The sequence below is a fragment of the Eggerthella sp. BIOML-A1 genome (assembly GCF_009875595.1).
Classification (GTDB): domain Bacteria; phylum Actinomycetota; class Coriobacteriia; order Coriobacteriales; family Eggerthellaceae; genus Eggerthella; species Eggerthella lenta.
Genome location: NZ_WWRZ01000004.1, coordinates 206017 through 262798 on the forward strand (window position 1 = coordinate 206017; position 56782 = coordinate 262798).

Below are 56782 nucleotides of genomic sequence, written 5' to 3' on the forward strand. Positions count from 1 at the left end.
CCGCGAAAACGGCGTTTCCGCACACGAGCACGTCGGCTCCGGCTGCGGCCACGATAGGAGCCGTGACCTCCCCGATGCCGCCGTCCACCTGGATGAGCGGAGAGGCGCCCACCGCACGCGCCATCTCGGCGATGCGCGCCACCTTAGCCTCGCTGCCCTCGATGTAGCTCTGCCCGGAGAATCCCGGCTCTACGCTCATGACCAGCACCATGTCCAGATCGGCAAGCACCGGCGCCAGCGCGCCGACCGCCGTGCGGGGCTTGACGCTGACGGCCGCCTTCGCCCCCGCCGCATGAATGGCCGCGACGGCGCGCGCCAGCCCGTCGGCGTTGAGCGCCTCGGCGTGCACGGTCACCGAGTCCGCTCCTGCATCGAGGAACCAAGGCAGCTGCTCCAGCGGGTTCGCTATCATGAGATGCACGTCGAGCGGCAGCCTCGTGGCCTTCTTCAGCTGCTTGACGACGGGCACGCCCATCGTGAGGTTCGGCACGAAATGGCCGTCCATGACGTCGACGTGGACGTATCCTGCGCCCGCCTTCTCGATCAGCTCGATGTCGCGACCGAGATGCATGAAGTCGGCCGACAGGATGGATGGCGCTATTTTCACCGGTTCGAACATGCTCGTGTCCTTCCTCATCGTCGTTGCGCCCATTCTAGCGCAAGGTCCGCTCCCGCTGCGACGTTGCCCCGAGCGATGGAGGAAAACAACATGATGACGGCGAGGGGCCGACCGCCTCCCCGCGATGCGGCGCGCTGCATTATAATGGGATTCCCCTCTGGAAGAAGGCTCCATGGCTGCACGCGTTGGCACGCATTACGCATATCGGACGCCGCACGGCCTCGTCACCATCGCCACGAGCGATCGCGGCGTCACCCGGGTCGTCTTCGGCGACGCACCGCTTCCGGGCGAGCGACGCCCGAGCGAGCTGGCGAACCGCACGGCCACCGAGCTGCTGGAGTACTTCGCCGGAAAAAGACGCGCGTTCGACGTGCCCTTGGCACCCGCAGGCACCCCGTTCCAACTGGCCGTGTGGCGCGAGCTGGAACGCATCCCTTACGGGGAGACGCTCACCACCGCCGACGTCGCCGCCCTTCTGGACAAGCCGTCGTCGTACCGCGCGGTGGGCAACGCCGTGCACAAGAACCCGCTGGCGGTGCTCGTGCCCGATCACCGCATCGTGGGAGCAGGCGGCGCGCCCCTCGGCGCGAACGCACGGCTGCGCGGCGCGCTGTTGGCCTTGGAGCGCGCGAGCGCGGGCGAAGGCAGCTGACCTCTCCCCCGCTTCCCGCTTCCCGACCTATACCCGAAAGGCGCTTGCCCGCATGAACGTCTACGTCTCCAACATCCTGTTCGCCGCGCTCTCGTTTCCGCTGATCGCCTTCTTCATCACCCTTCCCTACATGATCTACCAGTACCGCAGGTTCGGCTCCATACCCTGGCTGCGCACGCTCGTGGTGTACTCGTTCGCGTTCTACCTCTTATGCGCGTACTTCCTCGTGCTGCTGCCGTTGCCCGAAGACCGCTCGGCCGTCGTGCCCTACGCGCAGACGCCGCAGCTCGTGCCGTTCAACTTCGTGCACGGGTTCCTGGCCGAAACGACGTTCTCGCCGAGCGATCCGTCCACCTGGCTGGCCGCGCTGCGCGACCCGTACGTCTACGAGGCGTTCTTCAACGTGCTGCTGCTGGTGCCGCTGGGCATGTACCTGCGCTACTATTTCCGCCGCACGTGGTGGCAGACGCTCGCCATCGGTTTTCTGGTGACGCTGTCGTTCGAGACGACCCAGCTCACCGGGCTCTGGGGCCTCTACGAGCATCCGTACCGCCTGTTCGACGTCGACGACCTCATGCTGAACACGCTGGGAGCGATGATCGGATTCTGGACGGTTGGGCCCGCGATGCGCGTGCTGCCCGACATCCGGCTCGTGAACGAGGAGGCGCGCGAGGCGGGCATGCGCGCCAGCGTGACGAAGCGCGCGCTGTCGTTCTTCATCGATCTGGCGATCGCCCTGGCTGCGGCCGGGGCGGCGACGGCCGCAGCCGAAGCGCTGGGCGCTCGCGCAGCCGTCGAGGCCGCCGGCGCGAGCTGGGGCACGGCGGTGCAGGCCGCGGACGCGGTATCGTTCGCAGCGTTCTTCGCGCTGGCTCCCGCACTCACCCGCGGGCAGACGCTGGCGCAGAAGCTGCTGAGGCTGCGCATCGTGAGGACGGACGCGACCCCGGCGCGCTGGTACCAGTACCTCGCACGTTACGGGCTGTTGGCGTTGTTCGGCTGGGCGCCGTTCGCGCTGCTGTTCGGCGTGCTGGATCTCGACGCGGCACAGGTCGGCGAGATGAACGCCCTTGCGGCGTTCGCCGCCGAGCACCGGGCGGCCGTCGTGGGGGCGTGGACGGCCTTCATGACGGCCTGGGCCGTGTCGCTGGCCGTGCGCGCCGCGCGAGCCGGCGCGAGGAAGCGGCCGTTCGTCATGCTGAACGGCGTGCTGTCGGGAACGCGCGTCATGACGGAGGCCGGCGTGGAGCTGGCGCGCGAGCGCCGCGGCGTGCTCGACGTCGACGAGGTGGCCGCGCTCGAGCGTGCCGTGGCCGAGGACGGCACGCCCCTTGCCGAGCTCATGGACCGGGCGGGGCGTGCCGTGGCCGACGAGGTGCGCGCCTGGGTGCCCGACCCGGCGCCGGTCGTGGTGCTTTCGGGATCGGGCAACAACGGCGGCGACGGGTGGGTGGCGGCCCGCGTGCTGGCGGAGGCCGGCTACCCCGTGACGCTGGTCGCCCCCGACCTGGCCGAGCGCCTGCATGCTGAACCGGCGCGTTCCACGGCGCTGGAAACGTTCGCCCGAGCCGCCGAGGACTGCCTTCCGCTGTCCGTGCTCATCGCGCCCGACGCCGACGTGCTGGCCGATGCCGTCGACGAAGCCGAGGCCGTGGTGGACGCGCTGCTGGGCACCGGTTTCTCCGGCGGCGAGGTACGCGAGCCGTACGCCGGGTGGATACGGGCCGCCAACCGCCGGCGCTTCGAGGGGAAGCGCGGCAAGGGCCGCGGGCGGCATCGCAAGCGCACGCACGAGCGAGGCGAGCACGAACGGCCGCGGCGCTCGCTGCCTGCGAAGGCCAAGGACGCCCCGTTCGCCGTGGCTGCAGACGTCCCCAGCGGCCTCTCGGCGCAAACCGGAGCCGCGGCGCGGCCGACGTTCGCCGCCGATGCTACCGTGACGATGCTCGCCTACAAGCCGGGCCTCGTCGCTTCCGCGGGCGCCCCATGGGTCGGCGCCGTGAAGCTGGCGAAGCTCGGCGTGGACGCGTCGAAGTACTTGGAAGCCGAAGAGCGGGCGTAAAAAAGCCTCCCTTGGGTTGGGGGGACCCGAGGGAGGCTATGCAGTGCGCACAGAGGAGAAGGGGGAAGGTGCGCATGCTCACGGCCCGTCGAAGGTTTGAGAGAGTGAGAGAGAGGGGGGGGGGTTCACACGAGAGACGAGACGACGGGCGCTCGGATAGATTGTCAAAGCCGCCCTTTCGGTTGGCAAGGACTAGAGTACCCGCGCTGCGGCCGTGCGACAATACGCTCGCGCGTTCGGTGAACCCCCGGTCAACGCCTTGTTGCCTCGGCGTGGATTGACGCGCTAGAGCCCGTAGAACTCGGTGGTGAGCGGACGGTTGGTGAGGGTCTTGGCCACATCGTGAGGGTCGGCGCCCTCCCAGGCGATGCTGCGCACGACGTCGGTGATGGGAAGCTCCACGTCGTAGCAGTCGGCCAGGGTCTTGAGCGTCTTGCACGCGAGCGCCCCTTCGGCGACCATGTGCGTCTGCGCGGCGAACTCCTCGAGCGTGCCGCCTTCGGCCAGAAGCTTGCCGAAACGACGGTTGCGCGAATGCTCGGAGGTGCACGTGGCCACGAGGTCGCCCGTGCCGGCCAGCCCCATGCAGGTGATGGCCTGCCCGCCGCAGCGCACGACGAGGCGGCTCATCTCGGCCAAGCCGCGCGTCATGAGCATGGCAGCCGTGTTGTCGCCGTACCCCAGGCCGTAGGACACGCCCACGGCGATGGCTATCACGTTCTTGAACGCCGCGCACAGCTCCACGCCGCACACGTCGTCGCTGACGTAGGTGCGGAACGTCTCGGACGCGAACAGCTGCTGGAAGAACGCTGCAGTCTCCTCGTTGGAGCTGGCGATGACGGTGCCCGACGGGATGCCCCGGATAACCTCCGCGGCGAAATTCGGCCCCGACAGCACGGCCAGGCGGCTCGCGTTGCCCATCTCGGCCTCGAACACCTCCACGGGCAGCAGGCCGCTTCCCTCCTCGACGCCCTTCGAGCAGATGATCACCGGGAAATCGTCGTCCACCGCCTCGGCCAGCACGCCGGCCACGTCGCGCATGACGCTCGACGGCGTCACGATGACGGCGGCCTGCGCGCCCGCCAAGGCCTCCTCGTAGGAGGTCGTGGCCACGATGCACCAGGAAAGCTCCACCTCGCTCAGGTAGCGCGGGTTCGCATGCGAGGCGTTGACGGCCTCCACCACCTCGGGCTTGCGGGCCCACAGCCCCACCTCGTTGCCGTTGCATGCCAGCAGCTGCGCGAGTGCCGTCCCCCACGACCCCGCCCCGATAACCGCGATCTTCATGTGAGCTCCCTACGCTTCCTTCTTCTTGCCCTTGTCGCCGATCCTGCTTTCGGTGCCGGCTCGCAGACGCTTGATGTTCTCGCGGTGCGCCCAGACCACGGTCAGGCCCGCGACGGTGCAGAACAGCCAGGCCAGCCAATCGCCCCAGAAGAAGTACAGCGCGAAGAACGGGCAGGCCGCAGCCGCCGCGATGGAGCCAATGGACACGCGCTTCGTGGTTGCAACCAGCACGATGAAGATGAGCAGCTCGAGGCAGGCGCCGATCCAACCGAACGTCACGAACAGGCAGCCCACGGCCACCGCGATGCCCTTGCCGCCCTTGAAGCCCAGCCACGGGCAGAAGATATGCCCCCACACGCAGCCGAGGAACGCCACGGCCAGCATGGTGTCGTACGTGACCAGCGCACCGGGTTCGAAGCCGCCCCCTGGCAGGAACCACGAGCTGAACGCCCAGGCCAGAACGCCTGACAGCAGACCCTTGCCGAAGTCCAGAACGAACACGGCGTAGCCGCCTACCTTGCCCATCGTGCGGATGGCGTTGGTGGTGCCGATATTGCCGCTGCCGTGCTCGCGCAGGTCGGTATGGTAGAACACCTTCGAGATGATCAGCCCGAAGGGAATGGATCCCAACAGAAACGCGGCGACGAACAGGCCGGCCGCAACCAGCAAATCCCCCATGGTCCTTTAATCCTTCTTCTTGAACTTGATCCTGATGGGCGTACCCACGAGCTCGAAGTTCTCGCGCAGACGGTTCTCGAGGTAGCGCTCGAAGTTGTCGTCCACGAGGTCGGGGCGGTTCGCGAAGAACGTGAACTGCGGCGGACACGTAGCCGTCTGCGTGACGTACTTCATGCGCAGCACCGCCTTGCCCTTGCTCACCGTGTGGCCGAACTCTCGGATGCCTGCGAGCCACGTGTTCAGGCGGTTCGTGGGGATGGTCTGACTGTAGTTCTCATAGGCCGCGTTCACGGCGTCCCAGATGCGATCGACCTTCTTGCCCGTGAGCGCCGAGATGGCGATGACCGGAGCATAGCCTACGAACGTGAGACGGTCGGCGATGCGCTCGCGGATCTCGGCCTTCGCCTCAGGCCCCTCGATGAGATCCCATTTGTTCAGCACGATGACCATGGCGCAGCCGCGCTCGGCCGCGAAACCGGCGACGCGTTGATCCTGATCGGTGAGGCCCAGCGTGGAGTCTATGACCAGCAGCGCAACGTTGGCGCGGTCGATGGCTCGCATGGCGCGCACGAAGCCGTAGTACTCCACGTCCTCGTCGATCTGGCTCTTGCGGCGCAGGCCCGCGGTATCCACGATGGTGTAGCGCTGGCCGTCGTGGACGATATGGGTGTCGATGGCGTCGCGCGTGGTGCCCGCCACGTCGGAGACGATGGAGCGGTCGTTGGCGGTGAGCTTGTTCGTGAGCGACGACTTGCCGGCGTTCGGGCGGCCGATGATGGCCACGTTGATGCCGTCTTCCTCGTCGGCGTCGGCGGGCAGGTCCACCTTCTTCAGCTCGTTCACGACCTCGTCCAAGAGGTCGCCCGTCCCGTGGCCGTGCATGGCCGAGACCGGCCACGGATCGCCCAGGCCTAGCTGGTAGAACTCCCACACCTCGTCCATGCGGTTCGGGGTGTCCAGCTTGTTCACCACGAGGAACACGGGCTTGGACGTCTTGCGCAGGATGCGCGCAACGGCCTCGTCGTCGGCGTTGACCCCGGTCTTGCCGTCCACGAGGAACAGGATGACGTCCGCCTCGTTCGCGCCGGCCAGCGCTTGATTGCGGATGGAGCCCTGGAAGGCGTCGTCATCGCCCATCTCGATGCCGCCGGTATCGATGAGCTTGAAGTCGACGCCGTTCCAGTCGGCCTCATGGTAGGAGCGGTCGCGCGTGACGCCGCGCATCTCGTGGACGATGGCCTCGTCGGCCTGGGCTATGCGGTTGACGAAGGTGGACTTGCCGACGTTCGGCCGTCCGACCACCGCGACGATGGGTAAAGGCATATTGCTACCTCGCAGATTGCTTCGATTGATGCGGTCAGGAGGTCGGATCGGTTCGTCCGACCAGGTGGATGATCTCGAGGAGATAATCCGATGCGTTACAGGATACCACGGACATGCGCGCGCCCGCCCGCTTTTCCATATCCTCCAAACTCATGTCATCGAGCGTTACCGCGTCGTCGTTGAACACGACGCGCGGGATGAGCGCCAGCTGCAAGCCGCGCTCGCGCTCGGCACGCACGGCATCGGCCATGTCGCAGCCGCATAGAAGCCCCGTCACGTCCACGTTGCCGCCGAAGAACTCGTTCTTCACGAACAGCGGGATCAGCAGCCCCTTGAGCGGGCTCGCATCGATGAGCGGGCCCAGGAAGTGGCGCGTCGCGCAGCCGGCCACGTAGTGGACGCGCGCGTCGGCGGCGCGCAGAGCCGCGGCGCAACGCTCGACGAGCCCCGCGCGCTCTGCCCTTTTCCAGTCGTCAACGAACGAGCAGATGATGCCCACGCCGTCCTCGAACATGCCGAAGTCGCCGTAGTGCTCCGACGGCGGCAGGTTCCGCAACAGCTCGGGGCCGTAGGCGTTATGGTAGAACTCGTCGGCCGGGAAGGCCCACATGCTGCCGCGCTCGGCCAGAGCGCGCCGCTGGAACGGAATGACGAGGTCCATCACCGCGCGCGACGACACGGGGTCGTTGAAGCTGCGGTCGAAGACGCTCTGGTGCTTCGTGAATCCCAGCGGCACGATGCACACGTCGAGAATGCCGGGGCGCGCGTACGCCCAGGCAAGCGTGTCTTCCAGCACGGCGCCGTCGTTCTGGTCGGGCACGAGCACGATCTGGGCGTGGAACTCGATGCCCGCTTCCAGCAGCCGCTCCAGCACGTCGATGCCGTGCTGCGCGTGCTTGCCGATCATGCGTCGGCGCACCTCCGGATCCGCCACGTGCAGCGACAGGCGCAGAGGCGATATGCGCTGCTCGACGATGCGCCGTTCGTCTTCGGGCTTCAGGTTGGTGAACGTGACGAAGGTGCCCGCGAGAAAGCTCAGGCGAAAATCGTCGTCGCGCAAGGTGAGCGAGGAGCGCATATCGTCGGGCAGCTGGCGCATGAAACAGAACGTGCAGGCGTTGCGGCATTGCCTCACGCCGTCGAACACGACGCCTTCGAACTCGAAGCCCCAGTCCTCGCCCTCCTCGCGCTCCAGTTCCACGACGCCCTCGTCGCCGTCGAGATCGACGTAGCCCAGCTCCATGACGTCGTCGGCCGCAAGCCAGCGCCAGTCGATGAGGTCGCGCACGGGCCTGCCGTCCACCGTGGTCACGTAGCAACCGGGCTCGAACCCCGCGTCGTCGGCCGGGCTGCCGGGCGCGACGGCGCTCACGAGCGCCCGCGGCGCCTCGCACCGCGCGCCGCATCCGCCGCGCTGCCTGGCCGCCGCCTCGCGATCGATATCGCCCGACGGGTACACCGGCGGCATCGGACGCGCTCCGGCATCCGCGCTCACAGCGCCTCCAGACGCTCCACGATGGCGGCTATCTGGTCTTCGGGAGTGGAGGCTCCGGCGGTGACGCCGACGCTCTCGCAGCCGACGAACCAGGAGGGATCCAGCTCCTCGGGCGCCTCCACGTGGTGGGTGCGCGGGCACGCGGCGGCGCAGATGTCGGCCAGGCGCGTGGTGTTCGACGAGTTGCGGCCGCCGATGACCACGATGGCGTCCACCTCGTCGGCGAGCGCCGCGGCCGATTCCTGGCGCTGGCGCGTAGCGAAGCAGATGGTGTTCTTCACCTCGGGCCGGATGCCGCGCGCGGCGAGCGCCTCGACCACCGCGTCCAGCGCCTCGCGGGTTTGCGTCGTCTGCACGACGATGCCCACCGGCGCCTCGATGCTCGCAGGCAGGTCGCCCGGGGCGGCGACCACGAACACCTCGCCCCCCGCTTCGCGCGCGTAGGCTACGAGGCCTTCCACCTCGGGATGGCCCTCCTCCCCCACCACCACGACGCGGCCGCAGCGGCGTGCGAGATCGGCGGCGGCCTTCTGCGCGCGGGCGACGTGCGGGCACGTGGCGTCGATGAGGGGCAGATCGCGTTCTTCCACCGCCCGGCGCACCGCGGGGGTCACGCCGTGACTGCGGATGATCACCGAGCCGCGCTCGACGTTCTCGGGGCCGTCGACCGCGCGGATGCCGCGCGCCGCCAGTTCGGCCACCACCTGCGGATTGTGGATGAGCGGACCCAACGTGGATGCGCCCTCGCCGCTGGCGCTGGCCTCGACGGCCATGTCGAGCGCGCGCTGCACGCCGTAGCACGCCCCGGCGTAGCTTGCCTTCACCACTCTCATGCGACCTCCTGAACCTTCGCCGCCTTCGCCGCCTTCGCGGCTGCCTTGGCCTCGATGCCGGCGACGACCTCGGCCGTCGTATGATGCGGGACGGGATGCTCGGCGAACACGGCCGTGAAGTCCTTGCCGCCGGGGAACAGCGCCGGCATGTCCACCTGCTCGCGCGGCACGTTCAGCGACAGCGCGAAGCACTCGCGCATGGCGTACCACGAGCAGCCGTCCAAGCGGTCTTCCTTCGGCAGGAAGTCGAAGTCCTCGACGAGGACGGGGTTGCCGTACTCGATGGTGATCTTCGGGAAACGGAAGCGCTCGCCCTTGTGCTTCACGTGCTCGGCGTTGCGCACGGTCATGGGAAGGATGGGCGCGTGCCCCATCTTCGCGATGAACGCGGCTCCCGAGTGCAGCTCGGGCGTGCGATCGCTTTTGCCGCGACGGGTTCCCTCGGGCATGATCCCCACGATCTCGTTGCTCTTCAGCATGCGCGTGGCGCGCTTGATGGCGGTGCGGTCGGCCGCGTCGCGCTTGATGGGAAACGCGCCCACGCGCGACAGCACCTGGCCCACCAGGCCGTGCGCGTTGCCGAACAGGTTCTCGCGTCCGAGGAAGCGCACCCACTGCGAGGGCCGTCCGGCCAGGTACATGAACGCCACGTCGAGGAACGACGTATGGTTGCCGACGACCACCACCCCGGTCTTGTCCTTGAAACCGCGCAAACTCTCGCGGTGGTCGACCCGGTAGCGGAAGCAGATCTTGAACACGAAAGCCAAGAAGCCCCAGATGAGGTTGCCGGCCCAGTGCGGCACCTGCTTCTCGTCGGACGTGCCGCCCAGCGGCATGTCCCACATCTTCTCGTACGGGAGGAACAGGCTCATCGCGCGCCCTTCTCGCGGGCGAGCGCGCAAATGTCCTCGATGACCTCTTCGATGTAGCGGCCGGTGGAATCCAGGCGCACGGCATCGTCGGCCGGGCGCAAAGGCGAGGTGGCGCGCGAGGAGTCCTGATCATCGCGACGGCGGATGTCGGTGAGCACCTCGTCGTAGTCGACGGAGCCCACGCCGCGGTCGACGTTCTGGCGCACGCGGCGATGCGCGCGCTCCTCAGCCGATGCGGTGAGGAACACCTTCACCGGAGCCTCGGGGAACACGGTGGTGCCGATGTCGCGGCCCTCCACCACGTAGTCGCCCGCGCGGCCGATGCGCTGCTGCTGCTCAACGAGCGCCGCGCGCACGGAGGGCGCGGCCGACACGGGGCTCACGGCGCGGTCGATCTCGGCCGTGCGGATGGCATCGGTCACGTCGATGCCGCCGATGGAAACGCGGCGCGGAACCGGCTCGCCCTCCTCGTGCGCGAAGGCGATGTCGTGGGCGCGTGCGAGGCGGCCGAGCGCTTCGTCGTCGTCGAAGGGAACCCCGTCCTGCAACGCCCGCCAGGCGACGGCGCGGTACATCGCGCCCGTGTCGAGGCAGGAGAAGCCCAGCTCGCGGGCGACGGCCTTCGCGACCGTGGACTTGCCGGCCCCGCTGGGGCCGTCGATGGCAATGATCATCGTGCCAACCTTTCGATATCGGTGAGGAACTGCGGATAGCTGATTTTCACGGAGTCGAAGTTCTCCACTTCGACGGGAGCGTTGCCGCACAGGCCGGCGAGCGCCCAGGTCATGGCCAGACGGTGGTCGTTCTTCGAGTCGAATGCGGCGCCGACGGGCACTTGCAAGCCCGGCTGGCCTTCCACGAACAGGTCGTTGCCGTCGATCCACGCGTCCACGCCGAGAGTCTCAAGCCCCTCCACGATGGCGGCCAGGCGGTCGGTCTCTTTCACGCGCAACTCGCTGACCTCGCGGAACACGGTGACGCCGCGCGCGTGAGCCGCCACGAGCGCCAACACCGGCACTTCGTCGACGATGGTGGCGATCTTGTCGGCTGGCACCTCGCACCCATGCAGGTTCGGCGTGTAGCACGCCGAAACGATGCCGTAGGGCTCCTTGCCCGCCGCTCCCGTGTGACGCACGCTGATATCGGCGCCCATGCGCTCGAGCGTGCGCGTGAATCCGATGCGCGCGGTGTTCAAGCTGACGTTCTCCACCTGGATGGAGCTGTCGGGCTTCAACACGGCAGCGCAGACGAGGAACGCCGCCGAAGACGGATCGCCCGGCACCTGCACCTCGCAGGCCCGAAGCGCAGCGGGACCCGTCACGCTGGCCGTGCGGTCGGCCGCTGTGGTGGTCACGCCGAATTCGGGCAGCATGAGCTCGGTATGGTTGCGCGAGGGCGAGGGCTCGTTGAGCGTCGTCGTGCCCCGCGCATACACGCCGGCCAGCAGCACCGCGGTTTTGAGCTGGGCCGACGCCATGGGGGCGTCGTAGGTTATCGCGCGCAGGCCCTCGGAGCCGCACACCGTGAGCGGCAGCGTCTCGCGCCCTTCGGGCTCGAAGCGCGCGCCCATCTTCATGAGCGGCGCGGTGATGCGGCGCATGGGACGGCGCTGTAGCGAGTCGTCGCCCGTCAGCTCCACGCGCACGTTCCACGGCGCCAGCACGCCCATGAGCAGGCGCACCGTGGTGCCGGAGTTGCCGCAGTCGATGGGAGCCTCGGGCTGCGAGGGGCCGGCGGCGCCCCACCCCGTGACGCCTCCCGCCAAGCTGCCGTCGGGCTGCTTCTCGAGCGACACCTGCGCGCCCAGCTGGCCTACGGCCCTGATGGACGAGCGCACGTCCTCGGAGTCGAGCACGCCCGAAAGCCGCGAGGTGCCCTCGGCCATGGCGGCGAACAGCACGGCGCGGTGCGATATGGACTTGTCGCCCGGGACCGAGGCCGAGCCGCGCAGGGGCGCCGGCAGCGGGTTGACGACGGTGGCGTTTGCTTCATGCGACATGGGTATGCTCCTTTGCCGTCAAGGGACTGAACGATACTGAAAATCCTGCGTTGATGAGCTGGGCGGACAGCTGGCCGATATCACCCTCGTCGGTGAGCACGAGGCTGAGCACGGCGCTGTCCTCCGTGACGTGGTCGATCTCGATGGATTGGATGTTGCACCCCACCGAGCTGGTGACGGTGGTCACCTCGGCCACGACGCCCGGACGGTCCTCCATGGGGATGCGCACTTCCAGCAGACGCTCCGTCGAGGGCACCCAGGCAGCCGGCAGCGCGCGGCGCGCGGCCGCCGCGTCGGCCAGCAGCACAGTGAGCGCGGCGCGGTCGTCGGATGCCAGCGCGTCGGCGAACGCGCCGATGATGCCCTGGATCTCGTCGAGCCCGTCGGACAGCGCGTCCTTGTTGTCGAAGGCGATGCCGCACCACAGCTCGGGCGAACCGGCCGCGATGCGCGTGGAGTCCTTGAAGCCTCCGGCGGCCAGGCGCATGAGCGCCTGCTGGTCGTCGGCGTGGCGGCTGGCCAGCTGCACGAGCGAGGACGCCATGATATGCGGCACGTGGCTGACCACGGCCACCGCCTCGTCGTGGTCCTCGCGCGGCAGCGCGATGACGCGCGCGCCGATGGAGGTGACCAGCTCGTGCAGGCGCGGGAAGTGCTCGGCGGGCGTGTCGGCGTCGGGACAGAGGATCCAGTGCGCGCCCTTGAACAGGTCGGGTCGCGCGCCTTCGATGCCGTTCACCTCGGAGCCGGCCATGGGATGCCCGGGCACGAAGTTCTCGGGATGCGGCAGGACGCGCTCGGCCAAAGCCGTGATGCGCGCCTTCGTGGAGGCGGTGTCCGTGACGATGCCGCGATAGTCCCACCGCGCGAGGTCTTCGAAGTAGCGCTCCGCCGCGCCGACGGGCGTGGCGAGCACCACAAGGTCGCAGCCGTCGCCGACGAAGCGTTCGAACGCAGGATCGTCCGGCAGCGCGCCGTCCGTGGCCCAGCCGCGCTCGACGGCTTCGGCCAGCGTGCGTTCGTCGATGTCGACAGCCAGCACCCGCGTGTCGGGATACGCCGCGCGCACAGCGGCGGCGAACGAGGCGCCCACCAGTCCGAAACCTACCACCGCTATACGGCGAAACGCCTGATCAGGTTGCGTTGTATGCTGGTGTGCCATGAAACGGGAGCGCCTTTCTAGCATAGGGGTTCATTCCGTGTTCCGCAGGCTCCCGCTGCGCGGTCTCCTGCGGGTTTCATTCTAGCATTATTCGGCACGTCCGATGGCCTGGTGGAGCGCCGCCACTTCTTCGGCATCGAGCGCGCGCCACGCCCCGCGCGGCAGATCGCCCAGATCGAGCGGGCCGAACGAATCGCGATGAAGCGCCAGCACCGGATGGCCGACGGCGGCCAGCATGCGCTTCACCTGGCGCTTGCGACCTTCGCGGATGCCCAAGCGCACGATAGAGCGCCGCGTCGCGCGCCCTTCGCACACGGCCGCATACTCCTTCGAGGAGCGCGGCGGCACGGCGGCGGGAATCTCCAGCAGACGCTCGGCATGGCGAGCCGCCCCGCCCTCCACCATGCGCACGTCGGCCGGCTGCGTCGGGCCGTCGTCCAGCTCGATGCCGCGCCGCAGAAGCGCCAGATCGCGCTCGGTCGGACGACCCTCGACGCAGGCCAGGTAGCGCTTCGTCACATGATGCTTCGGATGCAGCAGGCCGTTGCCCAGCTCGCCGTCGGTGGAGAACAGCAGCAGGCCCGTCGTATCGAAGTCCAGCCGCCCGATGGGGAACAGCCCCGGATAGCGCTCGGTCGGCACGAGCTCGGCCACGGTACGCCGTCCCTGCGGATCGGACATGGTGGTGACGAACCCGGCCGGCTTGTGCAACATGATGGTGACGGGCCCGTCGGCCAAGCGCACGACCGCGCCGTCCACCGCTACCTCGTCCACGAGCGGATCCACCTTGCTTCCCAGCTCGGTCACCACCTTGCCGTTCACGGTCACGCGCCCCGCCGTCATAAGGTTCTCCGACCCCCGCCGGCTAGCCGCCCCCGCCCGAGCAAGGAACTTCTGCAACCGCATGGGAACGATGCGGCTCTCGCAATCGGATACCTCTCCCATGTCGCTCACCTCCCGCCTCCGATCTTCGGAAACCCGTCGTTCGAGACGACGACGCAAGACGCACGGCGCCGAGCGCGGAAAGCCTACTCATCGTCCGTCTCGAACGTCAGGTTGTCGAAGTCGATCTTCTCCACGAGGCCGAACCCGCTGGCCATAGCCTCGGCGAGCATCTGCTGAGCCGCGTCGGAGGCTGCTTCCTCGCGCGGACTTTCCGCGATGCTCCCCGGTCCTTCGTCGTCCAGCTCGAAGCGCACGCCGTCCAGAGGATCGGCCTCATCGCCGTCCAGGCGCGCGTCATCGGCGACAAACGCGTCCTCGCGCGTTGCGCTCAGGCGCTCGCGTATGAACGCGCGCGTGTCGTCGTCGGGCGCGAACTGGTCGAGGTCGGGCAGGTCGGCCGTCGAGCGCAGGCCGAACTTCTCCAAGAACGCGCGCGTGGTGGCGTAGAGCGTGGGGTTGCCGGGCGCGTCGGCTACGCCCGCCTCGCGCACGAGCCCCTTCTCAACGAGCGAGTTGATGGAGCTGTCCGAGTTCACGCCGCGCACCGAGGCCACGCCCGAGCGCGTCACCGGCTGCAGGTACGCTACGATGGCAAGCGTCTCCATGGCCGCCTGCGACAGCTTGCGCGTGTCCCACGACAGCACGTAGCGCTCGATGAGCTCGTGGTAGGCGGGGTGCGTGTACAGCCGCCAGCCGCCGGCCACCTCGCGCAACTGGATGCCGCGGTTCTCGTCTTCCAGCTGATCCCGCAGCTCCACGAGCGCGCGTTCCGCCTGGCCAGGCTCCACCTCCAGCATGTCGGCCAACGCGATGGTGCCCACCGGCTCGTCCGTGACGAACAGCATGGCTTCGATCGCGCCCTTCAACTGGTTGTCCTGCAAGCCTTGGAACATGGATCCTACCCCTCCTCCACCGAGGTCAGCGAGTCATCGCCCGTGAGCACGAGCTCGCCCGACCCTTCGATGTAGCGTATGTCGATATCGCCGAACAGCTCGGCCTGCTCGATCTTCACCATGGCGCGCTTGTACAGCTCGAGCACAGCCAGGAACGTCACCACCACCACCGGCACCGGCGTGCGCTCGTCCACCAGTTCCGAGAAGCGCAGCGTCTTCTTGTTCTGGATGCGCTGGTGGATGGCACGCACGTGCACCTCCACGGGGATGGGCTTCGCAGCGATGTGCTCCGATTCCAGCAGGAACACGTCGCGGCGCGCGAAGGCGCGGGCGGCCAGCAGCGCCAGGCCGTCCATCGTGACGTCCTTCAGGTAGTCAGGCATGAGGTTCAGGAAGCACGCGTCGGGCCCGAACGGGCGCGGATGCATGCGTCCCTCGGACACGAAGCGCATGTGCAGCGCGCTGGCAGCGTTCTTGTACTGCTTGTAGGCCAGCAGGCGCTCAACGAGGATGTCGCGCGCCTCGCTTGGCGCCAGCTCCTCGAACTCTTCGGCCACCGCGTCGCGCTCGCGCGGCAGCAGGCTTTCGGCCTTGATCTCCAGCAGCGTGGAAGCCACCAACAGAAAGTCGCTTGCCACGTCGAGATCGAGGTTGTCCATGCGCGACACCTCGGCAAGGTACTGGTCGGCGATCTGCGTGATGGAGATAGCGCCGATATCCACCTTCTGCCGGCTAACCAGGTACAGCAAAAGGTCGAACGGCCCCTCGAAGCTGTCTATGCGAACCTTGTACGACATGGAGCCGCCCTGCTACCTGCCAAAGGAGAACAGCAGGTCGAACACGTTGCCGGCCGTCGCGTCCAGATAGATGCCGATAGGATTGAAATGCAGCACGTACGGCACGAGGAGCACCACGATGAGGAACACCGGCATCGCGTAGCGCTGCACTTTGTAATACTGCGGCAGATACTTCTGCGGCAGGAAGAACGCGAAGATGGACGAGCCGTCCAGCGGCGGGATGGGCAGCAGGTTGAAGAACATGAGGTACAGGTTGATGAGCGAAAACATGGGAAGGAACAACGTGAGGAAGTAGTAGAAGACGTCGTTCTGCGCCAGCGCGCTCACCGGCAGCACGAGCATGACGAGCGTGTACACGACTGCGCCCAGGACGGCCAGCACGAGGTTGGCCGCAGGCCCGGCGAGGCCCACGATGAGGTCGCCCTTGCGCGGGTCCTTGAAGTAGGCTGGGTTGTACGGCACCGGCTTCGCGTAGCCGAACACCGGCATGTTCATGGCCATGAGCAGAAGCGGCATGATGACCGTGCCGAAGGGGTCGATGTGCTTGAGCGGGTTGAACGACAGCCGTCCCGCGCGCTTGGCCGTGGGATCGCCCAGCTTGTAGGCGGCGAAGCCGTGGCACGCCTCGTGGCACACGATGGCGGGCACGAAGCTCAGAATGGAGCATATGAGGTAGGGTATCGAAATCATAGTGCGATCAGTCTACCGCAACCGCAGAGGGCGACATGCGCCGGGAGGGAAACTTCACAAGGAGCGAACGCCGCGAAGCCGGACTCGGCATGCGGAAACGCATCTTCGCTCCAAAAACACGCCTCAGTCTCCGAGGCGTGTTTTTGGAGCGAAGATGCCCGGCGCCAGCGCCGCTGGAAAACGTTTTCGCGCCGCTCGTGTCGCGCGAGCCCCGCGTTCAGCGCCGAACAGGCCTTTCGCCGCGGAACCGGTTCAGCGCGACCCGGCGCGCATGGTACGCTTCGTGCATGATTTCCCGATCGCGAAAAGGAGCCATCGCCATGTCAGAAGCACGCCACAACCCCGTTCTCGCAGGTCAGACCGCCGTCATCACCGGAGGCGCTTCCGGCATCGGCAAGAGCATCGTCCAACGCTTCCTGGAGGCGGGCGCAAGCTGTCTGGCCGCCGACCTCAACGAGGAGGCTCTCGCCGCGCTCAAGCAGGAGCTGGCCGAGTACGGAGACAAGCTGGACGTCGTCAAGGTGGACGTGTCGAGCCGAGACGACGTGGAGGGCATGGTCGACCGCGCCGTCCAGACGTTCGGGCAGATGGACATCATCGTGAACAACGCCGGCATCATGGACAACCTGCTGCCCATCGCCGAGATGGACGACGACGTATGGGAGCGTCTCATGAAGGTGAACCTGAACAGCGTCATGTACGGCACGCGCAAAGCCGTCCGCTACTTCATGGAGCGCGGCGAAGGCGGCGTCATCATCAACACCGCGTCGCTGTCGGGCCTGTGCGCCGGACGAGGAGGCTGCGCCTACACGGCCTCGAAATTCGCCGTGGTGGGCCTGACGAAGAACGTGGCGTTCATGTACGCCGACACCGGCATCCGCTGCAACGCCATCTGCCCCGGCAACACGCAGACCAACATCGGCGTCGGGATGCGCCAGCCCAGCGAGCGCGGCATGGCGAAGGCGACGACCGGCTACGCCGGCGCCACCCGCTCCGGCACCCCCGAGGAGATTTCCGCCGCCGCGGTGTTCCTGGCCTCCGACCAGGCCGGCTTCATCAACGGCGAGACCCTCACCATCGACGGCGGCTGGAGCGCGTACTAGGAGCCCCGGTCCACCATCGCCCCAATGAGAAGCGGCCGGCCGACGGCCGGGCGCTTCGTCGATCGCAGGCGGTTCGCGCCGCCTACGCGTTCTCGCGCTCGAACTCGCCCATGAACTTCACGAGGGCCTCGACGCCTTCGCGGGGCATGGCGTTGTAGATGCTGGCGCGCATGCCGCCCACGCTGCGGTGGCCCTTGATGCTCTCGATGCCGACCTTCTTCGCTTCGGCGACGAACTTCGCGTCCAGCTCGTCGCTTCCGGTGACGAACGGCACGTTCATGATGGAGCGGTCCTCTTTGCGCGCGGTGCCCTTGAACAGCGCGCTCTGGTCGAGGAAGTCATACAGAAGCTGCGCCTTCTCAACGTTGCGCTCTTTCATGGCCTCGAGGCCGCCCTGGGCCTTCAGCCACTGGAACACCTTGCCGCACATGTAGATGCCGTACGCAGGCGGGGTGTTGTACAGGCTCTTCGCGTCGACATGCGTGTCGTAGCGCAGCATGGTGGGCGTGCCGGGCAAAGGCTCGGACACGAGGTCGTCGCGGATGATGACGATAGTCACGCCGGCCGGGCCCACGTTCTTCTGAACGCCGCCGTAGATGAGGCCGTACTTCGACACGTCCATGGGCTCGGACAGGAAGCACGACGACACGTCGGCCACCAGCGGTTTTCCGTTCGTGTTGGGCAGCTCGTGGTACACGGTGCCGTAGATGGTCTCGTTCTGGCAGATGTAGACGTAGTCGGCGTCGTCGGACAGCTGGAGGGCGCGCACGTCGGGCACGTAGCTGAAGTTCTCGTCCTCGGAGGAGGCGACGCAGCGGGCATCGCCGAAGATCTTCGCTTCCTTGAACGCCTTCTTCGACCACGAGCCGCTGACGATGTAGTCGGCCACCTTGTTCTTCATGAGGTTCATGGGGATCATCGCGAACTGCGTGGACGCGCCGCCCTGTAGGAACAGCACGCGGTAGTTGTCGGGAATGTCCATGAGGTCGCGGATGTCCTGCTCGGCGGCCTCCATGATGGCGGCGAAGGGCTTGGAGCGATGGCTCATCTCCATGACGGACATGCCGCAACCGCGGTAGTCGAGCATCTCGTCAGCGGCTTCGCGCAGCACCTCCTCGGGCAGAACGGCGGGACCGGCGGAGAAGTTGTACACTCGAGCCATGGGAACGACCTCCTTGATACGTGACGCAGACAATGCGGTCAAGTATACACGCGTTCCACGTCCTCCGCGCGCTTTATCTTGCTAAAGCGCGAAAATGCCCGCTTGGACGGCTGGGTCAACCTGCAGCTCCTACCCCAGTCCCGGCCATCCTTGCTGGCGCAGGGCTTCGTAGGCGGCCACCGCCACGGCGTTGGACAGGTTGAGGCTGCGCAGGCCCTCGCGCATGGGGATGCGCACGCAGCGGTTCGCGTGCGCCTCGATGAGGCCGAGGGGCAGGCCCCGGCTCTCGCGGCCGAACACGAGGAAGGATCCCTCCCCGTACGCCACGTCGCCGAACCCTCGACAGGCCTGCCCGGTGAACAGGTGCAGCTCGTCGGCTGCATGAGCCTCGAAGAACGCCTCGGCGCACGGCCATCGCACGATATCCACCTCGTCCCAGTAGTCGCAGCCCGCACGCGCGAGGTTCTTCTGCGTCAGGCGAAATCCCATGGGCTCTACGAGGTGCAGCCGCGCTCCCGTGCAGGCGCACGTGCGCGCGATGTTGCCCGTGTTCTGCGGGATCTCCGGCTCCACCAGCACGATGTTCAAAGGCCGCGTCACAGCTGCTCCGCCTGCCTCGCCATCTCTTCCTCCAGCTCCTCGGTGAGCAGGAACCACTCCTCCTCGGCGGCGGCCAGGCGCTGCTTGAGCTTGGCGTGCTCGGCCACGGCGTCAGACGAGACGTCCTCGTTGATGTAGAAGGTAGGGTCGGCCATGAGCTCCAGCAGCTCGGCCATGCGCGCGTTGTCGCGCTCCATCTGCTTGTCCAGCTCGGCGATTCGCTTGCGATGGTTCTTGAGCGCGGCGTAGGCGCGGTTGCGAGCTTCAGCCTCGCGGCGCTTCTGCTCCTTGGTCTTGGGCGAACTCGCGCGCGGCGCCGTGAGCTCGGCTTGGGACCCGCTCGCCGCAGCCGGAGTCTTCGCAACCGCCTTCCCTTTCGCACCCTTGGCGTCCTTGCCCTTCCCCGCAGCCTTCGCTTTGGGGCCTTCGTCCAGCATCTCGTCCACAAGCGACGGGCCGCTAGGGCCGTCCCCGTCCAGCTGTCCGCTCTTGAACAGGTAGTAGTCGTAGTCGCCGTCGTAGTTCGTCGCGCGCCTGGGCTCGATCTCCACGATGCGGTTCGCCACCCCGCGGATGAGGTGACGGTCGTGCGTGATGAAGAGTATCGTGCCCTCGAACACCTTGAGCGCCTGCTCCAGGATGTCGGCGCTGGCGATGTCGAGATGGTTCGTCGGCTCGTCGAGGCACAGAAGCGGCCGCGGGGCCACCAGCATCTTCGCCAGCGCGAGGCGGCTCTTCTCGCCACCGGACAGCACGCTCACCTTCTTGTCCACCGCATCGCCCGTGAACAGGAACGCGCCCAGCAGCGTGCGCACCTGCGAGACGCTCCAGCCCGGCGCCACGCGGTCGAGCTCTTCGAACACGGTGTTGCCGGGATGCAGCTCCTCCAGCTGGTGCTGCGCGTAGTAGGTCTTCGACACGTGCACGCCGTACTCGATAGTGCCCGCATCGGGCTCGATGGCGCCCGCGATCATCTTGAGCAGCGTCGACTTGCCCGCGCCGTTGGGGCCCACAAGCGCGATCTTGTCGCCGCGGTACATGGTGAAGTCGAAGCCGTCGTACACGGCCTTGTCGCCGTAGCGCTTCACGAGGCCGCGGGCGCGCACCACCTCGTCGCCCGTGCGCGGCGGCTGCTTGAAGTTGAACTTGACGGTTTTCTTCTCCTCGGGAAGCTCGATGCGCTTGATCTTCTCGAGCTTCTTCACGCGGTCCTGCACCTGCTTGGACTTCGTGGCCTTGTAGCGGAACTTCTCGATGAACGCCTCCATATGGGCGATCTCCTCGGCCTGCTTCGCCGCCTCGGCGCGCAGGCGTTCCAGGCGCTCCTCGCGCGTTTTGAGGTAGGCCGAGTAGTTGCCCTTGTACAGGTTCACCTGGCCGTTGTCCACCTCGGCCACGCGGTCCACCATGTTGTCCATGAACGCGCGGTCATGGCTGACCACGATGACCGTGCCCGCGTAGCCGCGCAAAAAGCCCTCGAGCCACCTCACGCTCTCCAGGTCGAGGTGGTTGGTGGGCTCGTCGAGCAGCAGCACCTCGGGGTTGCGGATGAGCAGCTTCGCCAGCGCGATGCGCATCTGCCATCCGCCCGAGAACTCGGTGGTGCAGCGCGCGAGGTCGTCTTCCTTGAAGCCCAGGCCGAACATGACGCTGCGCACCTTCGCCTCGATGGTGTAGCCGCCCAGCACCTCGTAGGCGTCGCGGGCGCGCCCGGCGGCGGCAAGCTGCTGCGGCGTGGGGGCCTCGCCCAGCTCGGCTTCCAGCTTGTGCAGGCGGCGCTCGGCTTCCAGCACCTCCACCTGCGAGGACATGACTTCCTCGAAGATGGGTTGGTCGGCCATCTCGATGGCCTCCTGCTCGAGGTAGCCCACGCGCGCGCCCTTCGCGAACAGCACCCGGCCCTCGTCGGGATCCTCGGCGCCCGAGATGATGTTGAGCATGGTGGTCTTGCCGGCGCCGTTCGGGCCCACGAGCGCCAGGCGCTCGTATTCTTCCAGGCGGAACGTCACGTCGTGGAAGAGCTGGCGCCCTCCGAACGACTTCGAGATATGTTCGAGCTGCATGATCATGGTGCGTGCGCGCTTTCTGCTTGCGGTTCGGTGCGGTGCTGCGCCCGCAGGCGCAACTTGTCTATGATACCGGAAGAAGCCGCCTGCGGCGAAACGGCTTCTCCAATCGCAGAAAGCTCCTATATCGGTGCGAGCCGTGAGCATCCGCGAGCGCTATGCCAGCGCGGCGTACTCCTCATCCGAGACGGGCTCCAGCCACTCGTTCGACGCGCCTTCGGCTGGCACGGCGATGGCCACGTGCGAGAACCAGCTGTCCGGCGCCGCCCCGTGCCAATGCTTCGTTTCGGGCGGGATGCTCACCGCATCGCCCGGCTTGAGCTCGCGCGCGGGCCGGCCCCATTCCTGGCAGTAGCCGCGCCCGCCCGTTACCAGCAGGATCTGGCCCCCCACATGGTGCACGTGCCAGTTGTTGCGGCATCCCGGCTCGAACGTCACGTTGCTCACGCTCACGCCCGCATCCGTCCCGGTCAGCGACGCCAGATAGCTCGTGCCGACGAAATACTGCGCGTACGTCTCGTTCTCCTCGCCCAGCGGGAACACCGCCGCCGGCCCCAGGCTCTCCTTCATGTCCATGATGCATCCTTCCTTTCACCGGAAGGCGTTCCGGCATCCTGCCGCCCTTCGCCTTCCCTATCCGACGAACCCATCCTATCCCTTTGAGCCCACTCCAAGTCAAGGGAGCACGCGAGTCCGAACCGACTTGCCCGCCATCGCTTGACTTGGAGTGGGCTCCATGTGGTTCAATGCACCTACGAGGTAAGGAGCTTCCCATGAAGATCGCCGAAGTGAGCAAGGAATACGGCTTGTCCGCCGACACGCTGCGCTATTACGAGCGCATCGGCCTGCTGCCGAACGTCACCCGCACGGCAAGCGGCATCCGCGACTACAGCGAGCAAGATTGCGCGCGCGTGCAGTTCGTGAAGTGCATGCGGGCCGCCAGCGTGTCCATCGAGGCGCTCATCGAGTACATGGCGCTGTACGACCAGGGCGACTCGACCCTCGAAGCGCGCAAAACGCTGCTCGAGGAGCAACGTGCGCTCGTGGAGCATCGCATCGCCGAGATGCAGGCCGGCCTCGATCGCCTGAACTTCAAGATCGACAACTACGACAAGACCATCCGTGACTGCGAGAAGAAGCTGCGCGGCGAAGCGTGATCCGCAGAGCCCGGCCTTGCATGCAAAAAAAAGCGGCCCCTAAGGGCCGCTTTTGCTCGTTCATGCGCTCAGAGCTTTAGAGCACGCACACCTGCGTGGCCTGGCTCTTGCCGTTGGAACCGGACGCGATCACGAATTCCACCTTGGCATTTTCGTCGAGGCTCTTGTAGCCGTCGCCCTGAATCTCGCTGAAATGGACGAACAGGTCTTCGCCGTTCTCCTGGGAGATGAAGCCGTAACCTTTTTCAGAGCTGAACCACTTAACCGTACCTTGAGACATACAAACCTAGCTTTCCACCCCGAAGGGCTCATACTGCGACGCATGCAACCGTGTTGTCAGCGTTGCGATCATAAGCGACGTGTTGTCGCCTACCTCAGTATAAGCCCTGCAACGGAGAATCCGAGGAGCAGAGCCCGATACTTGCTCGCACACAAGATCAGCACTTTTCGAAGTGCGCGAGGCGAAAGGTGCCGGATGCGACAGGCGATGCGATACCGAATGCGACGGAATAAAAAAACAGACCAGACTGTTCGTCTGGCCTGCCGTTAAATTCTGGCTCCCCGGGTAGGATTCGAACCTACAACCCTCCGGTTAACAGCCGGATGCTCTGCCGTTGAGCTACCGAGGAATGTGCGCCCTTGATCGCGCAAGTGAAGATTATACCGGAACCTCATCATTTCGCAATACCGAATTTTCAAAAATTGGGCACTTGCAAGATTTCCAATGATAAGGCCAGTTCATAAGCCAAAAAGTCTAATAAACCATGTTCATGGCTTCTCTTACCTCATCGAGCGTGGCGTTCGCGATCTCGTTGGCACGGCGGTTGCCCTCGTGCAGCACGTCCTTGATGTAGTCCATGTCACCGGCCAGCTGCACGCGACGCTCGCGGATGGGCGCCAGGAACTCGTTCACGCTCTCGGTGACGTACTTCTTGAGCGTGCCCGACCCGCCGTCGCCGATCTCCTCGGCGATGTCGACCTCGGTGCGGCCCGTGCACAGCGCGGCGGTGGTGAGGAGCGCCGACACGCCGGGGCGGTTCTCCTTGTCGTAGGTGATCATGCGGTCGGCGTCGGTCTTCGACTTCTTGATGAGCTTGGCGGTTTCCTCCGCGGTCAGCGACAGGCTGATGGCGTTTCCGTAGCTCTTCGACATCTTGCGCCCGTCGAGGCCGGGGATCTCCACCGCGTCGTTCAGCACGCCTTCGGGCTCGGGGAACACGTGGCCGTAGCGCTCGTTGAAACGGCGCGCAACCTGGCGGGTCTGCTCGATGTGCGGCAGCTGGTCCTTGCCCACCGGCACGATGTTGCCCTTGCAGAACAGGATGTCGCACGCCTGGTGCACCGGATACGTGAGCAGAAGCCCCGTGAGCGCATGGCCCGACGCGTCCATCTCGGACTTCACCGTGGGGTTGCGCAAAAGCTCGGACTCGGTGACCAGCGACAGGAAGGGCAGCATGAGCTGGTTCAGCGCCGGAACGGCCGAATGCGTGAAGATGATGGTCTTCTCGGGATCGATGCCGCAGGCCAGGTAGTCCACCACCATGTTGTACACGTTGTCCTGGATGTGCTCGGTGGTGTCGCGATCGGTGATCACCTGGTAGTCGGCGATGATGATGCGCGTGGTTATGCCCATGTCCTGCAGCGCGACGCGTTCGCGGATGGTGCCGAAGTAGTGGCCCATGTGCAAACGGCCCGTGGGACGGTCGCCCGTGAGCATAGTGTACTTCTCGGGGTGGATGGGAAGATCGGCGCGGATCTCGTCGGAGCGCTTGCGGCTCGCTTCAAAACTATCGATGCTCATAGTGTCGGTTCTCCGTTGATCGAAGCTCTTCGTTGGATGGTTGCAACGATTCAGTATAACGGTTTTCGCCGTTCGGTACAGCAATCGCCGAAGCTCCGGCAGCCCGTCCGAACGTCCGCCCTGCGCTCGACCTGAAGGGCGAGACCCATAGATCCGCCCATTTGAGGAACGCGGGAGGAAAACCGGAGCCGCTCGCGCGCAGTATAATTCCTACGTACGCGATATACGCGCCAGCCAAAGCGAGAAGATGGAGCACCCACATGAACGACACCTTGCGCAACCTTGGGAAAGACGAGCTCGTCGAGCTTCTGGAGATATACGCGAAGAACCTCATCGCCCTCGACGGCACCTGGTTTCAGTCCCTCGAACGAGAAGAGGGCATGGATACGGCCGTGCGCCATGACATCGAGGCGTGGCGGCGCTTCAGCGTGTCGGAGGCGCGACGCATCAAGAAGTTCCTCGGGCTGGACGAGCGCCCCGGCATCGAGGGTCTGGCCCGCGCGCTCGCGCTGCGCTGCCAGTCGGCCGCGAACGTCGACGAGATCCTCGTGGAAGGCGACGAGCTGACCTACCGCATCGTCGACTGCCGCGTGCAGAACGCGCGCAAGCGCAAAGGCATGGGGTTCCATCCCTGCCGCAGCGTGGGCGTGGTGGAGTACGGGGTGTTCGCCGAGAGCATCGACGACCGCATCTCCTGCGAATGCCTGAGCTGTTTCCCCGATATGACGGACGACTCCTGCAATTGCGCTTGGAAGTTCACGCTGAAAGCGTGAGGATATGAAAAAGCCTTCCGAAAGGAAGGCTTTTGAATTCATGGTGGTCGCTACAGGATTTGAACCTGTGACCCCCGCCGTGTGAAGGCGATGCTCTCCCGCTGAGCCAAGCGACCGTTTCGGTTGCGTCGTTCGCAACGTTTGAGTATTCTACCGGTAGTTTCGAATACGCGCAAGCCCCTTTTTCGAAAATTTCTCGAAGAGGATTTGCATCGGCTTGCGGATATCCCCTTGGCATCGGTGCCCGTTTTGGGATAGAATAGCGGGACGCTTTACGGGCCTATAGCTCAATGGTGGAGCAGGGGACTCATAATCCCTTGGTTGCAGGTTCGAGCCCTGCTGGGCCCACCAGGAAAATCGAAACCGGTTGCGCTACGACTCGCGCAACCGGTTTTTTATGCGGCGGTCGCCGGGTCGCCCGGAGCTCACCTGGACTTGGAAACGGAGGCCCTTCGCACGATCTCGACCTGGGGGCACCGCCGCTCGATCTCGGCGAAGAATTCTTCCTTGTCCTTGACGGCGATCATCAGCTCCTCGTAGCCGATGCGCAGCTCGATGCGGTCGAACGACGCCGCCAGGGAAGCCAACGGGTTGGACGTCTCGCGCAACCGGCGGATCTTCGAGACGGGATACGTCGCCTTCTGGAAGCCGAACACGATGAGCAGGTTGCCCTTCCCGTCGAACTCGACGTAGTTGCGAAGAAGCGTAGGGATGATGAAGATGTCGCAGAGGACAAGGCACAGCGAGCAGACGACGGCGCTTATGAACGCGCCCTCTTTCGCAGGATCGGCGAAGAACGACGCGAGCGGCCACGCCAGCATGACGTTGACGCCCACCGTCAACGCGTAATACCACCCGTCCACTTTCCCCGCGAACCTCATCGGCTCACCCATGATGCTCCTTCAATACGTCGGCATGCGTCTTCAGCGAAAGAGCGATGAGCACGGCGACGCCCAAGGCCGCCGCGATGCCGATGACCAAGCACGCCGTGCGCACCGCGTCGTCCTGTTGGGCGTAGCTCCACGCCCCGAAGCACCAAAAATCGATCGCGAGCAGGAAGATGGCCACACCTGAGCGTCGAGCCTCCCGGCGATACTGCGCCTCGCTCGGGTTGAGCGCCAGAAAGTTGCTTCCCCCGGCGAGGATGCTGAAGCATTTCACGTTGCCGGCGAACACGAACGCGCCATACACGCACATGAGAACACCGACGACGATGAGGGCGATGAACGTTTCCATGATGGGCCTACCTCATACGAATTCCGGCAAGCTCTTCGCCGTTCAGAAAGCTGATGCCGTACGTTACCGTCGCTTTCTCGTACACGGCGACGACCTCCACCACATCGAACACCTGCCCGGATTGCGAGATTTCCGTCGCGTACGCATTGCCGAACGACTCGAAGGCACCCCAATCACCGGGAACCGTGATCTCCCTCGCTTGCTCCATCATCTCGGCGTTGAGACCCACTTTCATTTCGTCGATCGACATCGACTGCAGCGTTTCGTAATCGCCCGCGTCGAGCAGCGCGACCACCTCCTGCGCACGCTCGATTACCTGCTGCTCGGTTTGGTGGGAGCTTTGCCCCGCAGGGGCGGTTTTCGGCGATACCCACCAGGTCGCGGCTCCGATGATCGCCACCATGACGACCGCGACGGCCGCCACGATGGCTATCGTCTTGGTGCGCTTGCGCTTCTTGCCGGCGGCTCGCTCCGCTTCGGAGAGATCCTCGTTGAACTCTTGCGCCACCTGACGCGGGTCGCCCATGCGGGATTCCACCTGCTCCCAGGTCTCGCCTGCTGACAGAGCAGCGGCGATGTCGGATTCGAGGTCGCGCACGAACTCGGCTTGGCGCGCTTTCGAGCAGGTCAGACGCTTCGCAACCGCCTTCACATAGGATTCCTTGTTCATTGCTCCTCCTCCATGATCGACCGCACATGTCCGTCGAATTCGTTCCAGATCTCGTACATCTCGCGCAACGCGTCGCGCCCCGCCTCGGTGATCGCGTAGTACTTGCGCGCGGGCTCCTTCGCGACGTGCGCGCTCATGCGGCTGGTCACGAGGCCGCCGTCCTCAAGCCGGTAGAGGATGGGGTACAGCGTGCCCTCCTTGAGCGCGAGCGCGCCGTTCGAGCGGTCGCGAAGCTCGCTGATCAGCTGATAGCCGTATTTCTCCTCGTGCTGCAGCAGCTTCAAGACGAGCATGTCGAGCGCGCCCTTCTTCATCTGCTGCGCGAACCGGAGCTGCATTCCGAACCCTTCTCTCTATCACCTAGCAATACTAAATATATCTGATCTGCGAATATCTTGCAATACGATAAGACCGAGCAAAAGCCCGACGCTGCAGCGCATCGGGCTGAAAATGACGAAAAGACGTCGAATTTGGAAACCGCCGCGTCCTTTCGGACACACTCGGCACAATGTATGCAGGAAAGGCGACTGCGCGACCAGGCGTTTCGCAAAAGGAAGCCGACCGGCGTCCGCGAAAGCCGGTGCGAGGTTTCCGAATTCGATGCTTTTTCGCCATCACCGGCACCGTCGACAGCCCGTACGCCGCGTCGAGGAACAGGAAGACGGGTTATTGGGTTCTTTTAACCAGGTAGCATTTATGGATACGGGGGTTGCGTTCGAAGTCGTGGGGAATGGTCTGCGCCGTGATGTCCTCGAGCGTGACGCCGTACTTGGCCAGCGCCTCCTCGTCGGGCTTGAACGAACGGAGGTTGCACGAGAACACGGCCTCGCCCTCTTCCGACAGCAGGCGCGACACGCCGATGAGCAGCTCCACATGGTCGCGCTGCACGTCCCACGTGCGCTTGCCCATGGCCTTGGAGTTGGAGAACGTGGGCGGATCGACGAACACGAGGTCGAAACGGCGGCCGGTGCGGCGCGCTTCGGTGATCCACGCCATCGTGTCGCCGCGTTCGAAGGTATGCTGCTCCCCCTCGAAGCCGTTGGCTGCCATATTGCGCGCGGCCCAGTCGAGGTAGGTCTGCGACAAGTCCACCGTCGCAGTGCTCTTGGCGCCGCCACCGGCTGCATGCACGCTCGCCGAACCCGTGTAGGCGAACAGGTTGAGGAAACGCTTCCCCTCGGCCTTCTTCCCCACCAGCTCGCGCGTGAGACGATGGTCGAGGAACAGGCCTGTATCCAGGTAACCGGCCAGATCGACCTCGAACAGATAGCCGTCCTCGCGCACCTGGGTGACGTAGGAGCGCCGGCTCGAGTCGCGATACTGGCTGCCGCCCTTGTCGCGGCGGCGCACCTTCGAGAACACGTGGTCGGGGCGCACGCCCAGCACCACGGGCGCGAGCGCCAGCACGTCGTCGTAGCGGCGCTGCGCCTTGCCGGGATCGATGGTCGAGGGCGCCGCGTACTCGGCGATGTGCAGGTACAGGTTGCCCTCGGCATCGCCCGCGCCCGGATACACGTCGATGGCCACGGCGTAGTCGGGCAGGTCGGCATCGTACACGCGGTAGCACGACACGCCTTCACGGCGCGCCCACTTGCGGCGCTCCTTGGCCGTTTTGCGCAGCCGTGCGGCGAACTGCTCGGACGTCGGCTCCAGCACCTCCACCACATGCTCGGCGCCGCCCGCGGGATCGGGCACGACCACCTTCACGGCCTCCATGGGAGGCTTGTCGAACACGAGCGCCTCGGTCTCCACGCGGTCGCGGCCGAGCACGGCGCGCACCGCGGGCGCGACGCCGAAGCGCGCCTCCACGATCTCGCCGCCGGCCACGGCGAACGTCGAGCCCGCCGGAGCGACCGAAGCCGCACGCACGAACGCGGCCGCGTCAGCCTGCGAGCGCGCGTCGGACTGGGCCCGCTCGCCCGTGGGCAGCACGCTGGCGACCGTGCACGAGGCCGCCTCTCCGCCGCGCGCCCTGCCGGCAGCGGCACACACGCGCGACACCAACTCGTCAACGCTCTGCGCGTCCGCAAGCTCGATGCTGACGGCCTGGCGCAAGCCCGCGCGCTTGGCGTGGACGCGCGCCCGCGCTATGGCCGGAGACGACGTGGACGCGCCCGCGAAGCGCACATGCGCCGGATCGGGCGGTGCCGACGCGGGGCCGTCGAGCGCGCCCGGCGCCGTGGCCGACGCGAGGCCGCGTTCGAACCGCTCGTCCGCCTCGTCGATGAGCTCGTTCCAGACGTCAGGATCCGAAGGCACCCAGCCGAAGAAACCCCAGCGCTCGCGCGTAAGGCCCGGAGCCAGGTCGCACGCGGCAGATGCCGCCTCCACCACCAGGAAGCCGTCGCCGCACGCCGGATCGACCAGCGCCTCGCCGCGGCTTCCGCGGGTGCGCCAACCTGCCAGCGCCAGAAGTCCGGCCGCGAGCGCGCACGACAGCGGGGCGTCAGGACCGTCGTCGGGCGTGAGATAGGAACGGTGGTACAACGATTCGCCCGACAGGTCGAGCGAGATCGTGGCGCGCCCCTCCCGCACGCGCACATCCACCGAAACGTCGGCATGATCGGCGTCGACGTCGGGACGTTCGCCGCGCATCTCACGCAAACGGTCGCATACGGCATCCTTCACCTTGAGCGCCGTGAACCGGGTGTTGCGCAGCTCGTCGTTCATGCCGTGCGCCTGCACGGACATGCTCGCGCCCGGAACGATGACGCCCTCCCAGGCGATGCGCCGCACGCCCTCGTACAGCAGGTTCGCATCGCCTGCGTTCACGCGCCCCACCACCACGAGGATGCGCGAAGCCAGCCGCGACCACAGGCACGCCGACAACGCATGGCGCACGTCGCAGAAAAAGGCGACGCCCCCGCCGAGGGGGCGCACGCGCTTGATGCCCAGACGCTTCAGCTCTTCGGCGAGCGGCGCCTCCAAACCGGACAGGCAGCTAGCGAACAGTTCGAGGTTTTCGTTATCCATACAGCGCAGATCCAATCTTCGCATGCCGCAGGTTGGCGTAGTAAGTCAGCGAGAAGGACCCTGGTGTTCCGAATTGGCGGGATGGAGAAGGCGAAGCGTACGTTGCGTACGCGAGTCTTCGCCATCGCGCCAAAGCGGGGCGCCAGGGTCCTTCGCAGCGTCGGCCCGTTCCGACGGCCGTCAGGCCGCCGGAACCTTAATCTTCCAGGTAGTCTTTCAGCTTGCTCGAGCGGGACGGGTGGCGCAGCTTCGCCAGCGTCTTGCTCTCGATCTGGCGGATGCGCTCGCGCGTGACGCCGAACTCGCGTCCGACCTCCTCGAGCGTGCGGGGATGGCCGTCCTCCAGGCCGAAGCGCAGGCTGATCACCTTGCGCTCGCGTTCGGCCAGGCCGTCGAGCACCTTCGACAGCTGCTCTTGCAGCATGCTGAACGAGGCGGCGTCGGGCGGCACCACGGCGGCATCGTCCTCGATGAAGTCGCCCAGCTGGGAGTCCTCCTCCTCGCCGATAGGCGTTTCCAGCGACACGGGCTCCTGCGAGATCTTCTGGATCTCGCGCACGCGCTCGGCGGGCAGACCCATCTCCTTGCCGATCTCCTCGGGGCTGGGCTCGCGGCCGAGCTCCTGCAACAGCTGGCGCTGGATGCGCACGAGCTTGTTGATGGTCTCCACCATGTGCACGGGGATGCGGATGGTGCGGGCCTGATCGGCGATGGCGCGCGTGATGGCCTGGCGGATCCACCAGGTGGCGTACGTCGAGAACTTGAAGCCCTTCGTGTAGTCGAACTTCTCGACGGCGCGGATGAGGCCGAGGTTGCCCTCCTGGATAAGGTCGAGGAACAGCATGCCGCGTCCTACGTAGCGCTTGGCGATGGACACGACGAGACGCAGGTTCGCCTCGATAAGCTGCTGCTTCGCGTCGATGCCCACCTGCTCGATGCGGCCGAGGCGGCGCTTCTCGCGGCGTTCGAGCTCGATGCCCTCGTCTTCCGCTTTCTCAAGCTCCTCCATGGCGGCCACGCCGGCCTCGATCTTCATGGCGAGGTCGATCTCTTCGGCGGCCGTGAGCAGCGGGACCTTGCCGATCTCCTTGAGATACATGCGGACGGGGTCGCCCGTGAGCATGGTCACGCTGGCGTCGGCATTGCGCTTGCGCACGGAGCGCACCTTGCTCTTGCCCGCCACCTTGGGCAGCTGAACCTCGACCGTCGCCTTAAGCTCCTCTTCAGGAATGCCTTCGAGCAGGTCTTCGTCGTCGCTGTCATCGGACAGGGGGCTTTCAAGCTTATCGTCGTCGAGTCCGTCGCCGGCGTCGACCACATCAGGCTCGTCGTCGAGGGCGTCTTCCTCCAGGATGTCTTCGGCTTCGATCGAGGCAACCGCCGCGTTGTTCCGCTCTTGGGCTTGCTTGCTTGAGGCTTGGGCCACGTGATCTTCCTTTCCGACCGGACTGCGCGCAGGGCATGAGTATACATACGCACCAGGCGCAAAGATACAGCCAAATAATATACCACACTTTTCCGTCATCTTGCTGACGAATATGACGCTTGCGCAGGTTTTGCGAGGCTCGCGAACTTGCGCCGCAACCGTGAGCCTACCCCTTGCGCGGCAGGTAGCTGCGCAGCGTCTCGTAGAGCTGCTGGGCATCGAAGGGCTTGGGGATGAAGCCGTCCATCCCGGCAGCGGCCGCGTCCTCGCGGTCCTCCTGGAACGTGTTGGCCGTGAGCGCGATGATGGGCACCGTGCGAGCGTCTTCCCGATCGAGCGAGCGGATCTCGATCGCCGCCTCGAGGCCGTCGAGCAACGGCATCTTCACGTCCATCAACACGAAATCGAACGCTCCCGGCTCCGAAGCTTCGAACATGTCCACGGCTTCGCGCCCGTTCGCCGCACGCCGCGCCTCGACGCCCTGCATGTCGAGCAGCGCCACGGCGATCTCGGCGTTCAGATCGTTGTCTTCGGCAAGCAGCACGCGCGTGCCCGCAAGCGACCGGTCGGCCGTTTCCGCAGGGGTCTCCTCGTCCCCCAAAGCCTCCTCGTCGGCCGTCGGCAGCTCCAGCACGAAGAAGAACTCCGAACCCTCGCCGACGCGGCTCTGCACGTCCAGCCTTCCTCCCATGAGTCGTACGAGGTTGCTGCTGATAGCCAGGCCGAGACCCGTCCCCTGCGCGTTGCGGCGATTCTCGGACGCCTGCTCGAACGACACGAAAATGCGCTCGAGATCCTCCTCGCGGATGCCCGCGCCGGTATCTTCCACGCTGAAGCGCACACGCGCGCTTCCCTCGTCGCGCATGAGCACGACCACGCTCAGCCGGATGGCGTCCCCCGGATCGGTGAACTTGAGCGCGTTGGACAAGAGGTTCGCCAGCACCTGCTGCAGCCGCACGTCGTCGCCCACCACGACGTCGTCGGCATCGCAGCGGGTCTCGAACAGGACTCCCTTGTCCTCGGCCTGGAGAAAGAACATGCTCTGCAGACGCTCGGCCAGCGAACGCAGGCGGAGCGGCGCCGTCTCTATGCGCATCTTGTCGTTCTCGATCTTCGACATATCGAGGATGTCGTTCACGAGCGACAGCAGGAACTGGGCCGACATGTTGATCTTCTCGAGACTCGAGCGAATGGACGGCGTGGCTTCTCCCGACAGCGACGCCACGCTCGAAAGCCCGATGATGGCGTTCATCGGCGTTCGGATCTCATGGGACATGCGCGAGAGGAAGTCGGTCTTCGCTCGACCCATCTCCTCCACCTTCTCCAGCTTCATCTCCATCATGCGGTTGCGCACCTTCGCCACCGACACCACGATGACTATAGCGCCCACGAACAGGCACAGCACGAGGCTCAACGCCACGACGAGCAAGGGGTTCTCGGAGACGAGCGCTTGAATGGTGCGCTGCTTGCCGAACGAGGGCATGCTATTGTGCGACGCGATGGTGTCCAGCTCGTCCTGCGAGAAGCTGTTCACCGCCTTGCTCATGATCGAGTACAGCTCCGTGTCCACGGGCTTGGCGAGGGCGAACGAAAGGCCCGCCTCATGATGCTCGGAGGTTGCCGGCGTGATGTTGCTGAACGAGTGGTCGATGAACAGGCCTTCCGCAAACGCGACGGGCATGCTGGTGGCGTCGGCGCGTCCGGAGTTCACCGCTTCGAGGCAGTCTTCGTAGGTACGGTAGTGCACGACCTCGGAAGCCTCCACGCCGTCGGTGCCATCACGCCCTTCGATCTGGGCGAAGACCGTTTCCCGGAGGAAGCCAGCTTGTTGCGGAACACCACCTCGTTGAGCGACGCGAAGCTCTCGGTGATGGCGAGCTGTTGGCCGTCCGCCGCGTAGCCGTCGTCCAAGAAGCCGCCCATCATGTCCACTTCCCCCGATTTAACCAGGTCGACGGCATCTTGGTACGTACTGGCATGCACGAGGCGAAACGCGAGCCCCGTGCGCTCGGTGACCAGGTCGAGCACATCCTTCACGATGCCCTGGTACAGTCCGTCGCGCTCGTAGTACAGCGGGTAGCGGCCCTGCATGACGGCCACGCTGATCTCGCCTGCATTGTCGATGAACGCACGGTCGGCTTCGGAGAACTTGATGGCGCATTGGCGGCGGGACGGCAGGTGCTTTGCATCGAGCTCGTTCGCGAACTCGGCATTCGCCGTGTAGATCGACGTCATCGCTGCATCCAGATCGTCCTTCAGATCGCTTCCGAACGGCATGGCTATGTAGTACGGTTCGCCGTCGAACTCGGCGGCGACCCTGCGGCCTTCGGTGACGTCCACGTCGCCGCCCAGCACCACGTCGGCGGTGCCGTCGTCCAGGCATTTCGAGTAGGCATCGTAGTCGAGCGGCAGGACGATGCAGTGGATATCGTTGAAATCGAGGTAGTTTTCGAGACGGCGAATCTTCTCGGTAGCGTTCTCGAACACGCCGATGGTCTTGCCGTTGAGCGTGCGAGAGTCGAAGACGACGACATCGTCGTTCTCTTCGAGGCTGATGAGCAGGGCGTGGTTCGCACCGATGGCGAAGTTCGAATACTGGAACGAATCGACGAGCTGCTCCCGATAGTACATGCCGCCCATGAGGTCGATCTCTCCCGCAGACGTCCGTTTCATGAGACTTTGGACATCGCCGTCCACGAACTCATAGGTCCATCCGGTGTACTTGGAAACCTCCGCGAGCCAATCGTAGAGGATGCCGGAGCGCACGCCGTCGGCATCGGTCACGCTGATGCCTTCGACCTCGGGGAACGCCACGCGCACCACTCGAACGTCCTCGGATGCATCCCGCGAACCGCCGACATCGGCCGCCGCGGGAACGACGAAGACGGTTGTTGCCATCAGCAATGCGGCCATCGCCGAGCAGACGCAACGCGCCGCTTTCTTTCCCACAGCCCATCCCTCCTTCGACACCCGCGAGAACGCCTCACGATCAGCTAGGATACCACGGTCTTGCCGAAAACCTACGATCCGACATGAACGGAGGCCCGCGAGAACCGATAAAACCGTTTTAAGCCGCTTCCCATGCGACGCTCTCCAGCGCGTATACTGTTACGCAGACGAACCCTCCGCACGCACCCGAGGAGCAGCCGATGAACGCCCGACGCCGCCATCTCCGCGCAGCCGCCTGCCTGACCCTGGTCGGCCTCCTGGCGTGCCTGCCGCTCGCGGCCGCCTTCGGTTCCGTGGACGAGGACGACATGGCGCTCCGTCTCAGCGCCGCCGAGCGCGCCTTGCCGCCCGACCGGCTTCCCGACCTCGACGCATCCTGTGCCGCGCTCATGGACGAGGACGGCACGCTGTGGTTCGGCCGCAACGCCGATGACGCCGCGCAGATCGCCTCGCTGACGAAGATCATGACCGCGATCGTGGCGGCGGACTGGCTGGACGCATCGACGATGATCGAGGTCACGCCCGAAGCCGCCAGCGTCGGCGAATCGAGCGCCGGGCTCGCGCAAGGCGACTCGATGACCTTCGACGACGCGCTGAAGGCGCTGCTCACGGCTTCGGGCAACGACGCGGCGTCGGCCATCGCCCAAGCGGCCGGAGCGCGGATGCTGGCGCAGAAGGGGTCGGGCGGCGACGCGTACGCCTGCGAGGCGGCGTTCGTCGAGGCCATGAACGCGAAGGCGGCCGAGCTGGGGCTGGAGAACTCGTTCTTCGCGAACCCGCACGGCCTGGACTTCGACGCGTTCGCCCAGGGGCAGTACAGCTGCGCGGCCGACGTGGCGACAATGCTGCGCGCGGCCATGCAGATCGACCTCGTCCGAGCGAACATCGGGTTCTCGCAGGCAGACATCACGGTCCAGCGCGACGGGGCGCCCGTGACGCTGGCGCTGGAGAACACCGACGCCCTGCTGGGCAGCTACCCGGGCGCGTGCGCGGCCAAGACCGGCTACACGCTGGCCGCCGGGCCCTGCGCGGCGACGGCCGTGAACCGCGGAGACGGGCACGAGTACTACGCCGTGGTGCTGGGGTCGTCCTCGAAGCCGCAGCGATTCGTCGATTCCGCAGCGCTGTACGACTGGGCGTACGCGAACCGATCCTCGCTGCGCGCGCCCATTTCGGACGAGGACATCGCGGCCTGGGGCGAGCGCGTGGCGTTCACGGTCGCCTGGTTCATGGAGGGCTGGTAGGCCGAACGTCCGCCAAGCCGCGGCGCGAGCGCGCTACAGCAGATCGTCGGGATCGACGTCCACGGCCACGTTCGCATCCCTGTCGGGCTTGCGGCGGCGGAAGAGGGGCAGCAGCGCATCGGACAGGTCGGCGTCAGCCGGGCACTTCACCACGATGTGCCAGCGGTACGTGCCGCGCAGCTTCGCCAGCACGCACGGCGTGGCGGGCAGCACGCTCCAACCGTCGCCGCCGAAGTCGCGCACCGCCTCCTCCAGCGCCGCCTGCAGCTCGGCCGCCACGCGGCGCACGGCCGGCTCGTCCTTGCTCCACACCAGCACGTTCGCCATGCGCACGTAGGGCGGGTAGCCCAGCAGGCGGCGCTTCGGCAGCTCGTCGCGCAGGAACAGGGCGCGGTCGTAGGCGGCGGCCGCGCGGATGGCGGGAGCGTCGGCCTCGTAGGTCTGCACGAGCACGCGGCCCGGCAGCTCGGCGCGGCCCGCGCGACCCGCCACCTGCTCCACAAGGTCGAACGTGCGCTCGGAGGCGCGGTAGTCGGGCAGCTTCAGCATGGTGTCGGCGTTGATGACGCCCACGAGCGTGACGTCCTCGAAGTCGAGGCCCTTCGCGATCATCTGCGTGCCCAGCAGCACGGCGGCGTCGGCGGCGGCGAACTCCTCGAGCAGACGCTGGTGCGCGCCCTTGCCGCTCGTGGTGTCGGCGTCCATGCGCACGATGGGCACCCCCGGGCCCACGCCGGGCATCTCGTCGAGCAGCACGCGCAGCTCGGCCTCGACCCGCTGCGTGCCCGCGCCGAACTTCTTGAGGTAGGGGCTGCCGCATTCCGGGCACACGGGCGGCGTGGGTATCCGATAGCCGCAGTGATGGCAGATCAGGAAGTTGCCGCGTTCGTGGTACGTGAGCGACGTGGAGCACGAGGGGCACTCGGGCACGAAACCGCATTCCCGGCACAGCAAGAATTTCGCGAAGCCGCGCTGGTTGAGCAGCAGCACCGCCTTGCGGCCGGCGGCCAGCTCCTCCTCGAGCGCGCGGGCCAGCGGCAGCGCGAACATCGAACGCGACCCGCCGCTGAACTCCTTCGCCATGTCCACCACCTGCACCTCGGGCAACGGTTTGCCGTTCGCGCGCTCGGGCAGGCTCACCTGATGCCATGAGGGGTTTTTCGCGCAGGCGTGCAGCGCCTCGATGGAGGGCGTGGCGCTTCCCAGCACCACGGCGGCCCCGGCGCGCCGCGCCATCCACACGGCCACGTCGCGCGCATGGTAGCGCGGCGCGCTGTCCTGCTTGTAGGAACCTTCGTGCTCCTCGTCGATGACGATGAGACCGAGGTTCGAAAGCGGCGTGAACAGCGCGCTGCGGGCGCCCACGACCACGCGCGCCGCGCCCGAGCGGATAAAATCCCACTGGTCGTAGCGCTCGCCCTGGCTCATGCGCGAGTGCATGACGGCCACCAGATCGCCGAAGCGGCCGCGGAAGCGCGCCACGGTCTGCGGCGTCAGCGATATCTCGGGCACGAGCACGCACGCCGTGCGCCCGGCGGCCAGCGTCTCCTCGATGGCCTGCAGGTACACCTCGGTCTTGCCCGAGCCGGTGACGCCGTCCACGAGCACCACCTCGCCCGCGCCGCGCGAGCGCGCCGCGTCGATGGCCGCGAGCGCATCGGCCTGTCCTCGCGTCAGCGGCGGCTTGGGCGAGGGGGTGAAGGAGCCTGCGGGTTGGACTGCGCCTGCGGGCTGGAGGCTCGCAGGTTGGACGGCCGCTGGTTGGCGCAGTGAGTCAGCGAGCGTTTCCGCAGCGCTTGAGCCGGGGTCGATGACGGAAACGTGGCGCACTTCGGTGCGCGAGCCTTCGTCGACGGCCGTATATCGGGCGTTGCGGGAAGCCGCGGCGTCGGCCCGCTCCGTCGGCCGGCAGGCCGACGGAACCTGAAAGCCCCGCATGCGACGGCGGTGCTCGATGCGCACGACGCCCTGCTTCTTCAGTGCCTTGAGAGGCGACGACACCGCGCCGAACTCGGCCGTCAGCTCGGCCACGCGCAGCTCGCCGCGCTCGAGCGCGGCCGCGATGGACGCCTGCTTCACGGCGTTCTTGCGCGGCTCGAAGTCCGCGAGCGCAGGCCCCGGCACCACCCAGCGGTCGTCGACTTCCCCCACCGTCGGCTCTTCAAGACGCCAGTAGCCTCCCTGCGCGCGCACCATGCGCGGCACGCCGCCAGGCGGCGTGAACAGGCGCACGCACGACGACAACGGCGCGATGTAGCGTTCCGAGAGCCACTGCGCGCACGCAGCCCCCTCCTCGTCGAAGTACGGGCGGCTCACCGCGCGCACGATGCCCTTGAGCTTGGCAGGGTCGAGACCTGCGGGCCAATCGCCTTCGGCGCGCTCCTCGATGCCGATGACGAAGCCGACGGCCTGCCGCGGCCCGAACGGCACGAGCACGGCGCAGCCGACCTCGATCGGCTGGTCGCCCGCTTCTTCAGGGACGGCGTAGGTATACGGCGCGTCGAGCGCCTGCGTGGGTATGTCCAAGATGACGGATGCGAGTTTCATGCCCCCAGTATATCCCAACCCCGAGCTGCCGCAGGAGCCCTACCGCTCCACCGCAGGAAATCCCTTGGCATTCCGCTCGCCCCCGCATCCGAACACGCTATCCGTTGTTAAACCAGGATCGACATGCACCGCCGCACGCCGCTTTCCCTATCGGGCGGCTGGCGATCAGGCGAGACGAGCACCTGGTCGATGGCCGAAGAGGGCTTCCGAACCGCCGGCGAGAGGGACGAGCCGACCTGGGCTATGTCAATCTTGGTTTAACCGCGGAACACGCTACCGTTGACGAAAAACCATCGGATTCGGAAGTTCTTAAGCGAACCTCAAGCGCACAGAGAAAGCTCCTGTCGAATAAGGACAGGTCACCGGAAAGATCACTTTCGATATCGCGCAACGAGCTCGACCGAAACGCACGATGTCTTCCGAATTCGGCGACTTTTCGCCATTTCGAGCCCGCTCCGCTGTTAAACCAGGGTTGGAATCGGCCTTTCGCCGTCGAGCCCGGCTGGCAGCACGAAACGGCGCGCGGGAGAGAACGCGGGACAGAAACCCTTCCAGACCTGCCAAGCGCATAGCCGAACGCTCACGCTTCACGCGAAGCGCCGATCCCCCCTCAGGGCACCGTCCCGCGCGCCGCAAAAGCAAAACCGCCCGGCGCGATCGCCGGGCGGTTCGCCACATGCTTCTACGGTTGTCGCTTACGCCAGGCCGCAGGCCTTACGCAGCTCGTCGGCCTTGTCGGTGCGCTCCCACGTGAACTCGGGAAGCTCGCGGCCGAAGTGGCCGTAGGCGGCCGTCAAGCGGTAGATGGGGCGGCGCAGGTCGAGCGCGTCGATGATGGCGCCCGGACGCAGATCGAACGTCGCGTCCACCGCGGCCATGATGTCGGCCTCGGGAACCGCGTTCGTGCCGAACGTGTCGATCATCACGCTGACCGGCTTCGCCATGCCGATGGCGTAGGCAACCTGCACCTCGCAGCGAGCGGCCAGGCCCGCGGCCACCACGTTCTTCGCCACCCAGCGCGCCGCGTAGGCCGCCGAGCGGTCCACCTTCGTGCAGTCCTTGCCGGAGAACGCGCCGCCGCCGTGGCGGCCCATGCCGCCGTAGGTGTCGACGATGATCTTGCGGCCGGTGAGGCCCGCGTCGCCCATGGGGCCGCCCACCACGAAGCGGCCGGTGGGGTTCACGTGGATCTCGGCGTCGTCGGCCAGCGCCACGCCCTCGCGCTCGAGCACCGGCTTCACCACGTTCTCGACGATCTGGGCGCGCAGCTCGTCGTGGGCGATCTCCTCGGCATGCTGCGTGGACACGACCACCTTCTCCACATGCACGGGGCGGCCGCCCTCGTAGCGCACGGACACCTGGGTCTTGCCGTCGGGGCGCAGAAGCGGCATGGTGCCGTTCTTGCGCACCTCGGTCAGGCGCTCGGCCAGGCGGTGGGCCAGATACACCGGCATCGGCATGAGCGTGGGCGTCTCGTCGCAGGCGTAGCCGAACATCATGCCCTGGTCGCCCGCGCCGACGCGCTCGTAGGGGTCGCCCTCGTCCAGGCCGTGCTGGGCCTCCCAGCTCTCGTCGACGCCCTGCGCGATGTCGGGGCTCTGGTCGTGGATGGCGTTCAGCACGCCGCAGGTGTCGCAGTCGAAGCCGTACTTCGCGCGGTCGTAGCCGATGTCGCGCAGCACCTCGCGCACGATGGCGGGCACGTCGACGTAGGCCTGCGTGCGGATCTCGCCGGTGACGATGACCATGCCGGTGGTGGCCATGGTCTCGCAGGCCACGCGCACCTGCGCGGGATCGGCGGGCTGCCCGCTGGGGGCCACGTAGCCGGCGGCCGCCAGCTCGATCTCCTTGGCCAGGATGGCGTCGAGCACCGCGTCGGATATCTGGTCGCACACCTTGTCGGGATGACCCTCGGTGACCGACTCGGACGTGAACAAATAGGTAGAGCATTCTTCGGCCATACGTTCCTCCTTCATCGCTGTAGGCCGGACCACCTTGGCGTATCCGCCAGGTTGGTGTCGGGATCACAGAGCCAACTCTCTCCCCCGACTCTTGATAAAACAGAGAACCGCGCGAAAAGCCGGAATCCCCGTGAAACCTTGCCGATGGTACCCTGAAAGAACCGTCCGCGCAATAGAGAAAATCCCGCATGCGCGCAACCCCCACGACCGCGCCGTTCGCATGCGCCGCGCGCCCCGGCGAAGCGCGCTCCCTATTATCATTAAGGAGGTGAATTCCGTACATTAAATTGACCTTATGACCCAACTAATCCGACTCAGAAACCATCCTCATGAGATACAATCTTGAATGATTAGGCTTAGTGGCTCTTAAGAAGAACGGCATCGTAACGTGGTTTCAGAAGACCCGCATCGAGAATGACCCTAAACAAGTAGGAGCAAAATGATAGAGAACTTTTTTTGGGATCTGATAGGAGCTGCGACAATCGCCGTCCTCGGCTATTGTGCGCGCTTGCTAAAAGAAAACAGGAGAAGATTAGCTTTGTTGGGTACTTCGATAACAAAGCAAAAGAAGCGCATTCGTATTAGCGCTGCATATCTATTCAGAATTAAAATCGACGAGCGATATTTACTCATTCTCGGTGGAAATATTGACCAGTACCAGCCTGTTGGAGGCGTCTACAAGTTTTTTCCAAGTGCGAAAATCATAAGGGAGGAGCTAGGCATAGAGCGCGATACAAAGTTCGCAGAAGGACCTAAGGCAAAAGACGATATCAGAATCACGCTTCCAGGCAAGAACCTCCTTAAGTTCATGAATTGGTTCGATGCCCGCATCGGCCGCGAAGTAGACACCTGGCGAGAGTTCCATGAGGAGTTGGTAGCCTCCGGCTGCCTGTCCGTCCAGAATGCGATTGATACTTTTGAGCCTGAGTTCATAAAAAGAGCGCCCACAAAAGTTCAGTATAAAAGTCAGATGGGAATGGACGAACTGCTCGTTTTCGATATCTACGAGGTTATCTTGAATGAGGCGGCCGAAAGGGAAATAAGAGCAGCTATGAATGGTGATGACGAAAGGCGCTTCATACTCGTTGAAGAAACAGATATAACGAGAGAATGTGTGTCCGTAGATGGAGTTTCAAAAAACATTGCAGGTAGCGCAAAGTGGGTGATCAGCGATGGACGCTAGGTTCAACAACTACATGGAAGGACAGCTCAGGGGAAACCTGTCTGACATCGAAATGCCTGACAGCTACTACGCAAAAGCAGAGACGGCATACGCTGCGTTAACCAAATATTTGACCAGGCGGGATTCAGAAATCCGACAATATGACCCTGAGATTTCCCTGCAGGGATCTATCAAAACCGGAACAGCAATCAAGCCCATTACAGACGATGGGTCTTATGACGTGGACATCGTCTGTAATCTCCTTCATTTGACCAAATCGGACATCACTCAAAAGCAGTTCAAGTCTCTAGTGGGCATTGAGGTTAGGGGATACGCCTCGAAACACAACATGGAGCACGAGCCACGCGACGGAAAAAGATGCTGGACCCTGGAGTATGCTGACGAAGCCAATTTTCACATGGACGTGCTGCCGACGATCGACAATACCGAATGGCATCGGAGAGCAATGAAATTCAAGGGTTTGGAATTCAAGCCTGAAGCCAAGTTTCTCGCACACACAGACAAGCGCAGAGACGACTACGAACAGATCACCCAAGACTGGCTTACGACGAATCCCTCGGGTTACGCAGATTGGTTCCTGGACGCAGCGATGTTCAACGAGTATCGTACCCGGACTGCGGAGAAAAGGGCGTACGCTTCCGTCGAGGAGATGAAGGTCTACGAGGTAAAAGCCCCGTTACAGCAGTACGTCCAGATTCTGAAGCGTCATAGGGACATCTGGTTCAGCGAGCGGCCCAATCACTCCGCTCCGCGATCCATCGTAATCACTACTCTCGCAGGCAAAGCGTATGAGGGCATTGCTACCCATGCTGGGTGGTTCGAGGACATGTCTCAGGTACTCTTGACAATGACTAGCTTCATCCAAAAGGACAACGAAGGCTACAGGCTCTGCAACCCGGCGAATGAGCTCGAGAACTTCTTAGAGGAGTGGTCTGACGAAGATGCCTCCTTCTTTGATGAATGGATCAAGGCCGCCATATCAGACTTGCTCTCACCTGGGTGTGAGCTCAGAAATGATTTCCCCAAGGATGTCCGTACGCAAATGCGAAGGTCGCTTGGACTGCCCACTAATTCAGGCCTCGTAACTCGAACTGCTTCGGAGCTTTTGAGAAAGATTTCCTCCCTTTCTCATCACAAAACCTTGAGTCTACCCATAGTCGACATTGTGCCCGTCAGTATTCGAGCGGAAAAATGCTGGGGAGGCGGCATATTCAGGCAGTTCCAGTCTGGAGATCCTCTTCCTAAAGAGGCGGAGTTGAAGTTTTATGCAGTAGCAGACGATCTCAAGCACTATGAAGTAAAATGGCAGATCACAAACGACGGAGCAGAAGCCACCAAGGCTAAATGTCTGCGCGGAGGTTTTTACCAAGGGAAGATTGTTAATGGACGGAGGTTCAGGGGCGAAGAAACCTCATACCTAGGTGAACACTATGTCGAATGCTATCTGATCAAAGATGGGGTCTGCTACGGCCAGAGCGAACCGTTCATCGTGAACATCACCAACACAAAGGAATCATACGCAAGGCAGTAGACGTGTTTTTACTTATGCGAAGGTGACGCTGCGACTTGTAACCCAACATGTAAAATGAAACAATTACTTTAGCATTCAATGACAATTAACCCCGCGAAGCATCCAAGATCCTAGGCCCAAGAAATCGGGGGACTGAGTTTCAAGCAATGTAATTACAGCACTAAACGTGCACCTCTGCAATCTATGCACAAATATGTGCATATACATTTGCAATTAACCTCCTCGACCAAGTCCTGGAAGATTCCGCCTCCTCGCCCTTCATATGGCGATACGGCAACTTCCCCGATCGCATCGCTCGGCTCGTGGTAGACTTTTTGGTTGAAATCCAGCCTCCGCCCCGAGCACGCCCCGCCGCTTCGGGAGCGGCGTCCCGAAAGGATCGCCATGCCAACCAACGCCGACTACACGCGCGAGTACTTCCAGATCATGGACGCGCTCGGCGGCGACGTCGCCGGACGTCGCGCCGCCTACGACTACATGCAGAGCTCCACGGCCATCGTGCACCACCGCGTGGTGGCGTGCTCGTTCATCCCCCGCCTGTTCAATAGAAAAACCTACGACACGATGAAAGAGACGGCGGAAACCGCGCACCGCATCCTCGTCAAGGTCATCGAGCGGTACCTGGCCGACCCCGAGTACCGGCGCGCCTTCGACTTCGACCCGCGTCTGGAAGAGCTCATCCTGCTGCCGCGCGGCTACGACTCGGTGCTGCCGTTCGCGCGCGTGGACACGTTCCTGGACGAGGACGACTACCGGGTGAAGTTCTGCGAGTTCAACGCCGACGGCTCGTCGGGCATGAACGAGAACCGCGAGATCACCACGTCGGTGGCGCAGTCCGAAACGTTCAAGGAGTTCGCGAGCCGCCACCAGGTGGAGGGATGCGAGCTGTTCGAGTCGTGGGTGCAAGCGTTCTTGGACATCTACTCCACCTACGCCCGCCGCGTGGAGAACCCGCGGATCGCCATCTGCGACTACCTGGAGAACGGCGTGGTGGACGAGTTCCACATCTACGCCGATCTGTTCCGCCAGCGCGGCGTCGAGTGCGTGGTGGCCGACGTGCGCGAGCTTTCCTTCGACGGCGATGCGCTGCACGACAAGGACGGCCGGCGCATCGACGCCATCTGGCGGCGCTGCGTGACCAACGACGTCATCGACCACTGGGACGACTCCCAGGAGCTTCTCAACGCGGTGCGCGCCGAGAAGGTGGCGCTCATCGGCAGCTTCGCCGGGCACATCGTGCACGACAAGCAGATATTCAAGGTGCTGTTCGACGAGCGGACCCTGGAGTTCCTGGACGGCGACGAGATCTCGTTCATCGAGGAGACGGTGCCGATGACGGCGTTTCTGGACGACGACTACATCAACGTGCCGCAGATTCGCGCGAACAAGGACGAGTGGATCATCAAGCCCACCGACCACTACGGCGCCGACGACGTGTACGCTGGCTGCTACGTGTCGCAAGAGGAATGGGAGGGCCTCATCGACAAGTTCGCGAACGGCCGCGCGGGCTTCCCGTTCATCGTGCAGCGCTACATCCGCCCCTTCAAGACCGAGACGCTGCCGCCGGACACGGGCATCGACCAGCTGGCCGACGACGAGGTGTCCGACGCCCCGAAGCTGTACAACAACCTGAACGGGCTGTACCTGTACGACGGCGTGTTCCAGGGCGTGTTCAGCCGCCTGGGGCCGCTGCCCACGATCTCGAAGGACATGCAGGGCATGACCGCCGCCACGATCTGGGTGGACTAGGAACTTCGACGCCGGCGGGGCGGGGGCGCCCTGCCGGCGCAGCATGCCGCGGGAGCGTCGCGAGAAGAGAGAGACGAGAGATGACCGATCTGATGAACAAGCTCGCCGCCGTGGTGGCCGTCGCGTCGCTGGCGATCACGCTCGTAGCGGCCGGGTTCGCCGCATGCGCGGCGTTTCCGCAGACCACCGAGATGCTGGCCGGAGCGTTCTCCGGCAACGGCAACCCGGGCACGCCGTTCTCGCACGACGAGCTGGTGCAGGCGGCCGTCGCCACGCGCGACTACACCGTAGGGTCGAACGACCGCGAGGCCGTGTTCTCCATGCTGCACGCCATCAACGAGGGCGCGGGCACCCCCTACGCCGACGCCGCCCCCGACGAGCTGGCCGCCGCGCCTGAGGAGTACACGCTGCCCGCCGACGCCCTGTCGCACCTCGACGACGTGTACCACGTCGTGGCGGGCGCGCGCATCGGGCTCATCGTCGTCGCGCTCGTGGCCGTAGCCGCCTGCGCGCACATGGCCGTCCGCGTGGGGCGCCGTGCGCTCGGCGGCGTGCTCATGGCGGCGGGCATCGCGGTCATCGCGGTGTTCGCGCTTCTGGCCGCATGGGTGGTCGCGGACTTCAACGGCTTCTTCGCCGCCTTCCACTCGCTGTTCTTCGCGAACGGCACGTGGACGTTCTCCTACGACTCGCTGCTCATCACCATGTACCCGCCCGAGTTCTGGATAGGGATGGGGGCGGTGTGGCTCGCTGCGACGGGCTTGTTGTCCATCGCATCCGTCGTCGTCGGCGCCTTGCTGCGCCGCAAACGGGCGTAGGGCGCCCCTCCCACCTGCGAAGCCGCGCAGAACCGACGCGGATCTAGCGGAAATGCTACGCGGATCTAGCCAAAACCCAGCGCGTTTCCAGCGCCCAAATCGGTATATTTTTAGTATTTGAACTGGTAAGATGTCATTCGTTTCCCAGTAGGCCCCACCGGGAAGGAGCGACATGACCTTGTACCTTGCCGATGCGTCGGCCGTCGAATACTGGAGGAGAGCCGACCCGAGCGCGAAGAACCGTGCGAGGGCGGCCACGCCGTTCGGACAGGATCGCGAGACGCCTCCGTTCAGCGCCTCGGACCTCGCAGCCCTCGAGGAAGCGGGGGTCGGATGGCTCTCCGAGCCAATCCACCTCCTCGTGCCCGATGCGTCGTCGCGCCGTCGATGCAAGAGGACGAAGCTCCACGTGTGCTCGCATCGATTACCGGAGCGATCCTTCGTCAAGCTGTCGCGCCACGTGATGGTCGCCTCGCCCGAGCTCACCTGCCTGTCGATCGCGCCGTCGACGCCGTTCCCCTTGCTCGTCGAATTCCTGTACGAGCTCTGCGGACGATACCGCCTACCCGACGGCCGAGGAGGCGACGCCACCGAGTTGCCACCCGCAACGACCGTCGCCGGCATCGAGCGCTTCGCCGACAAGGCTCGAGGAGTGCGCGGAGCCGCCGACGTGAAGCGGGCCTTGCGCTACGCGTGCGACAACTCGCTGTCGCCGATGGAGACCGACATCGCGGAAACCATGGTATTCGATCCGCGCATGGGAGGCTTCGGCCTGGAGAAACCGCAGCTGAACCCGTGTTTCGAAGTGACGAGGAAAAACCGCCGTGCGCTGCCGCAATCGGCGTACCTTCCCGATCTGTTTTGGCCCCGCGCGAACATCTCCGTGGAATACGACAGCGACAAGCACCATCGAGGCGACCGAAAGGCCTCCGAGGACGCCATCCGGCGCAACGGCATCGAGCACCTGGGCACGCGGGTCGTGACCCTCACTTGGGGACAAGCTCGAAACTACTACGAATTCGAACGCGTCGCGCTGCTGGTGGCCAGCGCCCTGGGCAAGAAGTTCGGACCGGGCTGGGACGCATGGGCAAACCGTCGCATCGAGCTCCACCGCTTGCTGGTGCAGCGATAGGCGAATCGGGCGCTATGAAAGGCAACCGCCCCCGCCCCTCTCCCCAGCACCCCTTGCGCAGCGCACGGAAACCGAAACGGGGACAAGTCCTTGAGTTGTGCGCGCTCGCGTCATCGAAAAGGGCCGAAAAACACCATGTGCCCGACTTATGCGCACCTCTCAGGGCGCTGAAAAGGAAAAAGTATGACTTGGTTAATTTCTGACCTGCGGTTTTCTCTGGCGAAAGATCGCACCACCTCCCACAAGGGGCGTTTTCCCAAAGCAGAGGTGCACATAAGTCCGGCACATGGGAGAAAACGCGGTTTTTCGCGGCAGGGGCCAATCGGGCAGCTCCTCCGCCACCCGGAATGCGGGATTCCGGCCCGACACGACCGAGGCCCGACGCGCCCACATTGAAGCGCGCGCCAACGCACCGATAGCGTGCCGGTCGAGCATTTTGATGAGGATGCGGCGCGCGCGGTTTGCGGCTTGAGCCAGGTTGTCTATACTGGCATTCGCCCCCGAAACCCTGTTTCGAGGATTTGAAACGAGAAATCATCCAATCTGGAGGATCACCGCAACCATGACTGACGAGAACAAGAAAGTCCGCGTGCGCTTCGCACCTTCCCCCACCGGCCGCCTGCATGTGGGCGGCGCACGAACGGCCATCTACAACTGGGCGTTCGCGCGCGCCATGGGCGGCGACTTCATCCTGCGCATCGAAGACACCGACCCCGAGCGTTCCACCGAGGAGAACGTGCAGGTCATCCTCAACGCAATGAAGTGGCTGGGGCTCGATTGGGACGAAGGCCCCGAGGTGGGGGGAGCCGCCGGACCCTACTTCCAAACGCAACGCACGGACACCTACGCCGCGGCGCTCGAGCAGATGAAGCAGCGCGGCAGCGTGTATCCCTGCTTCTGCACGAAGGACGAGCTTGACGCCAAGCGCGCCGCAGCTGAAGCGAACGAGGGCGGCTACGCGGGCTACGACCGCACCTGCCGCGACCTCGATCCCGCCGAGGCGGCCAGGCGCATCGAGGCGGGCGAGCCGCACGTGTGGCGCCTGCGCGTGCCCGCCGAGCGCGGAGCCATCGAGTTCGACGATGCCGTGTACGGCCACGTCAGCTTCCCGGCCGAGGTGATGGACGACATGATCGTCGTGCGCACCGACGGCTCTCCCACCTACAACTTCGCCGTGGTGTGCGACGACGCGAACATGGGCGTCACGCACGTCATCCGCGGCGACGACCACCTGTCCAACACCCCCCGCCAGATCCTCATCTACGAAGCGCTCGGGTTCGACGTGCCCACCTTCGCCCACCTGTCCATGATCCTGGGTCCCGACGGCAAGAAGCTGTCGAAGCGCCACGGCGCGGCCAGCGTGGAGGAGTTCTGCGAGCGCGGCTACCTGCCCGACGCCATGGTGAACTTCCTGGCGCTTCTGGGCTGGTCGCTGGACGGCGAAACGACGCTCATCGACCGCAAAACCCTATGCGAGCGCTTCAGCCTCGACCGCGTCACGAAAAAGGACGCCGTGTTCGACGAGACGAAGCTCGATTGGATGAACGGCCAGTACATCAAGGAGATGGGAGCGAACGCCTGGGTGCAGGCATCGCTGCCGTGGCTGCAGGAAATCGGCGCCACGCCTGAGGACGTCGAAGCGCGCCCGGACTTCTACCTGGGACTCTACCCCCTCGTGGCCGAGCGCCTTACGCGCCTCGACGATGCCGCCGGCAAGCTGGCCTTCATGTTCTGGGGCCCCGAGGTGCGCGAGCTCGACGAGAAGAGCGTCAACAAGGTGCTGAAGAAGGAGGGCGCGCGCGCCGACGAGGCCTTGCGCGCCTGCCGCGGCGTGCTGGCCGATGAGAACGTGGCCTGGGAGGCCGAAGCGCTGCAGGAAGCGTGCCGCGCCGAGGGCGAGCGCTTGGAGCTCAAGCCGAAGCTGCTGTTCCAGCCGTTGCGCGTGGCGGTGTGCGGCAACATGGTGTCGCCGCCTTTGTTCGAGAGCATCGAGCTGCTGTCCCGCGAAGACGTGCTGGCCCGCATCGACTACGTGACAAAAGAGGTGTTCGGTGGCTGACGCCCCTGACAACATGCCCGAGCAGGCCGACGGCCCCTCCGCCGATACGGAGGGCCGTCCCAACCAGATCGTCGTGCTGCGCGACTACTGCACCCGCGTGCGCGGCGCCGACTGCAGCCGCTGCGCGCTGGCCTGCCCGCACGACGCGATCGGCTTCGCTGAGGACGGCCGCCCGACCATCAACGCGGACGCCTGCACGCGCTGCGGCATCTGCTTAGGCATCTGCGACGCGTTCTCGTCCTCGCGCGTCACGATGATCGACGTGCACGCGCGCATCCGCCGCATCGCGCTGCGCGGCGAGGACGTGGTGCTCACCTGCAAGGAAAACGTCTTTCCCAGTCTGGAGCCCGCCGCCAACGTGGTGGTGCTGCCGTGCCTGGCATGCCTGTCGCCCGAGTTCTGGACGCTCGTGCTGACGGAGAACATCCCCGTGCGCATCGCGGCCGACCTCGCCTACTGCGCCGACTGCGAGCGGGCGGGCGAGATGGGCGAGATGCTGTACGCCCACGCCGTGGAGACAGCCGAGGAGTGGAGCGGCGCGAAGGTAGGCTACCTCGACGAGATCCCCGAGAAGGAGAACCTGGTCCGCGACCTGGCGAACCCCGAGGGCGTCGACCGCCGCAGCGCGTTCACGAACCTCGTGAGCGACGTGGGAGACATCGCGTCGGGCAAGCGCCGCCTACGCAACTCCGACGTGCTGCAGCAGTTCTACGAGCGCAAGGAGCGCGCACGAGCCCGGGCGCGCCTCAACCTCGTGGACGGCGTGCAATTCAACGACTTCGTTCCGCAGGGCCGCACGAAGCACGTCATGTGGCCGAAGCGCCAGCTGCTGCTCGAGGCCATCGACCGCAACCCGGATATCGCGGCGCGCGTGCCCGTGGTGCTGTCCGAAACGGATCGCAGCCGCTGTACGAACTCGCTGGACTGCGTCGCCGCGTGCCCCACGGGCGCGCGCTTCCCCAGCCCCGAGAACGGCGAGCTGTCCTTCGACGCGCGCTACTGCATCGGATGCGGCCTGTGCGTGGACGCGTGCCCGCAGCAGGCGATCGAGCTCGTCGAAGCCACCGCGGCCGTATTCCTCCCCGACGAAGACGAGAACCCGGAACCCCCGACCGATTAGCCCTCGAGGCAAGGAGCATCGCATGACCGCACCCGAGCAACACGCCGACGAACGCGACGACCGGAACGAGCCCGGCGGCCTCGACGGCCGGCAGAACCCGCCCGCTGCCCCGACGGGCGGCGCTCCCGTGCCCCCTCCGCTGCCGGGGAATGCGTACGCTCCTCAGCAGCCGCAACCTCAACAGCCCTCCTACGGCATGCCCCATCCTCCGTATGGCCAGCCCGCGCAGCCGCCGTACGGAGGCCAAGCCCCGCAGCAACCTTACGGCCAACCGCCGTACGGTGCCGCACCCCAGCCTCCGTACGGCTACCCGGCGCAGCCGCCCTACCCCGCCGAGCCCGCGCAGCCGAAAAGGCGGGCGTGGCCATGGGTGCTCTCGGGCTGCCTGCTCGTGCTCCTGCTGGGCATCGGCGGCTGCGTGGGCTGCGTATCGTGCGCCGTCATGCTGGACGACCGCTACGGCAGCCCGTACGAATACGGAGGTTCCTACCCCTTCGATGATTACGGCTACAGCTTCCCCTTCGACGGTTTCGACGGCAGCTCCGGCGGCAACTCGAACGGCTCGGGGTACCACACCTACGAGGCCATCAAGGAAGCCGCCGGCGACCTGCCGAGCGAAATCGCGGACGGTAAGTGCTCCTCGGGCGTGTACCGCGTGGGCGCAGGCCAGGACATCGAAGCGGGCCGCTACTTCTTCGAGGGCAGCATGGACGAGGAAGGCTACTTCACCGTATTCGCGAGCAACGGTTCGTCGGGCGGCTACGACGTGAAATCGGTTTTCACGTATTTCGGCAACTATTTCGCAGACCTCGAGGAAAGCGACCTTGTCGTGTTCATGGGCGCGGGCGACAACCGCATGTACCCGGCCGACCAGGCCGACTTCAAACCCGAAGCGCCTTACAAGAGCGGGCTGTACCATGTGGGCACCGACATCCCGGCGGGCGTCTACGCCATCACCGTGCAGGACGAGGCGGCAGCCGTCGCCGACCAGGACAGCGCGGCCTACGTCATGAACAGCCTCGACTTCGACGGCGATACCATCATCGACACGAAGTACGTCCTGAAAGGCGGCACCCAGACGGTCACGGTGAAGGACGGCGAATGGCTGGAGCTGTTCGCCGCCGTCGCCACGCCGGCGGAATAGGAGGCGCGCGATGCTTTCCGACGATCCCACGCTCGAGGAGATCGAGGCAGTGTTCGCGAACGACCGCTTCGCCACCGAGGCGGCGGGCTGCCGCGTCGTGTCGGGCGAGCACGGGCGCGCCGTGTGCTCGATGGAACTGGCCGACGTGCACCGCAACGCGATGGGCAACGTCATGGGCGGAGCCATCTTCACGCTGGCCGACTTCGCGCTGGCGATATGCTGCAACATCGGCGAAGAGCCCACCGTGTCGGTGGACTCTTCCATCAGCTTCTTCCGCTCCACGCAGGGCGCGGCGCTCACCGCCACGGCCGTCTGCGACAAGCCGGGCCGCCATCTGGGATTCTACACCGTCACGGTCGAGGACGACCTCGGCAAGCAGATCGCGAAGATGACCGCCACCTGCTATCGCTAACCGCGGCTCCTCGCGCTTCCGCGAGATAGGGGGACGGACAGGCGAACCCTACGCGTAGCCGTAGGGTTTGCGCAGGTACACCAGGAAGAACGTCGTCAGCACGAGCGCGCACGCCTCCGCCACGATGATGGCGCTCCACACCCCGTCGATGCCCCACACGATGGGCAGCAGCATGACCGTGGACGTTTCGAACACGAGCGTGCGCATGAAGCTGATGAGCGCCGATACCTTGCCGTTGTTGAGCGCCGTGAAGAACGCCGAGCCGTATATGTTGAACCCGCACACGAGGAACGCCACCGCGTAGATGCGGAACCCGTGCAGCGTCATGGCGGCGAGCTCCGGATCGTAGCCCACGAACACGCTCACCAGCGGCGCCGCCAGCAGCTGCGAGGCGGCGAACATTACAGCGCCTGTGGTTCCCACCAGTATGAAGCTCTTGCGGAACAGCCCTTTGAGCTCGGTCCGGTTCTGCGCGCCGTAGTGATAGCTCACCACCGGCCCTGTTCCCATGGAGAAGCCGAAGAACACCGCCGTGAAGATGAAGTTCACGTACATGATCACGCCGTACGCCGCCACGCCGTCGGCGCCGGCCAGCATCATGAGCTGGTAGTTGTACAGCATGCTCACCACCGACGCGGCCACCTCGGTCATCAGCTCCGACGAACCGTTGACGCAGGCCGCCCCCAGCGCGCGGAAGTCCACCGCCGGGCGCATGAAGCGAAGGCGGCTCGTCTTGCTGCGCGCGAAGAACGCAACCGATACCGCGGCGGCAAGCGCCTGGCCCGCCGCGGTCGCAACTGCGGCGCCCGCTATCCCCCAGCCCAAAACGGCGATGAACAGATAGTCCAGCACGATGTTCGTCACACCCGCTGCGACCGTCACCGCGAAGCCCACCTGCGGCTTCTCCGCCGCGATGAAGAAGCTCAGAAACACGTTCTGCACGATGAACAGGGGCAATGCCACCAGCAGGATGCGCCCGTACAGAAGGCCCTGCTCCAAAAGGCCGCCTTGGGCGCCCAGAAGGAGCAGCACCGGTTCGAGCGCTGCGGCGCCTACCGCGATCAAGACGGCGCCCGCCACCGCCGCCGCGATCGTTATGAACGAGAACAGGCGGTTCGCCCGCTCGGCATCGCCTTCGCCCATCGTCTTCGCCACCAGGGCGGCGCCGCCCGTGCCCAGCATGAATCCGATGGAGCCCAGCGCCATGGCCAGCGGGAACACGAGGTTCACGGCCGCCAGCGCCTCCTTGCCGGCGAAATTCGACACGAACAGGCCGTCCACCACGCTGTAGATGGACGTGAATATCATCATGGCGATGGAGGGCAGTGCGAAGCGCACGAGGCGCCCGTAGGTGAAATGGTCGGAAAGCTTGATGGCCACGACGATCACCGTCCGTCCGGGTACGGCAGAGCTTCCACCTGCTCGCGCAGGAGCTCAAGATGCAGATGGGTCAGCCGCAGCAGCTCTTCGCTGTCCCGCGAGCCCATCGCAACGAACGCGGCCGTCTCGGCTTCCGCCACCGGCCGGACGCGCTCCTCCACCAACGCGCGACCAGCCTCGGTAAGGTGCAGGTGCGTGCCGCGCCCCTGCTCCACCCGAAGCTCCACGAAGCCCGTGCGCTCGAGCTTATGCACCGACGAGTTCACCGTCTGCTTAGTCAGGCCCGACGCCACGCACACGTCCCGCTGCAGACAGCCGTCGCCCAAATCGTCGAGCCAGTACAGGATACCGAAAGCGCTGTCGGACAGTCCCATCTTCACGGCTATGTCGTGGTACAGCTCGTTCTCGAGCCTGAACAGGTTGTTGTATTTCCGATTCGCACGGTCGTTGCGCGTATCCATGTCTCGCTTCGCTCCTTAACGAGTCTGATTTCGTACTCGAGAAAGTATAAGTACGAAATCAGACTCGTAAAGAGGGTTCACGAAACCATCATGCCGCTCCCCGTCACGCGCTGCCGGCTTGTCATCCTGAGCGAGCGCGAGCGCAACAGCCTGTCATCCTGAGCGGAGCGACCGCAGGAAGCGCAGTCGAAGGATCGCGCGCGGCGCCAACCGTGAGACTTCCAGCTATCGCCGCACGGGATCCTTCGACTTCGGCGCTGCGCGCCTACGCTCAGGATGACAGGGGCCGCTATACGGACTCGACCCGCTCGAAGAAATCGCGCGCGTTCCGGAAGAACACCTTGTCGGCGATGTCGCGGCCGAACTCGCAAGCCAGCAGCTCGTGCAGCGCGCCGATGCGGTCGCACGGTTCCAGCCAGCTGGGCACGTCGCAGCCATCGTAGTCGCTGCCCAACGCCAGCACGTCCTCGCCCGCCGTCTCCAACACATGGTCGACGTGACGCAACACGTCGTCGCGCGTCGGATCGGCCAGGCGATCGGTCAGGAACTGCGTGCAGAAGTTGAGCCCCGCGATGCCGCCGCAATCGGCCAGCTCGCGCAGCTGCCAGTCGGCCAGGTTGCGCGGATGCCCGCACACGGCGCGCGCGTTCGAGTGCGAGGCGGCGAAAGGGCGCCTCGCCGTTGCGCACACATCCTTGAACCCCGCGTCGTTGAGGTGCGACACGTCCACGACGATGCCGCGGCGCTCCAGCTCGCCCACGCATGAGCGGCCGAAGCCGGTCAGCCCGTGGCTCGTGTCGTTGCCGCTGCCCAGCGCGTTCGGTCCGTTCCAGGTGAGCGTCACCATGCGCACGCCCGCGTCGGCCAGCGCGTCAAGGCGGCTTTCGGCCTGCCCGTCGTCTTCGAGGAACGACGCGCCTTCCACGGTGAGCACGGCCGCGGTCTTGCCCGCGGCGAGAGCGGCGTCGACTTCGGCCATCGTGCGCGCTTGCGCCAGCTTATCGCCGCAGCGTTCCAGCTCGCGCTCCAGCACGGACTGCACGCGCCGGAACAGAGCCCAGGCCTCGTCGCCGCGCACCTCGTCGGGGATGAACGCCGCGAAGCACTGGCACCAGGCGAACCCTTCCGTACGCGCAAGCGAGACATGGGCATCGTTGTCGGCGAGCGTGGCCATGCGGTGCGCGGGGATGCGCGCGTCGTGCGCGGCGAAGCCGCCCGGCACCGACGCGTCGCCGTGGAACGCCAGCCGGTCGAGCGTGTCGCAGTGCAGGTCGAACACCCGCAGGCGATCCGCCGGCACGGCCTCTTCGCTCGCGAGCCGCACGGCGTCCTCCTCCGTCAGCCCCTCAAGCGTCATGAACAAACCCATCGCGCATCCTTCCTCGTCATATCCCGGGCCGATAGAGCAAAAGCGGCGCAAGTTCGCGCAGCATCGAATCCGGCCCGATCGATCCCGATCATCGTAGCAAAGACGGCGTCCGAGAAAATGTCGTCCAGGCGAACGCGCACAAAACGAAGACGGTCGCGAAACGCGTGGCGCCCTTCGCCGGCGTGCCGCGAGCCATTGTGCCGATGTGAAATCCGATTGGAAAGCGTGCGTCGGCTACCGAGAGCATCTCGAGGTTTGGACGCAAATCGACTCCCATGACACTACGAGGGCCGGTTTGACCGAAGAAGAGGTACGCTGGTTTTTCGCCATCTGGGGCTTTGCTCATACCAGATGACGCAACGCCAAGGAGATGCGCTTCGAAACTGTCATGGGCGCCGTTTTGAGCCCAGCAACCGACACGCCCCGCTCCCCGCTTGCCCTTCCAGCTGCAAAGCGCTATATTTAACCATATTGTTAAATGTTGCGGAGAAGGACGATGGGCATCCAGGAGACGTTGAAAGCGCTGTCCGACCCAGTGAGGAGGGATATCCTCGAGCACCTCAAGCACGAACGCATGCCGGCCGGCGACATCGCCGACTTGTTCGACATCTCCGCACCCGCTGTGTCGCGGCACCTTTCGGTGCTCAAGAACGCCGGCCTCGTGCGCGACTACCGCGAGGGCAAGTACATCTTCTACGAGTTGAAGGCGACCGTGCTGGAAGAGACGCTGCTTTGGATCGCGAATTTGAAGGAGCAGGCAGAATGAAGAACATCCGTAAGGTTATCTACGCTCTGATCGTCCTCAACCTCGTCGTGGACGCGGCGTTTCTCGTGCTCGCGCCCGACCAGGTCGCCGTGCATTTCGGCGCGAGCGGCGAGGCGGACCGCATCGGAAGCAAGTACGAGCATCTATGGTTTCCCGCGCTGGCGCTCGCGTTCGGCCTGGGGCTTCCGTTCATCGCGAAGCGAAGCGACGCGCACGACGGCGACAAGCTCTTGAAGGCCGATGTCGTGCTCTTGGCCCTGATGGCGGTGTTCTCGCTGTTCGTATTCGCGGACGGGCTCTCCAGCAGCGGCTCGCCGTTCGCAGCACTCGACCTCAACGTGGGAAGAGGCGCCGCCCTCGTCGCGGGCATCGCCTTCGTCATCTGCGGCAACATCATGCCGAAATCCGATCGAAACGAAGCCTTCGGCCTTCGCACGCCCTGGAGCCTGAGCAACGACGAGGTGTGGCGCAAATCGCAGCGTTTCGGCGGGTACGCGATGATCGCCTCGGGCGTGCTGACCGTCGTAGCCGGGCTCGCACTGCCCATGAACCTGGTCATGCCCGCCATGGTGGCCATCCTCTTGGCGGCAGCCGGCGCGAGCATCGTCGCCTCGTACGTGTACTACCGAAAGCACTACGACTTCGCTGAGTGACTCTCTTCGGTCGCCTGCGCGCCGTCTTGCCGGACGTTCGGCTTCTCCCCTGTCACCAGGAAAATCATCGCGATCATGAGCGCGCACCCCGCCAGGTCGGCGCCGGTGAACGCGGTGCCTAGCCACAGCGTGGCGAACAGCGTGGCGCTGACCGGCTCGACAGCGCCCAGCAGGCTTCCCTGCACCGACCCCACCACCGACACGCCGTGTAGGTACAGCGCGAACGCCGCGAACGTGCCCACTAGCACGAACGCTGCGAACACGGCCGCGCCTGCAGCATCGAGCGCCGGCAGCGCGAGCGGCTCGCCAAGCGCCACGCCGCCGAAGTACACCGCTGCGGCCACGATACCGCCGATGAACATGCCGATGCCCGTGACCGCGAAGCTTCCCCAACGGGCGAACAGCTTCTTCGGATACATGATGTAGAACGCCACCGACAGCCCGTTCGCGATACCCCACGCTAGGCCCATGGGCGGCAGGTACAGCGCGCTGGGGTCACCTTGCGTGGCGATGAGCCAGGTGGCGATGACGGCGGCCGCAAGCCCAGTCACCTCGCGCCCCCGCGGCATCCGTCGAGTGAGCACGCAGGTGAACAGCATGACGAAGGCGATGCCGGTGGTTTGCAGCACGGTTGCGGTGCCCGCGTTCGTGTAGCCGATCACGATGGTGTACGTGATCTGGCACAGGAACAGCCCCACGCCGCCGAACACGGCCAGCTGACCGAGCGTGCGCCGGTCGCCCAGCATAGCCGCAAGCTGCGCGCGGTTGCGCACGAGCAGCACTAGGAGGAACACCGCCCCGGCACCCAGCATGCGCACGGCCGTGATGAACGAGGGCGTTATGTCGTAGTTCGCCAGCAGGAACTGGGCGCACGCGCCTGAGAAGCCCCACAGCCCCGCGCCCACGAGCGCGCACACGACGCCCTTCAGATGCCGCCGCCGAAACACCGCCGCGCCCTCAGCGATCCCTTCCCTCATTTCGCCAGCTCTTCTAGGAACTCGGCTACGGGGGCCAGGAGGTTGTCGCCTTC

52 protein-coding genes, 3 tRNA genes and 1 riboswitch (2 of these 56 running past the window's edge) are annotated in these 56782 nt (G+C 65.3%); of the genes, 18 read left to right on the top strand and 37 right to left on the bottom strand.

The window, feature by feature from the left end; translation table 11 throughout:
* Nucleotides 1-619, bottom strand: partial view of a ribulose-phosphate 3-epimerase gene (rpe, locus tag GT590_RS06165; protein WP_114519649.1) — the 5' portion only. It extends 89 nt beyond the left edge of the window; the window shows 619 of its 708 coding nt (coding positions 1-619); it begins with the start codon at nt 617-619; the stop codon falls past the left edge of the window.
* A gap of 172 nt (nt 620-791) precedes the next feature.
* Here rpe and GT590_RS06170 point away from each other — a divergent pair, with 172 nt between their 5' ends.
* Both GT590_RS06170 and GT590_RS06175 read left to right on the top strand, forming a co-directional pair.
* Nucleotides 792-1271, top strand: a complete 480-nt coding sequence (locus tag GT590_RS06170) for a methylated-DNA--[protein]-cysteine S-methyltransferase (protein ID WP_009304530.1) — start codon at nt 792-794, stop codon at nt 1269-1271.
* A 52-nt stretch (nt 1272-1323) separates the two neighbouring features.
* Complete coding sequence (locus GT590_RS06175) at nt 1324-3333, top strand: NAD(P)H-hydrate epimerase (protein WP_114519648.1); 2010 nt, start codon at nt 1324-1326, stop codon at nt 3331-3333.
* Between the two features lie 285 nt (nt 3334-3618).
* Here GT590_RS06175 and GT590_RS06180 read toward each other — a convergent pair whose 3' ends face one another.
* From GT590_RS06180 to GT590_RS06240, 13 genes are all read right to left on the bottom strand, one after another.
* The gene (locus GT590_RS06180) at nt 3619-4620 is read right to left on the bottom strand and encodes an NAD(P)H-dependent glycerol-3-phosphate dehydrogenase (RefSeq protein WP_114519647.1); all 1002 of its coding nucleotides are present in this window, start codon (nt 4618-4620) and stop codon (nt 3619-3621) included.
* Nucleotides 4621-4629: 9 nt separating this feature from the next.
* The gene (plsY, locus tag GT590_RS06185) at nt 4630-5298 is read right to left on the bottom strand and encodes a glycerol-3-phosphate 1-O-acyltransferase PlsY (RefSeq protein WP_114519646.1); all 669 of its coding nucleotides are present in this window, start codon (nt 5296-5298) and stop codon (nt 4630-4632) included.
* 6 nt (nt 5299-5304) lie between these two features.
* Nucleotides 5305-6621, bottom strand: coding sequence for a ribosome biogenesis GTPase Der (gene der / locus GT590_RS06190; RefSeq protein WP_009304535.1), 1317 nt, complete (start codon nt 6619-6621; stop codon nt 5305-5307).
* A gap of 34 nt (nt 6622-6655) precedes the next feature.
* Entirely contained in the window at nt 6656-8116 is a 1461-nt protein-coding gene (locus GT590_RS06195) for a DUF512 domain-containing protein (protein ID WP_227100876.1), read from the bottom strand.
* Nucleotides 8113-8949, bottom strand: a complete 837-nt coding sequence (gene ispH, locus GT590_RS06200; protein WP_086414638.1) for a 4-hydroxy-3-methylbut-2-enyl diphosphate reductase — start codon at nt 8947-8949, stop codon at nt 8113-8115. The genes GT590_RS06195 and ispH overlap by 4 nt, the downstream gene beginning before the upstream one ends.
* Nucleotides 8946-9821, bottom strand: coding sequence for a 1-acyl-sn-glycerol-3-phosphate acyltransferase (locus tag GT590_RS06205; protein WP_086414639.1), 876 nt, complete (start codon nt 9819-9821; stop codon nt 8946-8948). Before GT590_RS06205 ends, ispH begins: the two co-directional genes overlap by 4 nt.
* Nucleotides 9818-10495, bottom strand: coding sequence for a (d)CMP kinase (gene cmk / locus GT590_RS06210; protein WP_009304539.1), 678 nt, complete (start codon nt 10493-10495; stop codon nt 9818-9820). The genes GT590_RS06205 and cmk overlap by 4 nt, the downstream gene beginning before the upstream one ends.
* Entirely contained in the window at nt 10492-11820 is a 1329-nt protein-coding gene (gene aroA, locus GT590_RS06215) for a 3-phosphoshikimate 1-carboxyvinyltransferase (RefSeq protein ID WP_009608319.1), read from the bottom strand. The genes cmk and aroA overlap by 4 nt, the downstream gene beginning before the upstream one ends.
* Nucleotides 11810-12982 carry a prephenate dehydrogenase/arogenate dehydrogenase family protein gene (locus tag GT590_RS06220; RefSeq protein ID WP_114519643.1) on the bottom strand — a complete coding sequence of 391 codons (1173 nt, stop codon included), beginning with the start codon at nt 12980-12982 and terminating at the stop codon, nt 11810-11812. The genes aroA and GT590_RS06220 overlap by 11 nt, the downstream gene beginning before the upstream one ends.
* Nucleotides 12983-13069: 87 nt before the next feature.
* Nucleotides 13070-13927, bottom strand: a complete 858-nt coding sequence (locus tag GT590_RS06225) for a pseudouridine synthase (protein ID WP_114557368.1) — start codon at nt 13925-13927, stop codon at nt 13070-13072.
* An 83-nt stretch (nt 13928-14010) separates the two neighbouring features.
* Nucleotides 14011-14820, bottom strand: coding sequence for an SMC-Scp complex subunit ScpB (scpB, locus tag GT590_RS06230; protein WP_086414640.1), 810 nt, complete (start codon nt 14818-14820; stop codon nt 14011-14013).
* Between the two features lie 5 nt (nt 14821-14825).
* On the bottom strand, nt 14826-15617 hold the full coding sequence (locus tag GT590_RS06235; RefSeq protein ID WP_009304544.1) for a ScpA family protein: 792 nt from the start codon (nt 15615-15617) through the stop codon (nt 14826-14828).
* A 12-nt stretch (nt 15618-15629) separates the two neighbouring features.
* Nucleotides 15630-16307, bottom strand: coding sequence for a site-2 protease family protein (locus GT590_RS06240; protein WP_009304545.1), 678 nt, complete (start codon nt 16305-16307; stop codon nt 15630-15632).
* A 320-nt stretch (nt 16308-16627) separates the two neighbouring features.
* On the opposite strand from GT590_RS06240, the gene GT590_RS06245 reads away from it, so the two are divergent.
* Nucleotides 16628-17410, top strand: a complete 783-nt coding sequence (locus tag GT590_RS06245; protein WP_161170954.1) for a glucose 1-dehydrogenase — start codon at nt 16628-16630, stop codon at nt 17408-17410.
* Nucleotides 17411-17492: 82 nt separating this feature from the next.
* Here GT590_RS06245 and serC read toward each other — a convergent pair whose 3' ends face one another.
* The 4 genes from serC to GT590_RS06265 all read right to left on the bottom strand — a co-directional run bounded on the left by serC (nt 17493) and on the right by GT590_RS06265 (nt 21814).
* The gene (gene serC, locus GT590_RS06250; RefSeq protein ID WP_009304547.1) at nt 17493-18572 is read right to left on the bottom strand and encodes a 3-phosphoserine/phosphohydroxythreonine transaminase; all 1080 of its coding nucleotides are present in this window, start codon (nt 18570-18572) and stop codon (nt 17493-17495) included.
* 129 nt (nt 18573-18701) lie between these two features.
* Nucleotides 18702-19172: a tRNA (cytidine(34)-2'-O)-methyltransferase gene (locus GT590_RS06255; protein ID WP_015760523.1), complete on the bottom strand. Its 471-nt coding sequence runs from the start codon at nt 19170-19172 to the stop codon at nt 18702-18704.
* The gene (gene abc-f / locus GT590_RS06260; protein ID WP_161170955.1) at nt 19169-21241 is read right to left on the bottom strand and encodes a ribosomal protection-like ABC-F family protein; all 2073 of its coding nucleotides are present in this window, start codon (nt 21239-21241) and stop codon (nt 19169-19171) included. The genes GT590_RS06255 and abc-f overlap by 4 nt, the downstream gene beginning before the upstream one ends.
* A gap of 153 nt (nt 21242-21394) precedes the next feature.
* Nucleotides 21395-21814, bottom strand: a complete 420-nt coding sequence (locus GT590_RS06265; RefSeq protein ID WP_114519640.1) for a cupin domain-containing protein — start codon at nt 21812-21814, stop codon at nt 21395-21397.
* Nucleotides 21815-22011: 197 nt separating this feature from the next.
* On the opposite strand from GT590_RS06265, the gene GT590_RS06270 reads away from it, so the two are divergent.
* Nucleotides 22012-22395, top strand: a complete 384-nt coding sequence (locus GT590_RS06270; RefSeq protein ID WP_114519639.1) for a MerR family transcriptional regulator — start codon at nt 22012-22014, stop codon at nt 22393-22395.
* 76 nt (nt 22396-22471) lie between these two features.
* On the opposite strand, the gene GT590_RS06275 is transcribed toward GT590_RS06270, so the two are convergent.
* The 3 genes from GT590_RS06275 to trpS form a co-directional block, all read right to left on the bottom strand.
* Complete coding sequence (locus GT590_RS06275; RefSeq protein WP_009304552.1) at nt 22472-22675, bottom strand: cold-shock protein; 204 nt, start codon at nt 22673-22675, stop codon at nt 22472-22474.
* Nucleotides 22676-22949: 274 nt separating this feature from the next.
* Nucleotides 22950-23024 (bottom strand) — tRNA-Asn (locus GT590_RS06280).
* A 125-nt stretch (nt 23025-23149) separates the two neighbouring features.
* Complete coding sequence (gene trpS, locus GT590_RS06285) at nt 23150-24196, bottom strand: tryptophan--tRNA ligase (protein WP_035585479.1); 1047 nt, start codon at nt 24194-24196, stop codon at nt 23150-23152.
* Between the two features lie 260 nt (nt 24197-24456).
* Here trpS and GT590_RS06290 point away from each other — a divergent pair, with 260 nt between their 5' ends.
* Nucleotides 24457-24969 carry a DUF6125 family protein gene (locus GT590_RS06290; protein ID WP_009304556.1) on the top strand — a complete coding sequence of 171 codons (513 nt, stop codon included), beginning with the start codon at nt 24457-24459 and terminating at the stop codon, nt 24967-24969.
* Nucleotides 24970-25010: 41 nt separating this feature from the next.
* On the opposite strand, the gene GT590_RS06295 is transcribed toward GT590_RS06290, so the two are convergent.
* Nucleotides 25011-25085, bottom strand: a tRNA-Val gene (locus tag GT590_RS06295).
* A 160-nt stretch (nt 25086-25245) separates the two neighbouring features.
* Here GT590_RS06295 and GT590_RS06300 point away from each other — a divergent pair.
* Nucleotides 25246-25320, top strand: a tRNA-Ile gene (locus tag GT590_RS06300).
* A gap of 74 nt (nt 25321-25394) precedes the next feature.
* Here GT590_RS06300 and GT590_RS06305 read toward each other — a convergent pair.
* The 8 genes from GT590_RS06305 to GT590_RS14510 all read right to left on the bottom strand — a co-directional run bounded on the left by GT590_RS06305 (nt 25395) and on the right by GT590_RS14510 (nt 34223).
* On the bottom strand, nt 25395-25862 hold the full coding sequence (locus tag GT590_RS06305) for a PH domain-containing protein (protein WP_114518023.1): 468 nt from the start codon (nt 25860-25862) through the stop codon (nt 25395-25397).
* Nucleotides 25855-26205 (bottom strand): translation initiation factor IF-2, encoded by a 351-nt coding sequence (locus tag GT590_RS06310; protein WP_114519637.1) that lies wholly within the window; start codon nt 26203-26205, stop codon nt 25855-25857. Before GT590_RS06310 ends, GT590_RS06305 begins: the two co-directional genes overlap by 8 nt.
* A gap of 7 nt (nt 26206-26212) precedes the next feature.
* Nucleotides 26213-26875, bottom strand: a complete 663-nt coding sequence (locus GT590_RS06315) for a DUF3887 domain-containing protein (protein WP_114519636.1) — start codon at nt 26873-26875, stop codon at nt 26213-26215.
* A complete protein-coding gene (locus GT590_RS06320; protein ID WP_009304560.1) occupies nt 26872-27213 on the bottom strand; it encodes a PadR family transcriptional regulator in 342 nt (113 codons plus the stop codon). Before GT590_RS06320 ends, GT590_RS06315 begins: the two co-directional genes overlap by 4 nt.
* Nucleotides 27214-27541: 328 nt before the next feature.
* Nucleotides 27542-29848 (bottom strand): bifunctional 23S rRNA (guanine(2069)-N(7))-methyltransferase RlmK/23S rRNA (guanine(2445)-N(2))-methyltransferase RlmL, encoded by a 2307-nt coding sequence (gene rlmKL / locus GT590_RS06325; RefSeq protein WP_114519635.1) that lies wholly within the window; start codon nt 29846-29848, stop codon nt 27542-27544.
* A gap of 196 nt (nt 29849-30044) precedes the next feature.
* Entirely contained in the window at nt 30045-31274 is a 1230-nt protein-coding gene (rpoD, locus tag GT590_RS06330) for an RNA polymerase sigma factor RpoD (protein WP_009304563.1), read from the bottom strand.
* A 166-nt stretch (nt 31275-31440) separates the two neighbouring features.
* Nucleotides 31441-33039, bottom strand: coding sequence for an ATP-binding protein (locus tag GT590_RS14505; protein ID WP_233671151.1), 1599 nt, complete (start codon nt 33037-33039; stop codon nt 31441-31443).
* Entirely contained in the window at nt 32982-34223 is a 1242-nt protein-coding gene (locus GT590_RS14510; protein WP_009608320.1) for a transporter substrate-binding domain-containing protein, read from the bottom strand. Before GT590_RS14510 ends, GT590_RS14505 begins: the two co-directional genes overlap by 58 nt.
* A 200-nt stretch (nt 34224-34423) precedes the next feature.
* Here GT590_RS14510 and GT590_RS06340 point away from each other — a divergent pair, with 200 nt between their 5' ends.
* The gene (locus GT590_RS06340) at nt 34424-35467 is read left to right on the top strand and encodes a D-alanyl-D-alanine carboxypeptidase family protein (RefSeq protein WP_009608365.1); all 1044 of its coding nucleotides are present in this window, start codon (nt 34424-34426) and stop codon (nt 35465-35467) included.
* Nucleotides 35468-35500: 33 nt separating this feature from the next.
* On the opposite strand, the gene priA is transcribed toward GT590_RS06340, so the two are convergent.
* A complete protein-coding gene (gene priA, locus GT590_RS06345; protein WP_161170956.1) occupies nt 35501-38014 on the bottom strand; it encodes a primosomal protein N' in 2514 nt (837 codons plus the stop codon).
* A gap of 695 nt (nt 38015-38709) precedes the next feature.
* A complete protein-coding gene (metK, locus tag GT590_RS06350) occupies nt 38710-39975 on the bottom strand; it encodes a methionine adenosyltransferase (RefSeq protein ID WP_009304567.1) in 1266 nt (421 codons plus the stop codon).
* An 8-nt stretch (nt 39976-39983) separates the two neighbouring features.
* A riboswitch (SAM riboswitch) is annotated at nt 39984-40076 on the bottom strand.
* Between the two features lie 338 nt (nt 40077-40414).
* Between metK and GT590_RS06355 the strand changes: the two genes are divergently transcribed.
* From GT590_RS06355 to GT590_RS06395, 9 genes are all read left to right on the top strand, one after another.
* A complete protein-coding gene (locus tag GT590_RS06355; RefSeq protein WP_161170957.1) occupies nt 40415-41158 on the top strand; it encodes a hypothetical protein in 744 nt (247 codons plus the stop codon).
* Nucleotides 41148-42689 carry a nucleotidyltransferase gene (locus GT590_RS06360; protein ID WP_114532393.1) on the top strand — a complete coding sequence of 514 codons (1542 nt, stop codon included), beginning with the start codon at nt 41148-41150 and terminating at the stop codon, nt 42687-42689. The genes GT590_RS06355 and GT590_RS06360 overlap by 11 nt, the downstream gene beginning before the upstream one ends.
* Nucleotides 42690-43073: 384 nt before the next feature.
* The gene (locus tag GT590_RS06365) at nt 43074-44438 is read left to right on the top strand and encodes a glutathionylspermidine synthase family protein (protein ID WP_161170958.1); all 1365 of its coding nucleotides are present in this window, start codon (nt 43074-43076) and stop codon (nt 44436-44438) included.
* Between the two features lie 80 nt (nt 44439-44518).
* A complete protein-coding gene (locus GT590_RS06370) occupies nt 44519-45256 on the top strand; it encodes a DUF1461 domain-containing protein (RefSeq protein ID WP_161170959.1) in 738 nt (245 codons plus the stop codon).
* 172 nt (nt 45257-45428) lie between these two features.
* Complete coding sequence (locus tag GT590_RS06375; RefSeq protein WP_161170960.1) at nt 45429-46388, top strand: hypothetical protein; 960 nt, start codon at nt 45429-45431, stop codon at nt 46386-46388.
* A 562-nt stretch (nt 46389-46950) separates the two neighbouring features.
* Complete coding sequence (gene gltX / locus GT590_RS06380) at nt 46951-48447, top strand: glutamate--tRNA ligase (protein ID WP_161170961.1); 1497 nt, start codon at nt 46951-46953, stop codon at nt 48445-48447.
* The gene (locus GT590_RS06385; RefSeq protein WP_161170962.1) at nt 48440-49567 is read left to right on the top strand and encodes a 4Fe-4S binding protein; all 1128 of its coding nucleotides are present in this window, start codon (nt 48440-48442) and stop codon (nt 49565-49567) included. Before gltX ends, GT590_RS06385 begins: the two co-directional genes overlap by 8 nt.
* A 22-nt stretch (nt 49568-49589) precedes the next feature.
* Nucleotides 49590-50711 (top strand): hypothetical protein, encoded by a 1122-nt coding sequence (locus GT590_RS06390; protein WP_161170963.1) that lies wholly within the window; start codon nt 49590-49592, stop codon nt 50709-50711.
* Between the two features lie 10 nt (nt 50712-50721).
* Nucleotides 50722-51123, top strand: coding sequence for a PaaI family thioesterase (locus tag GT590_RS06395; RefSeq protein WP_009304575.1), 402 nt, complete (start codon nt 50722-50724; stop codon nt 51121-51123).
* 48 nt (nt 51124-51171) lie between these two features.
* On the opposite strand, the gene GT590_RS06400 is transcribed toward GT590_RS06395, so the two are convergent.
* The 3 genes from GT590_RS06400 to GT590_RS06410 all read right to left on the bottom strand — a co-directional run bounded on the left by GT590_RS06400 (nt 51172) and on the right by GT590_RS06410 (nt 54333).
* Nucleotides 51172-52503 (bottom strand): MATE family efflux transporter, encoded by a 1332-nt coding sequence (locus GT590_RS06400; RefSeq protein ID WP_226843950.1) that lies wholly within the window; start codon nt 52501-52503, stop codon nt 51172-51174.
* Nucleotides 52504-52508: 5 nt separating this feature from the next.
* Entirely contained in the window at nt 52509-52964 is a 456-nt protein-coding gene (locus tag GT590_RS06405; RefSeq protein WP_009304577.1) for a MarR family winged helix-turn-helix transcriptional regulator, read from the bottom strand.
* 289 nt (nt 52965-53253) lie between these two features.
* Nucleotides 53254-54333, bottom strand: coding sequence for a dipeptidase (locus tag GT590_RS06410; RefSeq protein ID WP_009608384.1), 1080 nt, complete (start codon nt 54331-54333; stop codon nt 53254-53256).
* A gap of 496 nt (nt 54334-54829) precedes the next feature.
* On the opposite strand from GT590_RS06410, the gene GT590_RS06415 reads away from it, so the two are divergent.
* Nucleotides 54830-55099: an autorepressor SdpR family transcription factor gene (locus GT590_RS06415; RefSeq protein ID WP_009608321.1), complete on the top strand. Its 270-nt coding sequence runs from the start codon at nt 54830-54832 to the stop codon at nt 55097-55099.
* Entirely contained in the window at nt 55096-55752 is a 657-nt protein-coding gene (locus GT590_RS06420; RefSeq protein ID WP_009304580.1) for an SdpI family protein, read from the top strand. Before GT590_RS06415 ends, GT590_RS06420 begins: the two co-directional genes overlap by 4 nt.
* Here the strand turns inward: GT590_RS06420 and GT590_RS06425 are convergent.
* A complete protein-coding gene (locus tag GT590_RS06425) occupies nt 55734-56729 on the bottom strand; it encodes a DMT family transporter (RefSeq protein WP_009608339.1) in 996 nt (331 codons plus the stop codon). The genes GT590_RS06420 and GT590_RS06425 overlap by 19 nt on opposite strands.
* Nucleotides 56726-56782: the 3' portion of a transcription-repair coupling factor gene (gene mfd / locus GT590_RS06430; protein ID WP_114519631.1), read on the bottom strand. Its footprint extends 3429 nt past the window's final position; only the last 57 of its 3486 coding nucleotides appear in the window; its start codon lies off the right edge, out of view; its stop codon occupies nt 56726-56728. Before mfd ends, GT590_RS06425 begins: the two co-directional genes overlap by 4 nt.

What these genes read in the sequence shown, in the direction of transcription:
- GT590_RS06170 (WP_009304530.1), top strand. Translation starts at nt 792, where the DNA reads ATGGCTGCACGCGTTGGCACGCATTACGCATATCGGACGCCGCACGGC.
- GT590_RS06175 (WP_114519648.1), top strand. Translation starts at nt 1,324, where the DNA reads ATGAACGTCTACGTCTCCAACATCCTGTTCGCCGCGCTCTCGTTTCCG.
- GT590_RS06180 (WP_114519647.1), bottom strand. Translation starts at nt 4,620, where the DNA reads ATGAAGATCGCGGTTATCGGGGCGGGGTCGTGGGGGACGGCACTCGCG.
- plsY (WP_114519646.1), bottom strand. Translation starts at nt 5,298, where the DNA reads ATGGGGGATTTGCTGGTTGCGGCCGGCCTGTTCGTCGCCGCGTTTCTG.
- der (WP_009304535.1), bottom strand. Translation starts at nt 6,621, where the DNA reads ATGCCTTTACCCATCGTCGCGGTGGTCGGACGGCCGAACGTCGGCAAG.
- ispH (WP_086414638.1), bottom strand. Translation starts at nt 8,949, where the DNA reads ATGAGAGTGGTGAAGGCAAGCTACGCCGGGGCGTGCTACGGCGTGCAG.
- GT590_RS06205 (WP_086414639.1), bottom strand. Translation starts at nt 9,821, where the DNA reads ATGAGCCTGTTCCTCCCGTACGAGAAGATGTGGGACATGCCGCTGGGC.
- cmk (WP_009304539.1), bottom strand. Translation starts at nt 10,495, where the DNA reads ATGATCATTGCCATCGACGGCCCCAGCGGGGCCGGCAAGTCCACGGTC.
- aroA (WP_009608319.1), bottom strand. Translation starts at nt 11,820, where the DNA reads ATGTCGCATGAAGCAAACGCCACCGTCGTCAACCCGCTGCCGGCGCCC.
- GT590_RS06220 (WP_114519643.1), bottom strand. Translation starts at nt 12,982, where the DNA reads ATGGCACACCAGCATACAACGCAACCTGATCAGGCGTTTCGCCGTATA.
- GT590_RS06225 (WP_114557368.1), bottom strand. Translation starts at nt 13,927, where the DNA reads ATGGGAGAGGTATCCGATTGCGAGAGCCGCATCGTTCCCATGCGGTTG.
- scpB (WP_086414640.1), bottom strand. Translation starts at nt 14,820, where the DNA reads ATGTTCCAAGGCTTGCAGGACAACCAGTTGAAGGGCGCGATCGAAGCC.
- GT590_RS06235 (WP_009304544.1), bottom strand. Translation starts at nt 15,617, where the DNA reads ATGTCGTACAAGGTTCGCATAGACAGCTTCGAGGGGCCGTTCGACCTT.
- GT590_RS06240 (WP_009304545.1), bottom strand. Translation starts at nt 16,307, where the DNA reads ATGATTTCGATACCCTACCTCATATGCTCCATTCTGAGCTTCGTGCCC.
- GT590_RS06245 (WP_161170954.1), top strand. Translation starts at nt 16,628, where the DNA reads ATGTCAGAAGCACGCCACAACCCCGTTCTCGCAGGTCAGACCGCCGTC.
- serC (WP_009304547.1), bottom strand. Translation starts at nt 18,572, where the DNA reads ATGGCTCGAGTGTACAACTTCTCCGCCGGTCCCGCCGTTCTGCCCGAG.
- abc-f (WP_161170955.1), bottom strand. Translation starts at nt 21,241, where the DNA reads ATGATCATGCAGCTCGAACATATCTCGAAGTCGTTCGGAGGGCGCCAG.
- GT590_RS06265 (WP_114519640.1), bottom strand. Translation starts at nt 21,814, where the DNA reads ATGGACATGAAGGAGAGCCTGGGGCCGGCGGCGGTGTTCCCGCTGGGC.
- GT590_RS06270 (WP_114519639.1), top strand. Translation starts at nt 22,012, where the DNA reads ATGAAGATCGCCGAAGTGAGCAAGGAATACGGCTTGTCCGCCGACACG.
- GT590_RS06275 (WP_009304552.1), bottom strand. Translation starts at nt 22,675, where the DNA reads ATGTCTCAAGGTACGGTTAAGTGGTTCAGCTCTGAAAAAGGTTACGGC.
- trpS (WP_035585479.1), bottom strand. Translation starts at nt 24,196, where the DNA reads ATGAGCATCGATAGTTTTGAAGCGAGCCGCAAGCGCTCCGACGAGATC.
- GT590_RS06290 (WP_009304556.1), top strand. Translation starts at nt 24,457, where the DNA reads ATGAACGACACCTTGCGCAACCTTGGGAAAGACGAGCTCGTCGAGCTT.
- GT590_RS06305 (WP_114518023.1), bottom strand. Translation starts at nt 25,862, where the DNA reads ATGGGTGAGCCGATGAGGTTCGCGGGGAAAGTGGACGGGTGGTATTAC.
- GT590_RS06310 (WP_114519637.1), bottom strand. Translation starts at nt 26,205, where the DNA reads ATGGAAACGTTCATCGCCCTCATCGTCGTCGGTGTTCTCATGTGCGTG.
- GT590_RS06315 (WP_114519636.1), bottom strand. Translation starts at nt 26,875, where the DNA reads ATGAACAAGGAATCCTATGTGAAGGCGGTTGCGAAGCGTCTGACCTGC.
- GT590_RS06320 (WP_009304560.1), bottom strand. Translation starts at nt 27,213, where the DNA reads ATGCAGCTCCGGTTCGCGCAGCAGATGAAGAAGGGCGCGCTCGACATG.
- rlmKL (WP_114519635.1), bottom strand. Translation starts at nt 29,848, where the DNA reads ATGGATAACGAAAACCTCGAACTGTTCGCTAGCTGCCTGTCCGGTTTG.
- GT590_RS06340 (WP_009608365.1), top strand. Translation starts at nt 34,424, where the DNA reads ATGAACGCCCGACGCCGCCATCTCCGCGCAGCCGCCTGCCTGACCCTG.
- priA (WP_161170956.1), bottom strand. Translation starts at nt 38,014, where the DNA reads ATGAAACTCGCATCCGTCATCTTGGACATACCCACGCAGGCGCTCGAC.
- metK (WP_009304567.1), bottom strand. Translation starts at nt 39,975, where the DNA reads ATGGCCGAAGAATGCTCTACCTATTTGTTCACGTCCGAGTCGGTCACC.
- GT590_RS06355 (WP_161170957.1), top strand. Translation starts at nt 40,415, where the DNA reads ATGATAGAGAACTTTTTTTGGGATCTGATAGGAGCTGCGACAATCGCC.
- GT590_RS06360 (WP_114532393.1), top strand. Translation starts at nt 41,148, where the DNA reads ATGGACGCTAGGTTCAACAACTACATGGAAGGACAGCTCAGGGGAAAC.
- GT590_RS06365 (WP_161170958.1), top strand. Translation starts at nt 43,074, where the DNA reads ATGCCAACCAACGCCGACTACACGCGCGAGTACTTCCAGATCATGGAC.
- GT590_RS06370 (WP_161170959.1), top strand. Translation starts at nt 44,519, where the DNA reads ATGACCGATCTGATGAACAAGCTCGCCGCCGTGGTGGCCGTCGCGTCG.
- GT590_RS06375 (WP_161170960.1), top strand. Translation starts at nt 45,429, where the DNA reads ATGACCTTGTACCTTGCCGATGCGTCGGCCGTCGAATACTGGAGGAGA.
- gltX (WP_161170961.1), top strand. Translation starts at nt 46,951, where the DNA reads ATGACTGACGAGAACAAGAAAGTCCGCGTGCGCTTCGCACCTTCCCCC.
- GT590_RS06390 (WP_161170963.1), top strand. Translation starts at nt 49,590, where the DNA reads ATGACCGCACCCGAGCAACACGCCGACGAACGCGACGACCGGAACGAG.
- GT590_RS06395 (WP_009304575.1), top strand. Translation starts at nt 50,722, where the DNA reads ATGCTTTCCGACGATCCCACGCTCGAGGAGATCGAGGCAGTGTTCGCG.
- GT590_RS06405 (WP_009304577.1), bottom strand. Translation starts at nt 52,964, where the DNA reads ATGGATACGCGCAACGACCGTGCGAATCGGAAATACAACAACCTGTTC.
- GT590_RS06410 (WP_009608384.1), bottom strand. Translation starts at nt 54,333, where the DNA reads ATGGGTTTGTTCATGACGCTTGAGGGGCTGACGGAGGAGGACGCCGTG.
- GT590_RS06415 (WP_009608321.1), top strand. Translation starts at nt 54,830, where the DNA reads ATGGGCATCCAGGAGACGTTGAAAGCGCTGTCCGACCCAGTGAGGAGG.
- GT590_RS06420 (WP_009304580.1), top strand. Translation starts at nt 55,096, where the DNA reads ATGAAGAACATCCGTAAGGTTATCTACGCTCTGATCGTCCTCAACCTC.
- GT590_RS06425 (WP_009608339.1), bottom strand. Translation starts at nt 56,729, where the DNA reads ATGAGGGAAGGGATCGCTGAGGGCGCGGCGGTGTTTCGGCGGCGGCAT.